This is a genomic window from Pseudomonas sp. P1_A1 (genome assembly GCF_056406935.1).
The window spans coordinates 55744-108430 of record NZ_JBFTZE010000018.1 but is presented as its reverse complement, the minus strand read 5'-3'; the positions used below and the strand labels follow the sequence as shown (position 1 = coordinate 108430).

Annotated in this window: 64 protein-coding genes, 1 tRNA gene and 2 pseudogenes (1 of these 67 cut by a window edge); 27 read left to right on the top strand and 40 right to left on the bottom strand. The window is 58.1% G+C overall.

Annotated features, from left to right (window positions below; all coding sequences use genetic code 11):
* Positions 1–76: 76 nt before the first annotated feature.
* On the bottom strand, positions 77–748 hold the full coding sequence (locus tag AC1D2Q_RS23380; RefSeq protein ID WP_477757512.1) for a Bax inhibitor-1/YccA family protein: 672 nt from the start codon (positions 746–748) through the stop codon (positions 77–79).
* A 123-nt stretch (positions 749–871) separates the two neighbouring features.
* Between AC1D2Q_RS23380 and AC1D2Q_RS23375 the strand changes: the two genes are divergently transcribed.
* The 3 genes from AC1D2Q_RS23375 to AC1D2Q_RS23365 all read left to right on the top strand — a co-directional run bounded on the left by AC1D2Q_RS23375 (position 872) and on the right by AC1D2Q_RS23365 (position 2300).
* Positions 872–959: transfer RNA gene (locus tag AC1D2Q_RS23375), tRNA-Ser, on the top strand.
* Between the two features lie 249 nt (positions 960–1208).
* On the top strand, positions 1209–1583 hold the full coding sequence (locus AC1D2Q_RS23370) for a hypothetical protein (protein ID WP_477814687.1): 375 nt from the start codon (positions 1209–1211) through the stop codon (positions 1581–1583).
* A gap of 24 nt (positions 1584–1607) precedes the next feature.
* On the top strand, positions 1608–2300 hold the full coding sequence (locus tag AC1D2Q_RS23365; protein ID WP_477814686.1) for an SOS response-associated peptidase family protein: 693 nt from the start codon (positions 1608–1610) through the stop codon (positions 2298–2300).
* On the opposite strand, the pseudogene AC1D2Q_RS23360 reads toward AC1D2Q_RS23365, so the two are convergent.
* Positions 2281–2394: pseudogene (locus tag AC1D2Q_RS23360) on the bottom strand (lysis protein); the annotation flags it as partial. The gene AC1D2Q_RS23365 and the pseudogene AC1D2Q_RS23360 sit on opposite strands and share 20 nt — an antisense overlap.
* A gap of 202 nt (positions 2395–2596) precedes the next feature.
* Between AC1D2Q_RS23360 and AC1D2Q_RS23355 the strand changes: the two are divergent.
* Complete coding sequence (locus AC1D2Q_RS23355; protein ID WP_105341270.1) at positions 2597–2857, top strand: hypothetical protein; 261 nt, start codon at positions 2597–2599, stop codon at positions 2855–2857.
* 79 nt (positions 2858–2936) lie between these two features.
* Here AC1D2Q_RS23355 and AC1D2Q_RS23350 read toward each other — a convergent pair whose 3' ends face one another.
* The 3 genes and pseudogenes from AC1D2Q_RS23350 to AC1D2Q_RS23340 form a co-directional block, all read right to left on the bottom strand.
* On the bottom strand, positions 2937–3443 hold the full coding sequence (locus AC1D2Q_RS23350; protein ID WP_477814685.1) for a lysis system spanin subunit: 507 nt from the start codon (positions 3441–3443) through the stop codon (positions 2937–2939).
* Positions 3440–3865: a cell wall hydrolase gene (locus AC1D2Q_RS23345; protein ID WP_477814684.1), complete on the bottom strand. Its 426-nt coding sequence runs from the start codon at positions 3863–3865 to the stop codon at positions 3440–3442. Before AC1D2Q_RS23345 ends, AC1D2Q_RS23350 begins: the two co-directional genes overlap by 4 nt.
* A 60-nt stretch (positions 3866–3925) precedes the next feature.
* Positions 3926–4057 (bottom strand): annotated as a pseudogene (locus AC1D2Q_RS23340) (phage tail protein); the annotation flags it as partial.
* Between the two features lie 1067 nt (positions 4058–5124).
* Here AC1D2Q_RS23340 and AC1D2Q_RS23335 point away from each other — a divergent pair.
* Positions 5125–5286, top strand: coding sequence for a hypothetical protein (locus AC1D2Q_RS23335; RefSeq protein WP_477814683.1), 162 nt, complete (start codon positions 5125–5127; stop codon positions 5284–5286).
* A gap of 562 nt (positions 5287–5848) precedes the next feature.
* Complete coding sequence (locus tag AC1D2Q_RS23330) at positions 5849–6976, top strand: ATP-binding protein (protein ID WP_477814682.1); 1128 nt, start codon at positions 5849–5851, stop codon at positions 6974–6976.
* A 355-nt stretch (positions 6977–7331) separates the two neighbouring features.
* Here AC1D2Q_RS23330 and AC1D2Q_RS23325 read toward each other — a convergent pair whose 3' ends face one another.
* Together AC1D2Q_RS23325 and AC1D2Q_RS23320 are read right to left on the bottom strand one after the other, a co-directional pair.
* The gene (locus tag AC1D2Q_RS23325; RefSeq protein ID WP_477814681.1) at positions 7332–7775 is read right to left on the bottom strand and encodes a PRC-barrel domain-containing protein; all 444 of its coding nucleotides are present in this window, start codon (positions 7773–7775) and stop codon (positions 7332–7334) included.
* A gap of 586 nt (positions 7776–8361) precedes the next feature.
* Positions 8362–8739 carry a c-type cytochrome gene (locus AC1D2Q_RS23320; protein ID WP_477814680.1) on the bottom strand — a complete coding sequence of 126 codons (378 nt, stop codon included), beginning with the start codon at positions 8737–8739 and terminating at the stop codon, positions 8362–8364.
* 347 nt (positions 8740–9086) lie between these two features.
* Here AC1D2Q_RS23320 and AC1D2Q_RS23315 point away from each other — a divergent pair, with 347 nt between their 5' ends.
* From AC1D2Q_RS23315 to AC1D2Q_RS23300, 4 genes are all read left to right on the top strand, one after another.
* On the top strand, positions 9087–9620 hold the full coding sequence (locus AC1D2Q_RS23315) for an HD domain-containing protein (RefSeq protein ID WP_477814679.1): 534 nt from the start codon (positions 9087–9089) through the stop codon (positions 9618–9620).
* Positions 9621–9806: 186 nt separating this feature from the next.
* Positions 9807–10535, top strand: coding sequence for an XRE family transcriptional regulator (locus AC1D2Q_RS23310; RefSeq protein WP_477814678.1), 729 nt, complete (start codon positions 9807–9809; stop codon positions 10533–10535).
* 16 nt (positions 10536–10551) lie between these two features.
* Positions 10552–10890: a hypothetical protein gene (locus tag AC1D2Q_RS23305; RefSeq protein WP_477814677.1), complete on the top strand. Its 339-nt coding sequence runs from the start codon at positions 10552–10554 to the stop codon at positions 10888–10890.
* A gap of 295 nt (positions 10891–11185) precedes the next feature.
* The gene (locus AC1D2Q_RS23300) at positions 11186–11860 is read left to right on the top strand and encodes a polysaccharide lyase family 7 protein (protein WP_026286569.1); all 675 of its coding nucleotides are present in this window, start codon (positions 11186–11188) and stop codon (positions 11858–11860) included.
* Between the two features lie 302 nt (positions 11861–12162).
* Here the strand turns inward: AC1D2Q_RS23300 and AC1D2Q_RS23295 are convergent, their stop codons facing one another.
* Positions 12163–13179: an AraC family transcriptional regulator gene (locus AC1D2Q_RS23295; protein WP_477814676.1), complete on the bottom strand. Its 1017-nt coding sequence runs from the start codon at positions 13177–13179 to the stop codon at positions 12163–12165.
* Between the two features lie 132 nt (positions 13180–13311).
* Here AC1D2Q_RS23295 and AC1D2Q_RS23290 point away from each other — a divergent pair, with 132 nt between their 5' ends.
* From AC1D2Q_RS23290 to AC1D2Q_RS23280, 3 genes are read left to right on the top strand one after another with little or no spacing between them, the layout of a single operon-like run.
* Positions 13312–14496, top strand: coding sequence for an acetyl-CoA C-acyltransferase family protein (locus tag AC1D2Q_RS23290; protein ID WP_477814675.1), 1185 nt, complete (start codon positions 13312–13314; stop codon positions 14494–14496).
* A gap of 16 nt (positions 14497–14512) precedes the next feature.
* Complete coding sequence (locus AC1D2Q_RS23285; protein ID WP_477814674.1) at positions 14513–15364, top strand: 3-hydroxybutyryl-CoA dehydrogenase; 852 nt, start codon at positions 14513–14515, stop codon at positions 15362–15364.
* Complete coding sequence (locus tag AC1D2Q_RS23280; protein WP_477814673.1) at positions 15351–15995, top strand: TetR/AcrR family transcriptional regulator; 645 nt, start codon at positions 15351–15353, stop codon at positions 15993–15995. Before AC1D2Q_RS23285 ends, AC1D2Q_RS23280 begins: the two co-directional genes overlap by 14 nt.
* Before the next feature lie 163 nt (positions 15996–16158).
* Here the strand turns inward: AC1D2Q_RS23280 and AC1D2Q_RS23275 are convergent, their stop codons facing one another.
* The gene (locus tag AC1D2Q_RS23275; protein WP_007941931.1) at positions 16159–16467 is read right to left on the bottom strand and encodes a cupredoxin domain-containing protein; all 309 of its coding nucleotides are present in this window, start codon (positions 16465–16467) and stop codon (positions 16159–16161) included.
* A 14-nt stretch (positions 16468–16481) separates the two neighbouring features.
* On the bottom strand, positions 16482–17450 hold the full coding sequence (locus AC1D2Q_RS23270) for a metallophosphoesterase family protein (protein ID WP_477814672.1): 969 nt from the start codon (positions 17448–17450) through the stop codon (positions 16482–16484).
* A gap of 153 nt (positions 17451–17603) precedes the next feature.
* Here AC1D2Q_RS23270 and AC1D2Q_RS23265 point away from each other — a divergent pair, with 153 nt between their 5' ends.
* Positions 17604–18116 carry a sigma-70 family RNA polymerase sigma factor gene (locus AC1D2Q_RS23265; RefSeq protein WP_007941935.1) on the top strand — a complete coding sequence of 171 codons (513 nt, stop codon included), beginning with the start codon at positions 17604–17606 and terminating at the stop codon, positions 18114–18116.
* Entirely contained in the window at positions 18109–18852 is a 744-nt protein-coding gene (locus AC1D2Q_RS23260; RefSeq protein ID WP_477814671.1) for an anti-sigma factor family protein, read from the top strand. Before AC1D2Q_RS23265 ends, AC1D2Q_RS23260 begins: the two co-directional genes overlap by 8 nt.
* Positions 18853–19078: 226 nt before the next feature.
* On the opposite strand, the gene AC1D2Q_RS23255 is transcribed toward AC1D2Q_RS23260, so the two are convergent.
* Positions 19079–19654 carry a hypothetical protein gene (locus AC1D2Q_RS23255; RefSeq protein WP_477814670.1) on the bottom strand — a complete coding sequence of 192 codons (576 nt, stop codon included), beginning with the start codon at positions 19652–19654 and terminating at the stop codon, positions 19079–19081.
* A 327-nt stretch (positions 19655–19981) separates the two neighbouring features.
* On the opposite strand from AC1D2Q_RS23255, the gene AC1D2Q_RS23250 reads away from it, so the two are divergent.
* Positions 19982–20395 carry a CBS domain-containing protein gene (locus tag AC1D2Q_RS23250; RefSeq protein WP_018927979.1) on the top strand — a complete coding sequence of 138 codons (414 nt, stop codon included), beginning with the start codon at positions 19982–19984 and terminating at the stop codon, positions 20393–20395.
* A gap of 187 nt (positions 20396–20582) precedes the next feature.
* On the opposite strand, the gene AC1D2Q_RS23245 is transcribed toward AC1D2Q_RS23250, so the two are convergent.
* From AC1D2Q_RS23245 to AC1D2Q_RS23235, 3 genes are all read right to left on the bottom strand, one after another.
* Positions 20583–20837 carry a hypothetical protein gene (locus AC1D2Q_RS23245; RefSeq protein WP_018927980.1) on the bottom strand — a complete coding sequence of 85 codons (255 nt, stop codon included), beginning with the start codon at positions 20835–20837 and terminating at the stop codon, positions 20583–20585.
* A gap of 277 nt (positions 20838–21114) precedes the next feature.
* On the bottom strand, positions 21115–21246 hold the full coding sequence (locus AC1D2Q_RS23240) for a hypothetical protein (protein WP_477814669.1): 132 nt from the start codon (positions 21244–21246) through the stop codon (positions 21115–21117).
* A 341-nt stretch (positions 21247–21587) separates the two neighbouring features.
* Entirely contained in the window at positions 21588–21782 is a 195-nt protein-coding gene (locus AC1D2Q_RS23235) for a hypothetical protein (protein WP_477814668.1), read from the bottom strand.
* A 178-nt stretch (positions 21783–21960) separates the two neighbouring features.
* On the opposite strand from AC1D2Q_RS23235, the gene AC1D2Q_RS23230 reads away from it, so the two are divergent.
* The gene (locus AC1D2Q_RS23230; protein WP_081625797.1) at positions 21961–22155 is read left to right on the top strand and encodes a hypothetical protein; all 195 of its coding nucleotides are present in this window, start codon (positions 21961–21963) and stop codon (positions 22153–22155) included.
* Positions 22156–22435: 280 nt separating this feature from the next.
* Here the strand turns inward: AC1D2Q_RS23230 and AC1D2Q_RS23225 are convergent, their stop codons facing one another.
* From AC1D2Q_RS23225 to AC1D2Q_RS23215, 3 genes are all read right to left on the bottom strand, one after another.
* The gene (locus AC1D2Q_RS23225) at positions 22436–22771 is read right to left on the bottom strand and encodes a hypothetical protein (RefSeq protein ID WP_018927983.1); all 336 of its coding nucleotides are present in this window, start codon (positions 22769–22771) and stop codon (positions 22436–22438) included.
* A 107-nt stretch (positions 22772–22878) separates the two neighbouring features.
* Positions 22879–23115 carry a hypothetical protein gene (locus AC1D2Q_RS23220; RefSeq protein WP_477814667.1) on the bottom strand — a complete coding sequence of 79 codons (237 nt, stop codon included), beginning with the start codon at positions 23113–23115 and terminating at the stop codon, positions 22879–22881.
* Between the two features lie 99 nt (positions 23116–23214).
* Positions 23215–24441, bottom strand: a complete 1227-nt coding sequence (locus AC1D2Q_RS23215) for an RtcB family protein (RefSeq protein ID WP_477814666.1) — start codon at positions 24439–24441, stop codon at positions 23215–23217.
* A gap of 91 nt (positions 24442–24532) precedes the next feature.
* On the opposite strand from AC1D2Q_RS23215, the gene AC1D2Q_RS23210 reads away from it, so the two are divergent.
* On the top strand, positions 24533–24772 hold the full coding sequence (locus tag AC1D2Q_RS23210; protein ID WP_477814665.1) for a hypothetical protein: 240 nt from the start codon (positions 24533–24535) through the stop codon (positions 24770–24772).
* 11 nt (positions 24773–24783) lie between these two features.
* Positions 24784–25143, top strand: a complete 360-nt coding sequence (gene osmE / locus AC1D2Q_RS23205; RefSeq protein ID WP_477814664.1) for an osmotically-inducible lipoprotein OsmE — start codon at positions 24784–24786, stop codon at positions 25141–25143.
* Positions 25144–25194: 51 nt separating this feature from the next.
* Here the strand turns inward: osmE and AC1D2Q_RS23200 are convergent, their stop codons facing one another.
* Positions 25195–25398, bottom strand: coding sequence for a hypothetical protein (locus tag AC1D2Q_RS23200; RefSeq protein ID WP_007941550.1), 204 nt, complete (start codon positions 25396–25398; stop codon positions 25195–25197).
* Between the two features lie 222 nt (positions 25399–25620).
* On the opposite strand from AC1D2Q_RS23200, the gene AC1D2Q_RS23195 reads away from it, so the two are divergent.
* Entirely contained in the window at positions 25621–25983 is a 363-nt protein-coding gene (locus AC1D2Q_RS23195; protein WP_477814663.1) for an NUDIX hydrolase, read from the top strand.
* Positions 25984–26012: 29 nt separating this feature from the next.
* On the opposite strand, the gene AC1D2Q_RS23190 is transcribed toward AC1D2Q_RS23195, so the two are convergent.
* The 8 genes from AC1D2Q_RS23190 to AC1D2Q_RS23155 form a co-directional block, all read right to left on the bottom strand.
* The gene (locus tag AC1D2Q_RS23190; RefSeq protein WP_477814662.1) at positions 26013–26786 is read right to left on the bottom strand and encodes a 1,6-dihydroxycyclohexa-2,4-diene-1-carboxylate dehydrogenase; all 774 of its coding nucleotides are present in this window, start codon (positions 26784–26786) and stop codon (positions 26013–26015) included.
* 24 nt (positions 26787–26810) lie between these two features.
* Positions 26811–27824 carry a benzoate 1,2-dioxygenase electron transfer component BenC gene (gene benC, locus AC1D2Q_RS23185; RefSeq protein WP_477814661.1) on the bottom strand — a complete coding sequence of 338 codons (1014 nt, stop codon included), beginning with the start codon at positions 27822–27824 and terminating at the stop codon, positions 26811–26813.
* Positions 27825–27834: 10 nt separating this feature from the next.
* Positions 27835–28323: a benzoate 1,2-dioxygenase small subunit gene (gene benB, locus AC1D2Q_RS23180; protein ID WP_018927991.1), complete on the bottom strand. Its 489-nt coding sequence runs from the start codon at positions 28321–28323 to the stop codon at positions 27835–27837.
* Complete coding sequence (benA, locus tag AC1D2Q_RS23175) at positions 28320–29684, bottom strand: benzoate 1,2-dioxygenase large subunit (RefSeq protein ID WP_477814660.1); 1365 nt, start codon at positions 29682–29684, stop codon at positions 28320–28322. The genes benB and benA overlap by 4 nt, the downstream gene beginning before the upstream one ends.
* A 221-nt stretch (positions 29685–29905) precedes the next feature.
* Positions 29906–30865 (bottom strand): AraC family transcriptional regulator, encoded by a 960-nt coding sequence (locus AC1D2Q_RS23170; RefSeq protein WP_477814659.1) that lies wholly within the window; start codon positions 30863–30865, stop codon positions 29906–29908.
* Between the two features lie 119 nt (positions 30866–30984).
* Positions 30985–31914, bottom strand: coding sequence for a catechol 1,2-dioxygenase (gene catA, locus AC1D2Q_RS23165; RefSeq protein WP_477814658.1), 930 nt, complete (start codon positions 31912–31914; stop codon positions 30985–30987).
* 51 nt (positions 31915–31965) lie between these two features.
* Positions 31966–32256: a muconolactone Delta-isomerase gene (gene catC, locus AC1D2Q_RS23160; protein ID WP_007936026.1), complete on the bottom strand. Its 291-nt coding sequence runs from the start codon at positions 32254–32256 to the stop codon at positions 31966–31968.
* Positions 32257–32266: 10 nt separating this feature from the next.
* Positions 32267–33415 carry a muconate cycloisomerase family protein gene (locus AC1D2Q_RS23155; RefSeq protein ID WP_477814702.1) on the bottom strand — a complete coding sequence of 383 codons (1149 nt, stop codon included), beginning with the start codon at positions 33413–33415 and terminating at the stop codon, positions 32267–32269.
* Between the two features lie 127 nt (positions 33416–33542).
* On the opposite strand from AC1D2Q_RS23155, the gene AC1D2Q_RS23150 reads away from it, so the two are divergent.
* Positions 33543–34439 carry a LysR family transcriptional regulator gene (locus tag AC1D2Q_RS23150; protein WP_477814657.1) on the top strand — a complete coding sequence of 299 codons (897 nt, stop codon included), beginning with the start codon at positions 33543–33545 and terminating at the stop codon, positions 34437–34439.
* Here the strand turns inward: AC1D2Q_RS23150 and AC1D2Q_RS23145 are convergent.
* The 3 genes from AC1D2Q_RS23145 to AC1D2Q_RS23135 all read right to left on the bottom strand — a co-directional run bounded on the left by AC1D2Q_RS23145 (position 34436) and on the right by AC1D2Q_RS23135 (position 36755).
* Positions 34436–34687: a DUF1652 domain-containing protein gene (locus tag AC1D2Q_RS23145; RefSeq protein WP_305412084.1), complete on the bottom strand. Its 252-nt coding sequence runs from the start codon at positions 34685–34687 to the stop codon at positions 34436–34438. The genes AC1D2Q_RS23150 and AC1D2Q_RS23145 overlap by 4 nt on opposite strands.
* Before the next feature lie 77 nt (positions 34688–34764).
* Positions 34765–35664: a polysaccharide deacetylase family protein gene (locus tag AC1D2Q_RS23140; RefSeq protein ID WP_477814656.1), complete on the bottom strand. Its 900-nt coding sequence runs from the start codon at positions 35662–35664 to the stop codon at positions 34765–34767.
* Positions 35665–35807: 143 nt separating this feature from the next.
* Positions 35808–36755: an ABC transporter substrate-binding protein gene (locus AC1D2Q_RS23135; protein ID WP_477814655.1), complete on the bottom strand. Its 948-nt coding sequence runs from the start codon at positions 36753–36755 to the stop codon at positions 35808–35810.
* 295 nt (positions 36756–37050) lie between these two features.
* Here AC1D2Q_RS23135 and AC1D2Q_RS23130 point away from each other — a divergent pair, with 295 nt between their 5' ends.
* The 3 genes from AC1D2Q_RS23130 to AC1D2Q_RS23120 all read left to right on the top strand — a co-directional run bounded on the left by AC1D2Q_RS23130 (position 37051) and on the right by AC1D2Q_RS23120 (position 39735).
* Positions 37051–38037: an aliphatic sulfonate ABC transporter substrate-binding protein gene (locus tag AC1D2Q_RS23130; RefSeq protein ID WP_477814654.1), complete on the top strand. Its 987-nt coding sequence runs from the start codon at positions 37051–37053 to the stop codon at positions 38035–38037.
* Positions 38038–38181: 144 nt separating this feature from the next.
* A complete protein-coding gene (locus AC1D2Q_RS23125; RefSeq protein WP_477814653.1) occupies positions 38182–39018 on the top strand; it encodes an ABC transporter permease in 837 nt (278 codons plus the stop codon).
* Positions 39019–39021: 3 nt separating this feature from the next.
* Positions 39022–39735: an ABC transporter ATP-binding protein gene (locus tag AC1D2Q_RS23120; protein ID WP_477814652.1), complete on the top strand. Its 714-nt coding sequence runs from the start codon at positions 39022–39024 to the stop codon at positions 39733–39735.
* Positions 39736–39814: 79 nt separating this feature from the next.
* Here the strand turns inward: AC1D2Q_RS23120 and AC1D2Q_RS23115 are convergent, their stop codons facing one another.
* The 3 genes from AC1D2Q_RS23115 to AC1D2Q_RS23105 form a co-directional block, all read right to left on the bottom strand.
* Positions 39815–39973, bottom strand: a complete 159-nt coding sequence (locus AC1D2Q_RS23115) for a hypothetical protein (protein ID WP_477814651.1) — start codon at positions 39971–39973, stop codon at positions 39815–39817.
* 61 nt (positions 39974–40034) lie between these two features.
* Entirely contained in the window at positions 40035–40346 is a 312-nt protein-coding gene (locus tag AC1D2Q_RS23110) for an AzlD domain-containing protein (RefSeq protein WP_162830927.1), read from the bottom strand.
* Positions 40346–41044, bottom strand: a complete 699-nt coding sequence (locus tag AC1D2Q_RS23105) for an AzlC family ABC transporter permease (RefSeq protein WP_477814650.1) — start codon at positions 41042–41044, stop codon at positions 40346–40348. The genes AC1D2Q_RS23110 and AC1D2Q_RS23105 overlap by 1 nt, the downstream gene beginning before the upstream one ends.
* Before the next feature lie 379 nt (positions 41045–41423).
* Here AC1D2Q_RS23105 and dapA point away from each other — a divergent pair, with 379 nt between their 5' ends.
* Positions 41424–42299 carry a 4-hydroxy-tetrahydrodipicolinate synthase gene (dapA, locus tag AC1D2Q_RS23100; RefSeq protein ID WP_477814649.1) on the top strand — a complete coding sequence of 292 codons (876 nt, stop codon included), beginning with the start codon at positions 41424–41426 and terminating at the stop codon, positions 42297–42299.
* 60 nt (positions 42300–42359) lie between these two features.
* Positions 42360–42755: a DUF2784 domain-containing protein gene (locus tag AC1D2Q_RS23095; RefSeq protein WP_086945506.1), complete on the top strand. Its 396-nt coding sequence runs from the start codon at positions 42360–42362 to the stop codon at positions 42753–42755.
* A gap of 2 nt (positions 42756–42757) precedes the next feature.
* Here AC1D2Q_RS23095 and AC1D2Q_RS23090 read toward each other — a convergent pair whose 3' ends face one another.
* On the bottom strand, positions 42758–44335 hold the full coding sequence (locus tag AC1D2Q_RS23090; protein WP_477814648.1) for a sensor domain-containing diguanylate cyclase: 1578 nt from the start codon (positions 44333–44335) through the stop codon (positions 42758–42760).
* Positions 44336–44485: 150 nt separating this feature from the next.
* Positions 44486–45013: a DUF3087 domain-containing protein gene (locus tag AC1D2Q_RS23085; protein ID WP_477814701.1), complete on the bottom strand. Its 528-nt coding sequence runs from the start codon at positions 45011–45013 to the stop codon at positions 44486–44488.
* A 228-nt stretch (positions 45014–45241) separates the two neighbouring features.
* Here AC1D2Q_RS23085 and ppnN point away from each other — a divergent pair, with 228 nt between their 5' ends.
* Complete coding sequence (gene ppnN, locus AC1D2Q_RS23080) at positions 45242–46615, top strand: nucleotide 5'-monophosphate nucleosidase PpnN (RefSeq protein ID WP_096480647.1); 1374 nt, start codon at positions 45242–45244, stop codon at positions 46613–46615.
* Positions 46616–46874: 259 nt separating this feature from the next.
* Here the strand turns inward: ppnN and AC1D2Q_RS23075 are convergent, their stop codons facing one another.
* From AC1D2Q_RS23075 to AC1D2Q_RS23050, 6 genes are all read right to left on the bottom strand, one after another.
* The gene (locus AC1D2Q_RS23075) at positions 46875–47234 is read right to left on the bottom strand and encodes a DUF6124 family protein (RefSeq protein ID WP_477814647.1); all 360 of its coding nucleotides are present in this window, start codon (positions 47232–47234) and stop codon (positions 46875–46877) included.
* 442 nt (positions 47235–47676) lie between these two features.
* Positions 47677–49119 (bottom strand): FAD/NAD(P)-binding protein, encoded by a 1443-nt coding sequence (locus AC1D2Q_RS23070; protein ID WP_477814646.1) that lies wholly within the window; start codon positions 49117–49119, stop codon positions 47677–47679.
* 14 nt (positions 49120–49133) lie between these two features.
* Positions 49134–49901, bottom strand: coding sequence for an ABC transporter ATP-binding protein (locus tag AC1D2Q_RS23065; RefSeq protein ID WP_477814645.1), 768 nt, complete (start codon positions 49899–49901; stop codon positions 49134–49136).
* Between the two features lie 3 nt (positions 49902–49904).
* Positions 49905–51245 carry an ABC transporter substrate-binding protein gene (locus AC1D2Q_RS23060; RefSeq protein WP_477814644.1) on the bottom strand — a complete coding sequence of 447 codons (1341 nt, stop codon included), beginning with the start codon at positions 51243–51245 and terminating at the stop codon, positions 49905–49907.
* Positions 51246–51269: 24 nt separating this feature from the next.
* The gene (locus AC1D2Q_RS23055) at positions 51270–52319 is read right to left on the bottom strand and encodes a branched-chain amino acid ABC transporter permease (RefSeq protein WP_477814643.1); all 1050 of its coding nucleotides are present in this window, start codon (positions 52317–52319) and stop codon (positions 51270–51272) included.
* Between the two features lie 4 nt (positions 52320–52323).
* Positions 52324–52687 carry the final stretch of a branched-chain amino acid ABC transporter permease gene (locus AC1D2Q_RS23050; protein WP_477814642.1) on the bottom strand. 518 nt of this gene lie beyond the right edge of the window, so 364 of the gene's 882 nt are visible here — the last part of the coding sequence; its start codon lies off the right edge, out of view; it ends in the stop codon at positions 52324–52326.

Below are 52687 nucleotides of genomic sequence, written 5' to 3'. Positions count from 1 at the left end.
TCGCAAAGACGTGGATACCCCGATTCCCAGACGATAAAAAACCCGCCGAAGCGGGTTTTTTACTCAAGGCTGCCGATCAATCATCGCGGCCCATGATGCCGAACAGTTGCAGCAAGCTGATGAACAGGTTGTAGATCGATACATACAGGCTGATGGTCGCCATGATGTAGTTGCGCTCGCCGCCGTGAATGATGGCGCTGGTCTGGAACAAGATGCAGACCGAGGAGAACAGCACGAAACCTGCGCTGATCGCCAGTTGCAGACCGCTGATCTGGAAGAAGAAGCTCGCCAGCGTCGCACCCAGCAGCACGAAGAAACCGGCCGTGATGAAACCACCCAGGAAGCTCATGTCCTTACGGGTGATCAGCACATAAGCCGACAGGCCGCCGAACACCAGCGCGGTCATCGCGAAGGCCGAGCTGACCACTTCCGCGCCGCCCTGCATGCCCAGGTAACGGTTGAGGATCGGGCCGAGCAGGAAACCCATGAAACCGGTCAGCGCGAACGCAGAAACCAGGCCCCACGCCGAGTCACGGAGTTTGTTGGTGAGGAAGAACAGGCCGTAGAAGCCGATCAGCACCACGAAGACGTTCGGGTAACCGACACGCATCTGCTGTGCGACAAACGCCATCACGCCGCTGAATGCGAGGGTGAGGGCGAGTAGGCCGTAAGTGTTGCGCAGGACGCGGCTAACCTCTAGCTGCTCAGCCTGCACGCTGTTATTAACTGCGTAATCCTGTTCGCGCATGGCGACACTCCTGTTGGTTTGAAACGTTCAGTCGCAAAGATCATAACAGACGCTCTGTAACAAGCCATGCAGAGAGTTTGACAGTGTGTTTCATTCAGGTATTATGGCGCCCGCAACGCAAACGGAGGTGTGGCCGAGTGGTTTAAGGCAACGGTCTTGAAAACCGTCGACTGTAACAGGTCCATGAGTTCGAATCCCATCGCCTCCGCCATCTTATGTACGACAAAGCCCTGATTATTCAGGGCTTTGTCGTTTCTGGGGTTTGGTGAAAACCTCATCGCTTTGGATGTGTTCCATAACTATTATGGGCGCGTTCCATAACTCAGCCTGTTTCGTCCCTACCTGCGGCGTCCTGCCGACCGTACATCCCCCAAAACCCTACAGCTCGTCGCTCTACCCTCGCCCGACCTTCACGCCTCATTTACTGTATATCCAGACAGTACACAAAAGGCACCCGCCCGTGGATCCTCTAGACATCGAAGACACCAGCGACTGGCTTGGATGCCCGACCGAACTTGAAACCATCAAACACTATTCACGCATGCTGGAAAACGAAGTCCAGGAATTGAACCTGCAGCTACGCGTAGCCAGGGAAAATATCTTCGGCCTGGTGCAAATGTATGCAGACACGTCCGGGGAATGCAGTCGACTTCGCGCCGAGCTCAAGCAGGTGGGAGCAGAACTTGCCGAAACAAGCCGGAAACACTCCGACCTACTCAATTCTTCAAACAGCATCCTGATGATGAAGGACCGGGAGTTGGCCGGTTACCAGCAAAAACTTAAGGAACTGACGGGGTACACCTACCCACAGTCGACGCCTCACCGACTAAGCTGAAATCAGCAATCCGAGGGCGTAGCCATGTGTGGACGTCTTTCCCAATACAGTGGCATTCACGACTTTGTCGCGGCGCTGAGCATGCCCAACTCCCTGATCAACTATGCAGGCAACCAGCCATTCGAGCTCTACAACGCCCCACCATCCACTCAGCTCGCCCTCTTTCACCAGGAAGGCCAGTTTCTGCGAGCCGACATGGTTCGCTGGGGATGGCGGCCGCACTGGGCCAAGGGCCGCCCCGCGCCGATCAATGCCAGGGTAGAGAAAGTCGCCCACGGTCCGTTCTTCAAATCGATCTGGCCACACCGGGCAATCATCGCGATCAACAACTGGTTCGAATGGGTCGATGAAGGTGGACCGAAGAAGCAGCCTTATCTGATCCGCCGAAAAGACCGGGCGCCAATCCTGTGCGCCGCGATCGGTCAGTATCCAAGCGCCGAATTTGGTCCGAGTGAATATGACGGCTTCGTGATCATTACTGCCGACAGTAAGGGTGGCATGGTGAATATTCACGATCGCCAGCCGGTGACACTCAACCCTGAGCTAGCCCGGGAATGGCTGGATCCGTCCACACCGCAAGAGCGCGCTGAGCAGATGGTACTGTTGCAAGGGGAGCCTGCGGAAGCTTTCGAGTGGTTCAAGGTCGACCGCGCTGTGGGCAATGTCCGCAATCAGCAAAGCGGCTTGATCAACCCAATCAGCGATTCACTTCTCTGACGCAGACCTGACACGCAGGCAATGCTCTCAGTCCTTGGTCGCCGGCATCGGTCATGGCGACAACTCGTTGAGCATGCGCCGGGTCAAGTCGGGCAGGCACTCTTCACTGGTACCCGGCTTTGGGCGCGACTGGGTCGAAAAATCCGACCGATCGTCTGAAATGTATCTGCACCACATTTCAGTAATTAAGAAGTGACTAGACTCGAACGCGCAAACCTTCTCTGATCGCCCCCCTGCTGCATTGAAGCAGTAGGTTTCCGGTTCAGATAATTCTCAGTCTAAAAAGGAATATAGATATGGGCATTAATGTTACAAATAACTCATCCCACACCATTGAAGTTGCAATCAATCATTGGGGTAAAGATGGGGATACGAGTTTCTTTTCAATAGCTAGCGGCAACCAGGAAAGCTGGGATCGGTCTGACAGTCGCGGCTTTGTTCTCTCTTTACAAAAAAATGGAGCCCAAAACCCATATTACGTTCAGGCCAGTAGCAATATTAAAGTCGACAATAACGGAGTCACGGATCAGGGCGAGACTATTTATCCTCTTTCGTAAATAGCAGCCAAGGTGCCTACCGGCACCTTGGTTGTAAAACATAGGCATAGAACAAATAGCAACTAACTTAGTTGCCCTTTCAGCGAGAGTTTTCACGCACATACGCCCGACAAGCCGCCAGTGCGATCAATCCTTGGTCGCCTTCATCGGTGATGGCGATAATTCGTTGAGCATGCGCTGGGTCAAGTTGGGCGCGTGCTCCTCCATGAACCATGCCGCCGGTTTCGGTACCGGCTGACACTGAACAGCCACTGGCTGGATCCTCGGTGAGGAGGACTGACAGCCGCAAATCAGAAGTGGCAAGGCGATCGCGCAGGCGAGCCTGGTCTTTTTGTGCATCGCTCAATTTCCTGTAGTGAGTTTCTTCGCTGGCCGACAGGCGCTGCTCGAGCGCCAGGCGCTTGTCCTGATCGGCACGAACTTGGGCGGCGGCCGCGTTGCTAATGGCGTTCAGGTCGTCCTGATGCAGGCCGGCCTGCTCGGCGAGCTGCTTGCCATAGCGCCAATCCTGTACCTGCCAGACACCGCCGGCCGTTACCAGCAGCAGCGCCAGCACTCCGGCCAACTTCCACGCCGCGGGACTCATGGCACATCCTTGAAGAAGATGTGGTGCCCGAGCTTCAGCGTCTGCTTCGCTCCCACTGTCCAGGCCGGAGCCTTCGGCATGGTGGTGGCGTAGTAATGGGTGGCGCCGCCGGTAGGATCTGGCTCGGTACCAGACATAACCAAGTCAGCAGCTTTCTGCGCTTGGGCGAGCTGTCCGGCCGGGATCGGCTTCGCGCCGCTGAGGAAGGCGAAGTTCGGATCGTTCGAGTTCCAGCAGCTGAACTGGTAAGGCTTCAGGCACACGCCGGCATAACCCTCCCCCCACCACGACCTCGCCTTGCCGTCGTTTACACGGTTGCGAATGGACCAGGCCACGGCGATCTGGCCGGCCAGGCTTTCACCTCGCGCCTCACCCCAGAGGGTTCGGGCGAGGATGTCGCGGTCTTTCTCGATTGCAGTCATCACTTTTCTCCAGGCAAAAAAATACCCGCTCAATGGCGGGTGCTTGGGCCCTGCGTCGCGTTATATGAGTTCGCCGGATCGGGCTTCAGGATCGGCCATGATCACGGGTGCTACCGGCTCTGGTGGCCAAACCGGCGCGGCATACCAGGTTGGCTGAACCGTTACCTTTCCCAAGGCGAACTTGTAGGCCTGCTGATCGCAAAAATGGATGAGCGCAATGCTCAGCACATTTGCAGCTATCTGATCGTGAGCGCGCGCGGCAAGCGCATGACCGCGAAGATGCTCCGCGACCGGTGGGACAAAGCCAGGGAAAAGGCCAAGAAAGAGGCTGATGAGAAAGGCGACGTTCAACTGGCCGAAAAAATCGGCAGCTTCCAGTTCCGTGACATCAGGCCAAAAGCTGCGTACGACAAAGCCCTGATTATTCAGGGCTTTGTCGTTTTTGGCTTTTGGAAAAACCTGCCCAGCCCACACTTCAGCCCACACCCGGGATAAAGTATTGCTTTTCGACCAGCGGCTCTGCCTTGGAGTTCGGTCTTTTTTGCTCTTGAAACGCCCCAGTAACAAGTCCAGAATCTTCGGCAAGAAAATAAACCCTTGGATTTCAATGGGGCGGACGCCAGATGCGAGTCTCGTTTCCCTCTCCCAAAACGCAAAAACGCCGCTCAGTGAGCGGCGTTTTTGTTTGCGCGTAGTTTGTTGGGCTGCATCGAAGAGAGATCACAACCTCTGTTTTCATTCTGGCGCATCCTGCGGAAGCTGCCTCTAAACCCGTCCTTCAGGCCTGTAGGTGTAGGCAAGAGACCATTCGAAAATTATTCGGTTCTGCGCATAGCCAGCTGAAAACTATTATCAACCTGAAGGCATCAGTAGCGCAGGCTCAGCTCGAAAAGCGCCAGCTCCGTCGCCCGCTCCTCACCACCTCGTAGGATAGTTCACAACTGATTGTTGGCACCCCAAGCTGCCAACGGTGCCGGGTAGCTTCTTTTCAGTCACTTGATTGACCGCTTGGATTTTGAATTCTACCGGATAACGCGGGTTGCTCATGGCTCCTCCTAATTGGCCTCAATTTAAGGCAAATAGGTGTCTACGAAACCCGGGGCGATTCAGATCTCGGCCTCGCCACAGCCATAATCAGTTTGGCGACTCTCTCCGTAGCACGATTGACGCACCCGAGGATGAATATACGTTCATCGAAAACATTGCTCTATGCGTCTAGCCTGTGGGTTCCGACATAGTGAATACAGGAGTAGCCCACCATGTTCTCGCACGAAAGCATCCCGCTGATCATCATTTTCATCATCCTGCTGCTTGGCGTGCTTAGCGCCGTCCTCCATCCGGTACATGCGTTCTATAGCTGGCTTCAGAGGCGCAGGGAAAAATCATCCGCCGAGATCGCGAAAGAGGTGGATTCGCGCTGATTTTTTTTAACGAGCCCGGCTAAGCCCGGGCTTTTTTGAAGCTTTCGGGCCAGAAGCAGCCACTCAACGCGACTCGATAATTCCCACCCGACCGTGCATCTTCATGCTCGCCACGATACCGTCGTGGCATGGAATCCATCAGTGCAGAACCTGATACCGCGAATCAGGTAATTAACCTGCCCCCGACAAATGAGCCGGTTGAAATGGGCGGAACTTCGGGAGACGCTCAAGCCACCAGGTTGAACCTTCCAGATTTCGCAGCCCCGCCTGAGAGGCCGCTTCTGGCCGATTTCTGCACTTCACGACCGGCAGAAATCGGCCAGAAGCGGTCAATCGCTTTCCCTCTCAACCACCAACAATACTCTGCATCACAAGCCTCTATAGCGTTGCACTAACCATTGGCGACATCATCAATATCCGCTTCCCTGCCAGGGTGGTGCGGATGATCACCGTTTGGAACTGACCAACGGCATTGCACGCAGAAACGCCGGTTTCTGTCATTCCGCTAGGCTAATTGCAGATAGCAAAATTCACCTGATTAATGTCCTCCATTAGGATCCCCATGAGACTTTCAGATTTCATCCTCAAAAACCTTGAGTCTATTCTGCAAGCGTGGGAAGAATTTGCCAGGTCTGTTGATACCTCGGTACCCGCTATGGATTCCCAAGGCCTGAGAAACCATGCCGAGTTTATTCTGAGGGCTGTTGCGCTCGACATGCGTACCTCTCAAACCCAGAAGCAACAGATCGACAAGTCCCATGGGCTGGCACCTGTAACAGAAGAGGAGTCGGCGGCTCAAAGCCATGCAGTGACGCGCCTAATGGCTGGTTTCACTCTAGACCAGATGGTCTCCGAATATCGCGCCCTCAGATCAAGCGTCCTCAGGCTTTGGCTGGCCCAGGAAGGCGCAGGGGACGACCATGAAGTTGTAGACATAATCCGATTCAACGAGGCGATAGATCAAGCGCTTGTCGAGTCAATTGCGACGTATGGGCGAGCGGTGGAGACAACCCGAAAAACGGTCTTGGGGGTATTGGGCCACGACCTTCGCACTCCGTTGGGCGCGGTAATGCTGGGCGCCGATCTGTTGAGGCAGACTGAGGAACTGGGCAGCCGTGGAAAAAAAATAATTGCGCAGATTTCTACAAGCGTTCAAAGCGCCAACCAGATGGTGCAAGATCTGCTCGACCTGGCGCGCTGTAACCTTGGCACGGGCATTCCGGTACAACCAGAAAATACTAACCTAACTTCTGTTTGCAAATCAGTCGTGGATGAAGTCACCGCTGCCCATCCTAAAGCAAAAATCATTTTCACCGACACGGGACCGGTTCCAGGCCTGTACGATCCATCACGCATGGCACAAGTGTTTTCGAATCTTATTGGCAACGCCGCGCGACACGGCCACTTACAGCGTCCGATTAATGTCACATTGACCGGGGATGGCACCACTGCCTACTTTTGCGTGCAAAATCATGGAGAGCCCATTCCTCCCAGCGCATTGCCCACTCTCTTCGATCCGGAAGGACGTTATTCCAGATATACCGACAGTGAACCAGGAACCTCCTCTGGTCTGGGGCTTGGATTATTCATCGCCGCTCAGATTGTAGAGGGCCATGGTGGAAAGATAGAGGTCGAGTCGACGCTAGAGGACGGCACGATTTTCCGTGTAACTTTACCTGTTTGCCAATAATCGAGTTTCGACTGTAAGTACCACAGAGCCTGTAACCCCTCCGGCAGAATGTCTGCTTCGGGTTGATTGCTGCCCTCCGCCGCGACAGGGAGCGCGATTTTCGTTCCAGTCCTGATTGTCAAACCTGCTCTAAAACGTTTTCACACAGTTTGGGGCAAAGCGGAAGATCACGTTTCGAGTAATATGCAATGGAGCACTGGATAGTTGTAGAAAATATCCTCCCTTGCTGCTTCGACAAACTTTTTTTTACCGCAATGCGCGCCTTAGGGTTTGCCCCCCCCAACGAAACATATCGTTGTTTGCTCGGCGCGCATCACTCTTCATTTCGGACATGGACATTAGCCTTGTCGATACTTTATCTCCGAACAGTATCGTAATCGAAGGGTTTAGTTCCATAGAAAGAATGGATTTCTGTGGCCCAAGACTCGTCAGCCATATTAGGCCAGCTGTCCTTGTCAAAACCTGGTGCATTTTCCAAGCGCTCTTTCTCTACATTGAGCACGAAGCGCTTGTTTACTGTATCCAGTGTCAATGCATTCCAGGGTACTGCAAACAGTTTTTCTCCCATACCAAGAAAGCCACCAAAAGATAGAACAGCATAACTCACTCTTCCGCTGCGAACATCTAGCATGATTTCCTTAATATCCCCCAAGTCTTCGTCATTATGGTTATAAACATCATTTCCAATGAGTGTGTCTGCCCCCATCAGGTCGGGGCCAGGCCCCTGTTCCTCGGAGCTGGTATCTCGCAGGAGGTTGGTTTTGTATATGCCATAGGTATCGCGATCTACGTAGTTCATTACTATCTCCTATCAGCAATCGTCAATCAATCAGAAAAATACACCCACCGCCGTGATGGTTGTATTAGTGGGAGTCACCCGCTTTCGAAAAAGTTTAATTTTTTTTCTGCATGACGACGAATGGTAAATTGGAGTAAAAAGTCAATCAACTTTTAATTAGTGCACATCCATGTGTAATACTTGTTTTTATTTTAGGCATTAACCAGATTGATGTCATAGAGGCGTGGATGWAGCGTTTTCTCATTATGGCAACTGACTTGCATATGACTTCATAACATGACGATTAAGTTTGGATCGCTACTGCGACCAAGCTTATTTGAATGATAGTTAATACAGGGGAAAGTCCGGCACAATCTGGAGCAGGACATAAAATTGGCAGGTGAATATCTGCTTTTGGCCGTTACTTGCCTGTCACGACCGCAGTCGATTGTTGCTTGATGCGAAGAGCCACCCGAGCTTGTATTAATTGGGGATTGTCCATTAGCGATGTGCTCGCACGAGGTCGACTGACTCACCAGCATTGCCCCACACGCCCTCAAACCTGAAATGGCTTTTAAATTTCTGTACCTGCCTCTCATCTCAAAAATCATCGACTTTTTGAAATCACACCATCCATGTATTGATTTAAATCGCGCAGATCTTTAATCCTCCAAGCGTACGGCGATAGCGTTACACCATTCTCTCGCAACGTTTTTGGAATCAAGTCTCCATTTGGACGAAGTATTATCGATGATACAATTACGCCCGGATAATTATTTAATCGCTTTTTGAAAGCGGATGTTGTTAGATCAGGTGTAGGAGGATTGCTTTTATTAGCCAACGGTCCTGTTGCTTTGAGATCTACTCCGTGGCACATGCTGCATCGCTGTAAATAGAGATTTTTTCCATTAACATTATCCGCGAAGGATAGTGATATTTGAATTAGCGATACAATTCCTAGCGAAGCGATGAATAATATTTTCATTTTTTATCTTCCTTGATGGGATCAGCGTCGACTGGACGCGATTTGGTGCGCAGGAAAGATATCAGCCATCGTGTCCGCACACACAGTCATTTCTGATGCCCATTGAATCAACTCGTTTTTCCAGGCGCATCCCGCTGACCGCTTCTAACCGCTCTCTGCCGAACCTGGTTGCAAAGCGTGTGGCTCAAATCCGATGCAATCGGTGGTCAGAACGAATGCAAATGACTGGTCAGGTCGATGCAAACGGGTGTTCAAGTGGAGTGCAATTTCGCATTCTCCACTGGGCGCCTTTATACAAGGCATCCAAGCCTATAAAGTAGCCCCCTCCAAACAAGGAGGATGGAACAGTGCTCACCAAAATTGAGCTGCTGGACGAACTGCTTCAGCGCTATGCCGGAAACCTCGGCAATGACTTCACCGGATACCGAAATCATGTGGACCGAGTCATCAACTTTTGTTGCTCACTCAGCACGCTGGACACTGTAAATCTAGAAAAGATAGTTTTGGCCGGGGTATTTCATGATCTTGGTATATGGACGGCCAAGACGTTTGATTACTTGCCCCCGTCAGAGCAATTGGCAGAAGACTTCCTTCAGGAAATCGACAAGCTGGATTGGGCGGAAGAAATTATCTTGATCATTCGCAACCACCATAAAATAACTCGGTCCCATAGCGATCCACAGAACCTTGCAGAGGTATTTCGGAAAGCCGATTGGATCGACGTCTCCCGCGGTGCGGTTACTTTTGGACTCTCACGACAGAAGCGACGTGAGATATTCTCGGCCTTTCCTGATGCAGGATTTCACATTCGCTTAGTTCAGCTTTCGCTCAAACGACTGCTAACGAACCCACTGAGCCCACTGCCAATGATGCGGCTCTGAATTTAGTGAGCCCGCCCTGACTGTGGCGATCACAATGCTACCGGACTTGTGGTCGTTGCACGGCGCGCATTGCTTCCAGACATTGAGCGCTTTTTTTGGGGGGCCGCCCATACGGGAACGCCCATACCACGTGATTATAGGAATACCGATTTGCAAGAGTATGGGAGCGCCCGTAATACTTCGCGAATGGAATTTAAAGAAAGACTCAAAATCGCCCGTCGCCATGCCGGTCTGAACCAGACCGAGCTTGCTGAGCGCGCCGGCCTCACGCAGACATCAATTTCCGACCTTGAGCGCGGCAAATCGAAGGCGACGGCCTTTGCTGCTCAGATTGCTTCGGTCTGTGGTGTCTCCCCTATGTGGCTCGCTGAAGGCAGTGGCGACATGCTTAAAGGTGTTGCAGAAGCCGCTGAACGCACTCAACCAAACGTGGCAATGTCAGACATTGAGACATGGGATGACGAAACCCCGCTCGATGACGACGAGGTTTACGTGCCATTTCTCCAGGAAGTGGAGTTAGCAGCGGGCTCCGGCCGATTCGCGATTGCCGAAAGCACCAGCGCCAGGCTGCGCTTCTTTAAGAAAGACCTTCGCCACAACAACGTTCAGTTCAGCAACGCGAAGTGCGTCGCGGTGAGTGGCAATAGCATGCTGCCGGTGCTGCGCGACGGCGCCACGGTTGGCGTCAACGTCGGCAAGAACACGTTGAGCGATATCGTCGACGGCGAGATGTACGCGATCAACCACCACGGCCAACTGAGGGTCAAGCAGGTGTACCGCACGCCCACCGGAATTCGCCTGCGAAGCTTTAACCGAGACGAGCATCCGGACGAGGACTACACGTTCCAGCAAATCCAGGAGCAGCAGATTTCGATTCTGGGACATGTGTTCTGGTGGGCGATGTATTCGCGTTGAAGGAATGACATTTCAAATGGAAGTGAAGATGCGCACGTCACAGATTGCCGGCCTCTTGCTGGCGATACTCCTTTCTGGCTGCAGCAGCGCACCGAAGGAAAAAACGGAATTCGAGAAGCAAATTGACTCGGCGCCGATGCCCATCACTGAGGCTGATCGGCTGGAGCAATGCGAATATCTCAGCGACCTGCTTTATTTTGRAATGCAGGATATTGCCGGCTTGAACGGGTTTTCTGCTGCTTTCAAACCTTTTGACCCTTCGAAATCCCAAGCACTTATCCGGCGCATGGATTCGATACGCTGCACCAAAGCAGAAAGTCGGAATTGGCTCCAACGTGCAGTCTTAGCAAAATAGATCAAATACACGCGCTGCTGGACGCCGTTCCTCGATGCCTGGACGAGCTTGAGGCGTTCGCCGTACTGCGCGTGGCCGCACTCCCAAGAAGAATTTCAGCGCATCCAATCTCACCAAATGCAGACTCCCTCTCACCATAAGAATGTGGGAGTGGCTTAATTATGGGAATGCCCATTGACACGCATTACGGGAATACCTATATTTCAGTCCAAGCCAACGCATCACAGGCCCAGCAGCACCAAACGTAAGGCTCAACTGAGCAAAGGGTGACATCAAATGAAATAGGGAAATGACCATGACCGTAGACATCAGCAACTACACAATCGCTACACCGCTCCCAATCTCCGACACCAACCCGATCGCGCTTGAATTGATCGGCTGGCGGGCACTGCTCGAATGCCCGGAAGTTGTTTCGATGCTTCCAGATGGCTCGCTGCAAATGACGGCGCCGACGCTCGGCGCTTCGAGCAAGAGCACCCTGCGGACGCGCTGCGAGTGGAAAGAGCCAGGTTATTGGTTGTTCGCCAGCGCTGCTGACCACTGGAACCGACAAGAAATGCGAGTCACGAAGGTCAACTCGCTGCAGAAGGTTGTGATCAGCCAGATTCATGTTCAGGGTTCGGAAAGGCCACCTGTAAAAGTGTTTTGGAACAAAGGCCGAATCACGATGGGATTTCGGTCGAGCTATCTCCAGGAAGACCCGGTGAACACGACGATTCTGGAAGACGTGCCACTCGGTGCACTTTTCAAAATCAACATTCACGCCAATTCGAGCGGCGCTGTATCCGTCTCGGCGAGCTGTAATGGCGTCAAATCTACCTCTGCAATCATGCGCCTCGACAACACCTGGGACACGAAAACTCTCGCCTTCCACGGCGGTGTGTACAACCAGATCGATTACTCCGACACCACTGACCCGCAAGACGGTTCGGTCTGCATCATCAGCGACCTTTCCATCACCCACCTCTGAAATCGCGCATTTCGTGCGAGCATGACAACCAGCGTCACGTCAGCCTGACGATAACTGCCCGCCCCTCTCAATGAGAGCGCATCGGAGTGTGATCTGTAGCAAAGCAGGCACCTGACCGGTAATCAGGCCAGCCACTGAGTACGCCGGGCAGAGACCGGCGCAGGCAGAGCCAGAGGTGACGACCTCGCGCAGATCACCCCCGATGCGCACGGCACGGATGAGCGCAGCTGAGTGGTTCTGGATCAGTTCACGACCTGAATGCACGACTGGAAAAGCCTGGTTGGCTACGCCGGCCGGATGGGTCAATCATCACGACCTTGAAACCGCAAACGGTATTGCCCCGGGCTCTCCCCCGTCCATTTTTTGAAGGCACGGTGAAACGCACTCGGCTCCTGAAACCCCAACTGTTCGGCAATATCGCTGATGTTCGCCTTGCTCTGGCGCAACCGTTCAAACGCCACCCCGCGCCGCACTTCATCCTTGATTTCCTGATACGAACAGCCTTCACGTCCCAGTTTCCGGCGAAAGGTACTGGGGCTCAGATGCTGTTCCAGGGCGAAGTCCTGCAAGGTCGGCCATTCGCTGTAATGGCTATGGCGCAGGCGCTGATGAACCTGCGATGCCAGCCCATGCTGGTTGCGGAAGCGGATCACCAGCCATTGCGGTGCGGTGCGCAAAAACACTTTCAGCGAGGCTAGGTCCTGAACCACCGGCAGCCGCAAGTAGTGACTGGCGAACTCGATTTCGGTGTGTTCGGTGCCAAAGGTCAGGTTGGGCCCCCAGAGCAAGGCGTCATCACGCAGCGACAAACGCTGATGACGGAAGTCCGCACGATCGATGGGAATTCGCCGCCCGCCCAGCCAACACAGCAGACTGATCATCAACACCAGAAACGTTTCTTCGCCCAGCCGGCTCACCTCGCTGTTCTGCGAGCGGGTCTGCAAGCTGATGACCGCACGCTTGCCACGCACACTCAACGTGCCGCGAAAATCACGCAGAAACAAGGCGAAATTGGCCAGGCACTGACGCATGGCTTTTTCCAGCGTCGGCTCCTGAATCAATGCCCGACAAATCAAGGCAAAACCGCCCGGCGGCATACCATGGGAGTCCAACTGGAAAAACTCATCGTTCAACTCACGAATCTGCGCCAGCCACAACGCGGCGAAAGCCGTGGCCGGCACCCGTGCTGTCGGCTGATCCATCAGTGCCGGATCAATTCCCACCTGTTCAAGGAGTGACCGCAGACGCTGCGGCTTCTCACGCAGCGCATGGATCATGGGATACATGAAGTAAACCGCCACCGAATCCGTTTCCCGCATTTGAATGCCTCTCTCGTCACATCTGAACATGGCAAAAAACGCCATCACCCTTGAACAGTTTTGGCATAGGCCAGTGGCGCTGCTGATTCTAGACTCGTGCTCAACAAAAAAGACCTGTTCAAGAGAGCCAACATGAACCATTCCGATATTTTTGTAGTGAGCGCCGTCCGTTCTGCCATCGGCAGCTTTGGCGGTTCACTCAAGGATGTACCGCCTATTCAGTTGGCAACCGATGTTTGCCGCGCCGCTATCGAACGATCAGGCCTGGCGCCCGAGCACATCGGTCATGCGGTGATGGGACATGTGATCCCGACCGAGGCACGCGATGCCTACATCTCCCGGGTCGTAGCGATGAATGCCGGCCTGACGAAAGAGACTCCCGCCTTCAACGTCAATCGCCTTTGCGGTTCGGGTTTGCAAGCGATTGTCAGTGCCGCGCAAAGTTTGATGCTGGGGGATGCGGGCGCTGCGCTGGCCGGCGGCGTCGAGTCCATGAGCCGAGGCGCGTACCTGTTGCCGCAGGCGCGTTGGGGTGCACGAATGGGCGACATGCAGGCCATCGATTACATGCTTGGGGCACTGCAAGACCCGTTTGCCGGTTTCCACATGGGGATCACCGCTGAAAATATCGCCGAGCACTATGGCATCACACGTCAGCTCCAGGATGAGTTGGCGCTTCTCAGCCAGCAGCGTGCTGCCCGGGCGATTGCCGAGGGGCGTTTTTCCGGGCAGATCGTGCCGATCGAAGTCGCGACCCGCAAAGGGACGGTTTCGTTTGCGACGGATGAGCATGTACGGGCTGAGGTCAACGTCGAGCAATTGAGCCGCATGAAACCGGCGTTCAAAAAGGACGGTACCGTCACCGCCGGCAACGCGTCTGGTCTCAATGATGGTGCCAGCGCACTGATCATGGCCACCGGCCAAACTGTTCAGGAACAAGGCCTCAAGCCCATGGCTCGACTGGTGGGTTATGCCCACGCAGGCGTTGAACCTTCAATGATGGGGCTGGGACCGATTCCCGCCACCCGCCTGGTGCTCAAGCGCGCCGGTTTGACCGTCGCCGACCTTGATGTGATCGAGTCCAACGAAGCTTTCGCTGCCCAGGCTTGTGCCGTAGCGCAAGAGCTGGGTTTCGATCCGCAGAAGGTCAACCCCAACGGTTCGGGCATCTCGCTGGGCCATCCGGTGGGCGCCACTGGCGCGATCATCGCCACCAAAGCCATTCATGAACTGCATCGCTGTCAGGGCCGTTATGCCCTGGCGACCATGTGCATCGGTGGCGGCCAAGGCATCGCCGTGTTGTTCGAACGGGTTTGATCACAAGGACATACGCATGAACCTACAGAACATTGGCGTCATCGGCGCCGGCACCATGGGCAATGGCATCGCGCAAGTCTGCGCCCTGGCCGGCTTCAACGTAACCTTGATCGACATTTCCGAGAGTGCTCTGCAAAGGGCAATCGCGACCGTCGATAAAAATCTCGATCGCCAGGTCGCCAAAGACACGCTCACGCATGAGCAAAAGCTCGCCGCCCTCGACAAGATTCGCACCAGTACCGATTACAACAGCCTGCAAAACGTACAACTGGTGATCGAGGCCGCCACCGAAAACCTCGATTTGAAACTGCGCGTGCTTCAACAAATCGCCGCGCAGGTCAGCGCCGAGTGCGTGATCGCTTCCAACACGTCGTCGCTGTCCATCACCCAACTCGCCGCCAGCGTGAGCCGGCCTGAGCGTTTCATCGGCCTGCACTTTTTCAACCCGGTGCCGGTGATGGGCCTGATCGAAGTGATTCGTGGCCTGCAAACCAGCGATGCCACCCACGCCCTGGCGCTGGACATGGCAAAAGCCCTTGGCAAGATCGCGATCACCGCGGGCAACCGTCCGGGATTCGTGGTCAACCGGATTCTGGTGCCGATGATCAATGAAGCGATCCTGGTGTTTCAGGAAGGCCTGGCCAGCGCCGAAGACATCGACGCCGGCATGCGCCTGGGTTGCAACCAGCCGATCGGGCCGCTGGCTCTGGCGGATCTGATCGGTCTGGACACGGTGCTGGCCATTCTTGAAGCGTTTTACAACGGCTTCAATGACAGCAAATATCGCCCTGCACCGCTGCTCAAGGAAATGGTCGCCGCTGGTTACCTGGGGCGCAAAACGGGGCGTGGCTTCCATGCCTATGCCTGAGCGTTGCTCACGGTTTGCCGAGTACCGGGGCAAGGTGCTGGAGCTGTTTGCCAGCAAGGGTTTCGGTCAGGTCGGCATGCGTGAGCTGGCGACGAGCCTGGGGCTCACTCCAGGTTCGTTGTATCACCATTACCCCAGCAAACAGCACTTGCTGCTCGACTTGATCGAGGAGTTCTACGAGGAGCTGCTGGCAACCTTGGGGCGCCTTGAGCAACAGGCGCCGGCAAAACGCGACAGGCTCAACAGCCTGATCCGCGCCCACCAGAGTCTGCACCAGGAAATGCCCTGGCATTTTCGACTGGCGGAGCGCGACAGTGGCTGCCTCAACGAGGAGCAGCAGGAACAGGTTCGCCACTTGCGCGAGCAATACGAACGCAAATTGCTGCTGATGCTCGGAGCCAAACCCCGCGTGAGCGAACCGGCGCAACGGGCCGCGGGTCGAGCCATTGCAGCCTTGCTCAACAGCGCGCCCAGTTGGCTGATGCACTATTCGCTGGATGAACAAGAGCGCGATAATTTGATGGAAAACATGGTGAGTGGCGCCATCGAGCGATTATTGGCGCCAAAGACGCGTAATTGGGTGACGACTGCCAACGCGGGCGACAATACGAAGCAGCCAACTACGAAATAACAAGCCTATGCGGCTCTTCCTCGAACTGCGTCGCCAGCAGATTCCGTACGACAAAGCCCCGAATATTCGGGGCTTTGTCGTTTCTGGGGATACCTGCTGAGTGAGCCGGCAGACGTCAGAACAGTCGAAGGCGGCGGTCTTTTAACCTTCCAGCGCCCTGTGTTTACTGGGTGACTACAATCTTCCCGATCATCTGCGGGTGCAGCGCACAAAAATACTCGAACTCTCCCGGCGTATTGAACACCCAGGAAAAACTGTCATTCGTATCCAGCGCCCCCGAGCGAAACACCTTGTGGGTTTCTGCCACCGTGTGCGGAATCTGGTCGTCATTCACCCACGTCACTTTGGTGCCCACGGCCACGGTCAAATCCTTGGGTGCAAACATGAACTCCTTGATATCGATCTTCACCTCCTGAGCCCACGCAGGCATCGACAGCATCAGGCACACCACCGCCAACAGTCGCGTTTTCATCTGACCGCCCTCCCCTAGACCAGTGTCGAATCAATCAGCGCCAGCGGATGATCGCCCTGTGTCGCTCGCACATCGGTGATCCCCAGGTAATTGCGCAATTGATCGGCGGCCACCGTCATCGGCCCCGGTGCCGGCGCCGCACCCGGTGCAGGTTGTGGGTAAGCCGTGCCACGGGCGGTGTGGAAGGTGATGTTGCCTTCGACTTTCTGGATAACCTGATGGATGTGCCCGTTCAATACCGTCACTGAACCGTACTTGCGCAGCATCGCAATCGCCTGATCACCATCCTCGGTGCCCCAGCCCCACGGCTGATAAATCGTCCACAGCGGAACATGAGTAAACACGACGATGGGTGTACTGGTCGTCACTGCCCGCAAATCATCGGCCAGCCAGGCCAGTTGATCGGCGCCAAGGTTAGCTTCGTGACCGGCCTGGAAGTTGAAGACGTTTACCAGTGCGATGAAATGCACGCCGTGGTCATCGAAGCTGTACCAGCCATTGCCTTTGGTGCCCTTGCCGTAACGCTCCAGGTAAAGCTTGCCGCCGCCCTCATCGAGGGTGTCGTGCTCACCCGGCACGTAATGCACGGTGGACGGCAGCCCCTTGAGCAACTGTGCCGCCATGTCGAACTCCTCAGGCTTGGACAGGTGCGTGATGTCGCCGGTATGCAGAATCAGCGACGGCGGTTTTGGCAGCTTGATGACCTTGTCGATCGCCACCTGCAATGTCTTTACCGGCTCCGGGTTGGCTTCCTTGTTGAAGCCGATGTGCGAGTCGCTGATCTGCACGAAGTGAAACGTGCTGGCCAGTGCCTTGGGGTCGGCGACGTTGCCTGCCTCATCCAGCGCAAAGGCCCGGGGAATCCCGCCGCTCAGGGCCCAGATGACCCCTGCCCCGGCCCACGCCGAGCACTTGAGCAGCGTTCGGCGGTCAGGGTTCAGCAAGTCGTCGGTGCGCACTGGGGGGGGTGATTGAATGTCCATCGGTATGTCCTCGCAAGCGGACTACAGTGATGTAGCTGACACGAGGTAAACCTTGCGGGACGAGTGTTTATTCCGCGTTGGAAAACAAATTCTTTTCAGGGAATAAAAGACCACGCATCGCGGTTATAGGGGTGTGACAGTGCGGAAGCCACTATGAAGCGATTTGAGGACCTGATTGCGCCCCATCTGGACGCCGCTTACAACCTCGCGCGCTGGCTCACTGGCAACGACGCCGCCGCCCGCGATGTCGTGCAGGAAAGCGCCCTGCGCGCCTTCAGGTTTTTGCAGCGTTTCGCCGATGGCAACGCCAAGGCCTGGTTTCTGACCATCGTGCGCAATGAAAGCTACACCTGGCTCAAAGCCTCGGCCGGGCGCCATTGGGTTGCTTTCGATGACGACATTGGCGATGACGAGGGGGCACTGAGCCACAGCCAGACCCCGGAATTGCTGGCTATTCACACGGAAAACGCGGCGCTGATCCAGCAAGCGCTGTGCGCCCTGCCGCCGGTGTTTCGTGAGGTGATTGTGCTGAAAGAACTCGAAGACATGCCTTACAAGGACATCGCTTTGGTGGTCGATATCCCCATCGGCACCGTCATGTCGAGATTGGCCCGGGGGCGCGCGATGCTCAAGCTCGAATTACTGAAGTTGCACGATCATGAATGAACTCGACTGCACGGTTTGCCAGACACGGCTGCATGGTTATCTGGATCATGAACTCGATCCTGCGACGGCTGCGGATGTGGCTGCGCATCTGGCCGCATGCGCCGAGTGCGCGCGGCTGCATGATGAAGTGAAACTGCTGAAGGTCAGTGTGAAGCGCCAGGCGCCGTATTACCCGGCGCCGGCATCGTTAGCGGCCAGCGTGTTTGCCGCAGGTGCTCCCGCGACTCGCGCCGTCGAGCGTTGGCAGAAATGGTTCGCACCGACGTTTTCCGCGGCGGCGCTGGCCTTGGCGGCAGTGCTTTATGTGATGACACCGGGCAGCGAGCAACCTCTGATGGACGAGGCTGTCTCCAGCCATGTCCGCTCGTTGATGGGCGAGCATCTGAACGATGTGGTGTCCTCCGACCGTCACACCGTGAAGCCCTGGTTCACCGGCAAACTCGACTTCTCGCCGCCGGTATTCGATTACTCGGCGCAGGGATTTCCATTACTGGGCGGGCGGCTGGATTATCTGCAACACCAGACCACGGCAGCCCTGAGTTACGGGAGGGCCAAACACATCATCAATGTGTTTATCCTGCCGGTGCCGGAGGCAGACAAGCCGCGGCAGACCCAGACGATTCGTGGCTTTAACGTGGTGTCCTGGCAAACCAATCACATGCGCTTCGTGCTGGTTTCCGATGTGGAAAAAAGTGAACTGGAGGCGTTCAGCCAGTTGCTCAGGGACGGTGCCTGAAAGGAGCACGGTTTCGCGTGCGCCGTCATTCTCTCTGTCGAGAACAATCAAAAATGGGTGCTCGCCCAACCAAGGCCTAGCACTCCGTGCCTGGTAAAGAGCCGAAGCTGGGTGAGCGGTGAGAACTCTATCCAGAGTTGCGCCCAGTGTCCCGAACACAATTCTGAATAAACCTGAACAGCCTGCCGGCAAAGGCTCGTCGTTCAGCGTCCGGCATAATCAGGTTTTACTCGCTGCCAGTGCGCGACCACTCATCACCCATAGCGCCTGCTGTGCTGGCGACTATCCACGCCACTGCACAAGCCACTAACGAGAACACGGCAAAAGCACCCATCACATGCATGTAAGGCAGCACGTGATTCCACGCTCGAGCCACCCCCAGGAATGCGGCAAATAACCAGCCACTCATAGAGAGAGCGCCCAACAGTGCAAGGCGAGTCCGGGCGCCGCTGTGTAACAAGACAAAGGGAGCCTTCTGCAGCAGTGGAAAACCGATCCGATGCAACAAAGCGCCGTTGAGACTAAGCAGTGCGACAACACTCACCTTGGCCCAGAGCTTTTGATTGAGCAGATACGTGGTCCCCTCATAGAGGTAACCCTGGAGCACCAGCAGCAAGCCACTTCCCCAAAGAGCCAATAGCGCGAGCGTGACGATTTTTTGAGTCTCGTCGAGATACTCACGTTGCACTTGGCTCAACACATCCTTGCGCCAGCTCCATAGCTTTTGATCCGCCTGCAGCACCCTCCCCAGAGCAATACAGGTGGCAATCAGATGACCGTACACGAGTAGCATTTTGAGCATTACCTGGACCTTATTTTTATGTGGGCAATGCACTCCCTCGCACCCTAGACTTGAAACTAAATGATACAGATTCATATTTGTACCAACAAGTTACCCGCTCACCCATCCATCCGAAGCCGCCTGCTCTCTCGCAGGCTTTTCCGTGTTGCGCTGTTCCTTGAGCAACGCCCGCATACGAAAACGCCGCTCAATGAGCGGCGCTGGAGAATCCCGGTTCACCACGATGACGAGCGGAGACAAAACATTCTGAACCCTGTACGTCCCCTCCAAGTCGAAAAATAGACAGTCAGCAATCACTGAAACATCCCTTTAAAAGGAGTCTTTTTCATGAAGATTTCGGAAGTTATGACGAAAGATGTTTTAACAGCCAAACCTAGCCAGACGATCCAGGAGGCTGCAAGCATGATGGCCAGGATCGATAGCGGCGCCATTATGGTTGAAGAGCAAGAGCGCCTGATTGGCATGATCACGGACCGGGACATCGCCATCAGAGCCGTCGCCGAAGGACTCACCGGAACAACCCCTATCAGTAAAATAATGAGTGGCGGCATCCGCTATTGCTATGAGGATGAAGACATCGAGCATGTCGCTAGAAACATGGCGGACGTCCACCTCCGTCGCCTGCCCGTGCTTAACCGAGACAAGCGTCTGGTTGGCGTCGTATCGCTGGGAAACATTGCCAGCACACGATCTCAGTCCGCCGCCGCGACTGTTTTGTGCGGCGTGGCACAGGCTCATTAACCGATTGGATAATGAGCCGTTCAAGTGTTCATCAGGATTAAAGCCCCATGGATCCGACACGCTCGCCTGACCTGGAATCCGTTGGAAATTCGGCTTCAAGGCCAGGCGAGTCCTTCTGTAAATAGTCGCTGCCCCTTCCCCCAGGCAACGCACCCTTCGCTGAACTGCATTCGCTTTGCGCGACACATTAGCCCGGCTCGATGAGTAGGTCTTTGTCTTCCGGGCCTAGCGCCGGCTCTTGATCCTCCAATTTGCCGGTTTCACGCTTCTTCTTCAGACGGGTTCGAGCGCGCTCGGTGTCATAAGACTTTCCTTCAGCCAAGGCATGCAGGGTCGATGAAATTCGATAGAAACCACCACACGGCTCGCAGTGAATGCGCAATCCGCCCCCAAACGAAAGATCTTCCAGCGCATTGGTATTGCCACACAGCGGACAGTTCATAGCCACCTCCTGAACATTCAGCTATAGCCGCTTTCAGCCCGCCATAAAAGCTAACAACCTGGACAGGAGTGATGACGAATCGCGCGGATATGTTGATATCGACACGGGCGATCCAAGGAGGTTGCTTGTTTTTACATGACGGTCGAACGTTAGGCGTCGATCGGCAGCTGGCAGCTGGCAGCTGCTGCATATCTTGATCGTTCAGGAGCCGCTGAAGATCAAAAGATCGCAGCCTTGGGCAGCGCCTGCCGAGGGTGGTGTTACAACCGGGCGGAATCTAATCCGACGTCAGCGGCTGCCTGGAGCGACTCGGCGCCATGGCCGACTTCTCCCCGGTGTCGCGATGCAACAAGGCAACGTTGTAGTCATAGCGGGATATCAACGGTATCGGCTCATCATTGCGGGACATCTCGAGCCATTGCCTTGTGCGCTCGATGTCAAAGGACTCGTTCCTGCCCTTCATCATTTTAATAAGGTTCGCCGAGACCCTGAAGCGTCCACATCCGGCCGAACATGCAACCTCTGACCAGTCTTCAGCCACATGAACAGTGTTAGAGACAGCGTGACAAATTAAGCACTTCATGTTCGATCTCCGTATCCATGAATTACTAACTGTAGACGATCCACGAACAAAGAACTCAGCATAAAAAAAACCGGATCAGTCCATCGCGCCGCCAAGTGACAGCCTGGCGAGGTGACCTGTCAAAGGGGCGATAAATGAAGAGCCCGGCGCAATGGCCGGGCTCAGTTTTATCTTCTGTTTTCAAGCATCTTGTCGGCGAGCGCTTTGGCTCTTTGGATCAGCAGGTTTTGCCTGTCTTCGTGGGTGGCTTCTCCTACCACCGGTGCCGTCAGATGGCTTTCGGCAATCAGCGCAGCACAGAAATATTGGTCCCAAACAGTGCTTTGCTCCGACGCCTGTCTAATCGTTTGGTCGGCGATCATATGCGGCTCCTTTTGATGAGGTAGCCTTTTCAGTTTACGCCCGAATCACCAACTACCTTCATTGCGCAGGACAATCGGCACTGCCAATCGCTGGCGACAAATCGTTTCCTCGACTAGGATTTTTATCTCACAGGACTTCGCCCACTGTGTTGTCGGGCGACTCACAAGGGAGAGATAGATGACGCCTACTCGTATTACCGAGCAAACCTATCGTGGCTGGTCCAGCCCCATCTTGCTAGAACTCAAGGAGAGAGAACATCAACTGGATCCTTCGGCACGCCAGGCCCTGCGAAATGTCCTGGTCGAGAGAAGGCTTATAAACACTGGCAATCCTTCTGGCAGTGATCGGCGCAAGGCTGATCCGGCCGGGTAACAACAAGCAGCAATAGCGCTTACCCACCTCATCACCGACGCTGCTGGCGCTCTGCCGGCAGCGTGCTTGTAAGCCATCCCTAAATGCCAGGCAAAAAAAAAGCCCAGGCAGCTGATGGACGCCTGGGCTTTAAAAATGCATAAACCGTGGTGGTGAACGCGGGGCAATATTACCCAATCAATTGATCTGTAACAAGATATTTTGATTCACCATTCAGTTACTAAATCTCGTAACCCATTAAATATCCACACTATTTTTGAGTCATCTACTGAAGAAACCGTTACAAACAATCCCGGACAGCCTGGCGCAGCGCTCCTGACTTGGCCCATGGCGGCCCTTGGTAAAGCGATACCCGACTGCCATCCTTCGACTTCACGATATCCAGAATTTCGTCAGCCGTGATGACGCTCGGTGCAGTAATCCGGTAGCCGTTGGAAATCGCGGTTTGCGTCGTTCCCGCAATCTCCTGACGCCACAACGGCAATACACACCCGGCATATTCCTTGGGCGCCTTATCGCTGTATTTGCTGACATTGGGCTCACCGGGCACCAGGGATGCGGGCAATGAACAGCCCGCCAACGCAGCCACCGCTACTCCCGCTATCAACATCCGCATGATGCTTCTCTATCCTGAAAAACGGGAAATGTAGCCTGTACTTGCGCAGACATCCAGCAAACGCTGGGGCTACGCCACTATTAAAGGAGCTTTTTATACAGAGGCTTCTATACAGAGGCCTCGCCCTGCCCCGGATCGACCCCCGAGCCGGAATCGGTATACGAACTCGCATTCAGATACTTCATCCACCGCTCGTACGCTTCATGCTGCCATTTCGTGACCCGCTCCCATTCCGGCCCACTGAGCTGATGGGCTGAAATCAGCTTCATCATTTCCGTGGTGGCCGCATCCAGGTCCACGATCAGTTCATGCGCATGGTGTCTGAAATCATCAGTCGCCGTCATTTGAGATACCTCGCCCCAGCGAATAGATCACTACCTCCATACGACAGCAGAGCTGTCCACTCCCGTTGATTTTCCCGACCAGCGGAATACCTCCCATCCCTACCCCTTCACGCACACCACCTGTCGCAACGTGTGCAGCACTTCCACCAGATCACGCTGGGCGTGCATGACTTTGTCGATGTCCTTGTAGGCCATCGGGATCTCATCGATGACCGCCGCATCCTTGCGGCATTCCACATGGGCGGTCGCGCGGATCTGGTCGGCGATGGTGAAGGTGTTCTTGGCTTTGGTGCGGCTCATGGTGCGACCGGCGCCGTGGCTGCAGGAACAGAACGATTGCTCGTTGCCGAGGCCGCGAACGATGAAGCTTTTGGCCCCCATGGAACCGGGAATGATCCCCAACTCGCCCTTCTTCGCCGACACCGCGCCTTTGCGGGTGACCAGGATGTCCTCGCCGAAATGCCGCTCTTTCTGCACGTAATTGTGGTGGCAGTTCACAGCCTCCAGAGCAACCTCGAAAGGTTTGCGGATCACCTGCCGCGCCGCGTGAATCACCGCTTGCATCATCAAGGCACGGTTCTGCCGGGCGAAGTCCTGAGCCCAGCCCACCGCTTCGACGTAGTCATCGAAGTGCCGGCTGCCCTCCTTGAAGTAGGCCAGGTCACGGTCCGGCAGGTTGGCGATGTGCTGGCGCATGTCCGCCTGGGCCAATTGAATGAACAGCGTACCGATGGCATTGCCCACGCCGCGAGAACCGCTGTGCAGCATGAACCAGACGCGATTGGCCTCGTCCAGGCAGACCTCGATGAAGTGGTTACCGGTGCCGAGGGTACCCAGGTGCTGGCGGTTGTTGGTGCTGGCGAGTTTCGGGTATTTGTCGGTGATCGCCTTGAACCGAGGGTTCAGCGCAGCCCAGGCCTGATCGGCCTGCTGCGGAACGCGCTCCCAGGCGCCTTCGTCGCGCCGGCCATGGCTCAACGTACGGCCATGGGGCACGGCCTTTTCAATGGCAGTGCGCAGACCGTGCAGGTTGTCCGGCAAGTCGGCAGCGGTCAGCGAGGTGCGCGCGGCAATCATGCCGCAGCCGATGTCCACGCCCACGGCCGCCGGAATGATCGCGCCCACGGTGGGGATCACGCTGCCGATGGTGGAGCCTTTGCCCAGATGCACGTCCGGCATCACCGCCAGGTGTTTGAAGATAAACGGCATCTTCGCGGTATTGATCAGTTGCTGCCGGGCTTCGCTTTCAACCGGCACGCCTTCGGTCCAGAGTTTGATCGGCTTGCCGTTGGCGACTTCCAGCAGTTGGTAGGCAGGTTGTTGCATGATTTCGACTCTCTTTGGATCAGACGAACATAACGCTCCATCGAGGTAAATGGGATTACTATTTCGTAGCGGGGAATTGCAGGAGGTCATCATGTGGCTTAACGAAGATGAACAGCAACTACGGCGCGACCTGCAAGGCGTGGCGTCGGACCTGAGGTGGTCGGCGGTAGAGCTTCTGCGCATCGCAGAGCAGTTGCGCCTGGCCGGCAATGATGTGGACGCAGAGGCGACACTCAGGCTGTGTTCCTTGTTCCAGGGCGATGAAGAGCGGCTGGCGGGCTATGCTGAAGAGGTGAAAGCAAAAACCATCACTCGAACTAAAGCTCACTAGAGAGCGCTGCCATGAACAAGCCTCTATGCGCGCTGATCGCCGTGCTGGCGGCGACAAGTGGTTGCAACACCGAATCACATATCTACCGGGACCAACCGCTGGTCGCCAAGGTCGAAGCCGGCATGACCAAGGATCAGGTCGAGCAGATTGGCGGCAAGCCGCTATCGATCACCGATCGCACGGTGGAGCCAGGCACTTGCTTTGATTACAAGTTGACCCAGGCCGGCAATCAGCAGCCGTACGGCGTCAGTTTTGATGGCAGGGGCCAGGTCGACCATAAAGCCTTCATGACCTGCGCCGAGTGGAGTCGCGTCCAACAAAAAGCCAGAGCGTATTCCCCGTCCACGGGCGGGATGGGTGGTGGTTACTGAGCCCACGACTTTAATAACGAGAAGCCCCGGCGTACCGGGGCTTCAGCTGCACTATTTGTCTGATTTGTGGCTACGCGATGATCTGCCCGACCGGGCTCTGTAGGCGGGAAGCGCAGCCGCATAGGCCAGTGCTTCTTCTCGGCTGCCAAAGGATCCAAGCCGGTCACCTTTGGTGCACACCCGCCAGGGGCCACTGTTCACGCTGAGTACGTCATAGCCGTTCATGTGCATTTTGGTCAGCATCGGAACGCTCATTAGTCACCTCCATTTCGGCAGTGATAGTCCAGGGTCCACTCAGCTACCTTACACCCGACTTTCACAGAAGTGCCGACCAGACGTCGCGTCAGGATTCCGGCATTCCATTGCACTTTCAACCGCCCTGTCGACTCCAACCCTTGAAGCAGACACGTCTGCGGATTGCGGTCTGAATATTGCATTTTTATGACTGTTTTATGACAACCGGCAATCAGGTAATCCATGAAAGTACGCGCAACCGTCATTTGCGAGCAGGACCGGCATATTCTCCTGGTGCGCAAACCCAGGGGGCGCTGGACCCTGCCGGGCGGAAAAATCGAGCCTGGCGAAACCATCGCGGGAGCAGCCACAAGAGAGCTCTATGAAGAAACCGGGCTTGGGGTCGACGGCCTGATGTACCTGATGGAGCTGGAAACGATCAGCACCCGGCATCATGTCTACGAAGCGTCGGTCGTAAACGTGGCCGAGGCTCGGCCACAGAATGAAATCATCGAGTGCATCTGGCATCCGCTGGACGCCGTCCAGAACCTGAACACAAGCGACGCCACACTCAGAATCATCAGAGCATTTCAGCGTCGCTTGTAGCTCATCGCAGCCGACGCCCCCCTGAAAGGTCAGCCCAAATCGCCACCACCGACCGGCATGACCATGCCGGTGACGTAGGAGGCTTCGTCGCTGGCCAGAAACAGGATAGCGCTGGCCTGTTCATCCAGTGTGCCGTAGCGCTTCATCAAACTGCTGTCGAGGGTCTGGTCGACGATCTGCTGATACCACAGCTTTTCCTGAGCGCTTTGTTCCGCGGTGTTGCGCGGAATCAGCCGCGGCGGCGCTTCGGTGCCACCGGGAGCGGTCGCGTTGACCCGCACCCCACGGCCGGCGGTTTCGAACGCCAGGCACGCGGTCAACGCATTGACCCCGCCCTTCGCCGCACCGTAAGGCACGCGATTGACGCTACGGGTGGCGATCGATGAAACGTTGACGATGGCGCCGCTGCCTTGTTCAAGCATGAACGGCAGCGCGGCATGGCAGCACCACAGCGTCGGGAACAACGAACGGCGGACTTCGGCCTCGATCTGCTGTTCTTCATAGTGCTCGAAAGGCTTGGCCCAGATCGTGCCGCCGACATTGTTGACCAACACATCGAGGCGCCCGAAGCGCTCGACGGCGGTGCTCATCACCCGGCTGCATTCGCTGTATTGCTCAAGGTCGGCGGTCAAGGCGAGCACCTGGCTGTCCCGCCCCAGTTCCTTCTGCAACTCGAACACCAGATCGGAGCGGTCGACCAGAATCAACCGCGCACCTTCGGCGGCCATGCGTTCCGCCACACGCCGGCCGATGCCTTGGGCGGCACCGGTAATCAGCGCGATTTTTTCGTGGAATCTGTTCATGTATCTCTCCCACAACAGCGCGGCTCAGGCCGCGCTGGCGGCAAATTTCTCGTAGTAGAAGTTCGCAGGCGCGATGCCTTGCTCACGAATGAACTGGCTGACCGCCTCGACCATCGGCGGCGGGCCGCACAGGTAGACATCGACGTCGCCATCGTTCAAATGCCGTGGCTCGATGTGCTGGGTCACGTAGCCCTTGAGCGGGTGCCGGCTGTCGGGGTTGGCCACGCAGGCGCTGAAGCTGAAGTTCGGGATTCGTGCAGCGAGGGCTTCCAGTCGATCGATTTCCACCAGGTCGAAATCGTTGGTCACGCCGTAGATCAAATGCAGCGGATGCTCGCTGCCCTGCTCGGCGATTTTTTCCAGCATCGAGGTAAACGGCGCCAGACCGGTGCCACCGGCCAGCAGCAACAACGGCCGGCGGATATCGCGCAGATAGAAACTACCCAACGGTCCGGCCAGGCTCATGCTGTCGCCGGCCTTGGCCATGCCGGTCAGGAAACTGCTCATCAAGCCGCCGGGCACGTTGCGAATCAGGAAACTGACTTCGCCGTCACGCTGCAACGAACTGAACGAATACGCGCGGGTCTGCTCGCTGCCCGGAACCCCGAGGTTCACATACTGCCCCGGCAAAAACGCCAGTTTGCTCAGGGCTTCGCCCTTGATCGACAGTGCGATGGTGCTGTCGGACAGCTGACGCACGGCGCTGATGGTCGCGTCGTAACTGGTCTGACGAGTACGGCAGACATCCGATGAAACCGGTACCCGCACCACGCAATCGCTCCGCGCACGCATCTGGCAGGTCAGGACAAAACCCTGCTGCGCTTCTTCGGCGCTGAGGGCGTCTTCAATGTAGTCCTCGCCCAAGTCATAACGCCCGGTTTCAGCGAAACACTTGCAGGTGCCGCAAGCGCCGTCGCGGCAATCCAGCGGAATATTGATGCCCTGGCGGTACGCGGCATCGGCCACGGTTTCGCCAACGTTGGCGTCGATGAACCGGGTGACGCCGTCTTCGAAATTGAACGCAATGGAATGAGTCATGACGGCTGCCTCAAAGGTGGTAAACATCGATGACCTGGCGAACGTAGTCGTTCTTCAGGATCACTTTCTTGGCCAAGATCAGCGGGTTCTCGCCGCGCACATCCAGGGTGTAGAAACTGCTGCCGAAATAGCTGTCGACGGTCTTGTAGCGAAAGCTCAGGGTGTGCCAGTTGAAGCGCACCTTGCACAGGCCGTCGGCCTGTTCGATCAGCTCGATGTTGCTGAGATTGTGCGAGGTGCGGGTGTCCGGCACGCTGGCGCTGGAACGCTCGGTCTTGATGCGGAAGATGCGGTCTTCCAGGCCCGTGCGGTTGCCGTACCAGATCAGCGAGATTTCCCGCTGCGGATCGATGGTCAGCTCGTCGTTGTCATCCCAGGACGGCATCCAGAAAGTTGCGTCCGGCGCGTACAACTCCAGCCAGTCGTCCCATTGTTTGTCGTCGAGGTAGCGCGCTTCGCGGTAGAGAAAATCGCGCACCGCGTCATAGGTCATGGTCATTGCACGGCCTCCACTGCAATCAGGTCGGACTGTTCGGCGGCCAGGGCCTTGAGCATGGTCTGCTGCCAATATTTGTGTTGCAGCACGAACAGGCCTTCGTCTTCGGTACGCACCCCGCTGAGCAACGGGTGCAGGTCGATTTCCCTGGCCGCGTCATCGGCGCCTTCAATCCAGTGTTCGGCACCACGGGACATGTCGTTCCAGGTGGTAACGCTGCCCTGGTAGCCGGTCTGGCAGGAGCGAAACTCTTCCAGATCGTCTGGAGTGGCCATGCCGCTGACGTTGAAAAAGTCCTCGTACTGCCGAATGCGGCTCGAACGGGCGTGGTCGCTTTCACCTTTGGGGGCGATGCAGTAAATGGTGATTTCGGTACGGTTGACCGAGATCGGCCGGGCGATGCGAATCTGCGAGCTGAACTGGTCCATCAGGTACACGTTCGGGTACAGGCACAGGTTGCGCGAGTTCTCGATCATCCAGTCGGCGCGGGCCTGGCCGAAGTCCCGGGCCAACTCGTCGCGACGCTCGTACAGTGGACGGTCCTCGGGGTTGGACCAACGGGTCCAGAGCAGCATGTGGCCCTTGTCGAAGGAATAGAAACCACCGCCCTGCCTGGCCCAGGTGCCGGCGCTCATGGTGCGGATGTCTTCGCCGGCTTCGCGCTGTTTGCGTTGGTTCTGGGTGGCGGCGTAGTTCCAGTGCACGGAGCTGACGTGATAGCCGTCGGCACCGTTTTCGGCGGTGAGTTTCCAGTTGCCTTCGTAGATGTAACTGGAAGAACCGCGCAGCACTTCCAGGCCATCGGCGGACTGGTCGACGATCATGTCGATGATCTTCGCCGACTCGCCCAGGTGCTCCACCAACGGCACCACGTCAGCCTTGAGGCTGCCGAACAGGAAGCCGCGATAGGACTCGAAACGCGCGACGCGGGTCAGGTCGTGGGAGCCTTCGCAATTGAAGCTCGCCGGGTAACCGGCCGCCGCCGGGTCCTTGACCTTGAGCAGCTTGCCGGAGTTGTTGAACGTCCAGCCGTGGAACGGGCAGGTGTAGGAACTCTTGTTGCCGGTCTTGTGCCGGCAGAGCATCGCCCCGCGGTGGCTGCATGCGTTGATAAAGGCGTTCAACTCACCGTCCTTGTTGCGCGCGATAAAGATCGACTGGCGCCCCATGGTAGTGGTGTAGAAGTCGTTGTTATTGGGGAGCTGGCTTTCGTGCGCCAGGTACAGCCAGTTGCCTTCGAAGATGTGTTCCATCTCGAGGTCGAACAGCCGCGGGTCAGTGAACATCTCGCGCTTGCAGCGATAGATACCCTGTTCAGGGTTTTCTTCAAGCAGGGAGTGAAGGTATTCGGGTCGCAGGGACATGGCCGCCGCCTCCATTGTTTTTATTCAGGCAGGGCCATGCTAGGACGTGGGGATGGGGCGGACTATCCGCCGGGTGCAGACCTTTATCCGTTTTGTGCAGCAGGTGATGATCGTTCCCACGCTCTGCGTGGGAATGCAGCCCGGGATGCTCTGCGTCCGTTGAGGCATTCCCACGCGGGAGCGTGGGAACGATCAAATAGCGGTGGGTGGTGTTTGTGAGATCAATGGCGGCGCTTGAGGGTGTCGGAGGGCAATTCGCCGAACTGTTTGCGGTAGCTGTCGGAGAACCGACCCAGGTGCAGGAAGCCGTAATCCATGGCCACTTCCGTGACGTTGCGCACGTTGCAGGTCGGGTCGCTCAGGTTGGCGTGAATGCGTTCGAGCTTCTTCTGCCGGATGTAGTTTTTCGGCGTGTCCCCCGCATTGCGTTCGAACAACCCATACAGCGAACGCAGGCTCATCCGCGCCTGGCGCGCCAGTTCTTCGCTGTCGATGTCCTGCTTGAGGTTGCGGGCGATGTAATCGACCAGCGCCTCGAACGTGGCCGAGGCTGAGCCGGGGTCGGTGCGCATGACGTTGGTTTTCATCAGGCCCAGCATCTTGCTGACCACGATTTGCGCATAGTGCTCCTGCACGCGAGGAATCGGCTCGGAAGCCTCGGCTTCCTGGCAAATCATCGCCAGCAGGCTGACGAAACCTTCCAGTTGATTGAGCTGATAACGGTTTTCCAGAAACCGCACGCCCTGCCCCGGATACCGCCAGCGCTGCTCCTCGCACACCGACTCCAACAGCCGGGTGGGGACTTTCAGGATGAATTTTTCGCAATCACTGGAATAGGTCAGATCCACCGGATCGTCCGGGTTGATCAGCAGCAACTCCCCGGGCGCGAAGTAATGTTCCTGACCATGGCCACGCCACAGGCAGTTGCCGCGCAGCAACACCTGCAAGTGATAGATGCTGTCCAGCGCGCCAGCGGTAACCCGCACGCTGGCGCCATAACTGATGCGGCATAGATCAAGGCTGGCGAACTTGCGATGATCGAGGCTGGCCAGCGGCCGGCCGGCCCTGGGCATCTGCAGGCAATGGTTGCCAACGTGCTGATTGACGTAGCCAGATACCGCGTACGGGTCGGCATGGTCGAAGACTCTGCTGCGATGACTCAACAATTGCGCTTGCATCATCGGTTCACTCTCATTGTTGTTATCAGTGGCGTCGCCATTCTAGAGCCCCGGCCGAAACACAAAAGACCACGAGATAAACGGTCGGTTATCTCGTGGCCCGGTTCGGCTGGTCGAAGGTATCAGTCCTCGAGTGCGCGGACCCGTTCGTGGCGTTGCTGCTCCTCAGGCTGGGCGGACGACTGCAGGGTGAAGTCGAAATCGATTTCGGCAAAACGACCGCTCACGCCATGGGCCGCCGCACGCTGCGGATCGTCGCTGAAGGTGATCTTGGCGATCAGTTCGTCACGGGTGGCGTAGGCGAAATCGTCATGCAGGTACTGATCGCCATCGAGGTTGATCTGGGTGGTCAGGTGACGATGATCCGGTGCCGAAATGAAGAAGTGAATGTGCGCCGGCCGCTGGCCATGACGGCCCAGTTGATTGAGCAGTTGCTGGGTCGGACCATCCGGCGGGCAGCCGTAGCCCGACGGCACGATGCTACGGAAGCGATAACGGCCCTCGGCATCGGTGACGATCCGGCGACGCAGGTTGAACTCGGACTGGGTGGTGTCGAAGTACGAATAGGTGCCGCCGGTGTTGGCGTGCCAGACATCCACCACCGCCCCGGCCAGCGGTTCGCCGGCGGTGTTGAACACCCGGCCCTGCATGAACAGAGTCACACCCGGATCGACGCCGTCATCGAGACGCGCTTCGCCTTGCGACAGCGGCGCACCCGCCACATACAGCGGCCCCTCGATGGTCCGCGGGGTGCCGCCGGATTTGCCGGCCTGCTCGTCTTCGGCATCCATCAACAGGTCGAGGTAATGCTCAAGACCGAGCCCGGCAACCAACAGACCGGCCTCCTGCCGCGCGCCCAGCACGTTGAGGTAATTGACGGCTTTCCAGAATTCTTCCGGGGTCACGGCCAGGTCCTCGATGATGTTCACCGAATCACGCAGGATGCGGTAAACCAGCGCTTTGACCCGTGGATCACCGGCGTCGTTAAGCTGGCCGCTGGCCTCTTCGAGAAACTTCTGGACACTGGCGGTGTGGGAAATCTTGACGTTCATGGTGGATCCTCATCTTGTAATTATTAGCGTAGCGAACTGAACAGGCTGGGTTCAGCGGTCATCCTCGCGAATGGAAGAAGGATGCCGGCACAGCGCGTTGACCTCGATGGCCATGTACGGGTACAGCGGCAATTGCATCAGTAGGTCGTGCAGTTCCTGAACGCTGTCGACATCGAACACGCTGTAATTGGCATAGAGCCCGGCGATGCGCCACAGATGACGCCACTTGCCTTGCTCTTGCAGGCGCTGGGCCAGGGCTTTCTCGTCGGCCTTGAGCTGAGCGGCGCGCTCCGGGTTCATGTCGACCGGTAAATTCACGGTCATTTTTACGTGAAACAGCATGATGCCCTCCTCAGGCTTGATGAACGACAGTGGAACTTTTGTCCCGACGGAAAAACGCCAGGCGTTCTTCATCCAGAACCAGGCCCAGCCCCGGTGTTGACGGGACGTGCAGTTGGAAATCGCGGTAGACCAAGGGCTCGCTGAGGATGTCTTCGGTCAGCAGCAGCGGGCCGAACAATTCGGTATCCCAGCTCAATGTATTCAGTGTGACAAAGGCATGGGCCGAGGCCAGCGTGCCGATTCCGCCTTCCAGCATGGTGCCGCCGTACAGGCCGATACCGGCCGCCTCGGCAATCGCGGCGGTTCGCAGCACGGCGCGAGGGCCGCCATTCTTGGCGATTTTCAGGGCGAATACCGAAGCCGCGCCCTCCCGTGCCAGGTTGAAAGCATCCTCTACGCATTCGATGGATTCATCGGCCATGATCGGCGCCGGGCTCATGGCATTCAGGCGCACCATGYCGGCGCGGTTATTACGCGAGATCGGTTGTTCGATCAGGTCGATGCCGTTGGTGCCGAGGATCCGGCAGGCCCGCAGAGCGACTGCTTCGTCCCAGGCCTGATTGACATCGACCCGCACGCTGGCGCGATCACCCAGGGCCTTTTTGATCGCAATCACGTGGGCCAGGTCGCGGTTGACCTCGCCGGCGCCGATTTTCAGTTTGAAGATCCGGTGGCGGCGCAGGTCGAGCATTTTTTCCGCTTCGGCAATGTCCTTGGCGGTGTCGCCGCTGGCCAGGGTCCAGGCCACCGGCAAGGCGTCGCGAACCCGTCCGCCCAACAGTTCGCTGACCGGCAGGCCAAGGCGCTTGCCCTGGGCGTCGAGCAAGGCGCTTTCGATACCCGATTTGGCGAAGGTGTTGCCACGAATGCTGCGCTCCAGGCGCAACATCGCGGCATTCACATTGCCGCTGTCCTGGCCGATCAGCAGTGGCGCGAAGTGTTTGTCGATGTTGGTCTTGATGCTGTCCGGGCTTTCGTTGCCGTAGGCCAGGCCACCGATGGTGGTCGATTCGCCGATACCCTCAATGCCATCGGCGCAGCGCACCCGAATGATTACCAGGGTCTGGTTCTGCATGGTGTGCATCGCCAGCTTGTGCGGGCGAATGGTCGGCAGATCGACGATGATCGTCTCGATCGATTCAATGGCAGTTGCACGCATGTCGATACCCGTCAGGTTCTTGAAGTTCTGAAACGGATTCTCGTACGGCTTTTTCCGGGCGGCCAATATAGAATTGGTCTGGCTCGATACCTCAAAGGTATTTAACAGATCGACGTGCGGAGGCCCCATGGAACTGCGTCACCTGCGGTATTTTCAGGTGTTGGCTCAAACCCTCAACTTCACCCGCGCCGCCGAACTGCTGCACATCGCCCAACCACCGCTGAGCCGGCAGATCCAGCAACTGGAAGACGAACTCGGGGTACTGCTGCTGGAGCGCGGCCGACCATTGAAGTTGACCGACGCCGGGCGGTTTTTCCATGAACACTCCACCGCCCTGCTCGAACAACTGGGCAAGGTTTGCGACAACACACGACGAATTGGCCTGGGCGAAAAGACCTGGCTGGGCATCGGCTTTGCGCCCTCGACACTCTATGGCGTGTTGCCGGAACTGATTCGCCGGTTGCGCAGCGGCGAGCCTCTGGCGCTGGAGTTGGGGCTCTCGGAAATGACCACGTTGCAACAGGTGCAGGCGCTCAAGGCCGGGCGCATCGATGTCGGTTTCGGGCGCATCCGCATCGACGACCCGGCCATCCTGCAGACCGTGCTCACCGAAGATCGACTGGTCGCCGCCCTGCCCGCCGGCCACCCGCTCCTCGCCAGGCCCATCAGTCTTCGTGAACTGGCGAAAGAACCTTTTGTGCTTTACCCCGGCAACCCGCGCCCGAGTTATGCCGACCACGTGATCGCGTTGTTCGAAGCCAGTGGCGTGCACATCAAGGTGGCGCAATGGACCAACGAGCTGCAAACGGCGATCGGTCTGGTGGGGGCGGGAATCGGGGTGACGCTGGTACCGGCCTCGGTGCAGTTGCTGCACCGCGACGACATTGGCTTCACTCCGGTGCTGGAAGACAACGCGACCTCGCCGATTATTCTCAGCAGGCGCGTGGGCGATGTGTCGCCGGGGTTGAATCATTGCTTGCAGATGATCGATGAACTGCTGCCGCGCGACAGACCTGCAGACTAGGCCACGACACCGGCGAACGCTCGGCGACCGGCACGCATTTCTGTGCGAAGTTCGCCGATCAGCTTGGAAATATCGCGAACACTGATCAGTTTGTCGGGGGATACGCCGGTGATCAACAACTCAATCCGCCCGGTGCTCTGATCGAAAACCTTGATCCGCAAGGTTTCATCATGGTTCACGGTGCATTCGCAGGAGAGCGGCTTGAAACCGGACTCGACAATCTGGCAAAGCTGCTCAATTGAAACCATGACAGACGCCCCTCCATGGACGGTTTTCCGATTGGATCCACTGAGATTAGTTCAGCTTGCGCAATGCGCCAGTGAGCTCAGTGAGCATCCCCATCCCATATCCAATTCCAGATCCCCGGCAAACGAACAGGCTCGGAACTCTGCTTGACGGTGCGCGCCATGGCCGCCCGCTGTAGCGCTGCAGTGTCGTCGTAAAACGGTTTCTGCGCCGTGGCCAGACCGGTGGCGTTGGCACTGTCGAGGAGGATTTGCAGGTATTCACGAGCATGCCGGGCGGTGTAGCGGTTGAGGTCGTGAAAGGTCACCACCACCGGAATCACCCCGTCCACCGTCGGCAACTGGCCAAGGGCGATGCGCTCGCGCACTTCGGACAGCTGCCGCAGCATATTGGCCCGCCGCCGAGGGCTGGCATTGAAGCCCCAGATCTTGCCGTCATTGGCGCTCAGGTCGGTCAGCAGTACATGCATGCCGTGCTGCTGATAGGCCGCGAAAGTGCGCTTGTCATAATTCCAGAACGGCGGACGCACCAGGATCGGCGAGGCGCCAGTGATCGCGGCAATGTCTGCGCTGCCGTTGGTCAGCGACTGTTCCAGTTGTTCCGGCTCCAGGGAGCGATGGTTGGTGTGGTGGGGCGTGGCCGTGTGGAAGCCCAGCAGGTGACCTTCGGCCTGTTCGCGTCGCATGATCTGGCGGCCCACGTCACTGCCGCCGGCGCCTGTGGCACGGGTCTGCACGAAGAACACGGCTTTGATGTCCGGTTGCAGCGGATTGCGCGCCAGGCTGTCGAGCACGGTGACGGTGGGGTTGTAAAAACCGGAGGCGCTGGGCCCGTCGTCGAAGGTCAACAGGAAACGGATCGGCGCTTGCGCGCGCAGGCGCTGTTGCGTCTGCGGCGTCATTTCGATGGGCGCGGCGATGCAGCCAAACAGGCCGACGGCGATGGCGAATACGGATAGAACCTTGATCAACTGCTTCATGTTTTGCCTTGGGCCAGACCTTGCGACCGTCACGTTTAATGGCAAAAACCCCTCGCCCATTCATCCCTTCGATCGACCCGCCAATCGCTGCGAGCCGAGGTTGGATAAGGGTACACAGTGTTTGGTTCCAGTGCCTGCTTCGGTTATTGGGCCAGTGCCTGCTGGAACGAGCTGTCGATTATCGGCGCCGTGGCCAGGGCGGCCGGCAGTGCCTTGACCTTGAACAGGAAGTCCGCGGTGCTTTGCAGATCCGCTGCGGCCTGCTGATCCACCGGGCCGACAGTCATGTGCGCCTGGCGCAGCCAATGGCGTGACACGTTCTGGTCAAGATTGGCCTTTTTCGCCCACAGGTCGGCGTACTCGTCGGTGTGGTTGTCGACCCAGGCACGGGCCTTTTTCAGACGCACCAGGAAGTCGGCAATGGCTTCGCGTTTGCTGTCGATCGAAGGTGTTGACGCGGCGATGGCGCTAAGGCCGGGCATCAGGTTTTTGGCCGTGAGAATCGGCCGGGCACCGGAAAACAGAATCTGTTGGGAAATGTACGGTTCCCAGACCGGGAACGCGTCGATGCTGCCCTGGGGCAACGCGGCAGCTGCGTCGATCGGCATCAGTTTGATGAAGTCGACGTAGTTGTCCGGCAAATCGGCTTGCTCCAGGGCCCGCAGGGTCAGCTGCTGGCTCCAGGCGCCGGGCCAGTACGCGACTTTCTTGCCCTTGAGATCGGCGATGGATTTGACCGGAGAATCCTTGGGCACCAGCAAGGCGATGGTGTCCGGGTTCTGCCGCGACACACCGATCAGTTTCACCGGTGCCTGCTTGGCGGTCAGAAACAGAAAACCCGAATCGCCAAGAAAGCCCAGGTCCAACGCGCCGGTGTTCAGCGCTTCGGCCAGCGGCGCGGCGGCCTGGAAGTGCTTCCAGTCGACGGTATAGGGCGCCCCTTGCAACACACCCGAGGCCTCCACCGACGCACGAATGTTGTAGTAATTCTGATCGCCGACGTGCAACACCACGGAGTCGGCGCCGTAGCTCAATGGCGCGGCAAACAAGGCGCTGGTCAACAGACCGCGCAGGAATCGGGACAGGTTCATCGGGGGCTCCTGGAACGTTGTTTTTATAGACCATAACGCTCTTAAAGCTGCCGCATTAAATTCTATTTGTGCATAAGTTCATGACCGGGAACAGTCGGTGTCTGTCCAGCAACAGTGACTCAACAGACTGTTTTCCCCGGTGCATTCCGATCCCCTTTCATTCGCCCCAACCCCTGATAAACCGGAAACTCCGGGATATGGCACAGAGCCTGCAATATTCCCATTACGCAGGACGCACTCAAGAAAAATGTTTTTTCGGAAATAAGAATCTCGCCGCCTTGCCTGGAGCTGTCCCATGAAACCGATCTTCCGTTTTGCCAACGTCAGGTATCTGCTCAGCGCCTGCGCTCTGGCCCTGAGCCTGCCGACCTTAGCCCAGGCGGCTGAAACACCGCCCGCCGAAGTACATCTGGACTACGCGTATTACTCGCCGGTCAGCCTGGTGCTCAAGCACTTCGGCTTTCTGGAGAAGGCCCTGCCACAGACCAAAGTCAGCTGGGTGCTGAGCCAGGGCAGCAACCGTTCGCTGGAATACCTCAACAGCGGCGGCGTTGATTTCGCCTCGTCCGCCAGCCTCGCCGCAGTGCTCAGCCGGGCCAATGGCAGCCCGATCAAATCGGTTTATGTGTACAGCCGCGCCGAATGGACGGCGTTGGTGGTGCGCAAGGACTCGCCCTACAAAACCGTGGCCGACCTCAAAGGCAAAAAAATCGCCGCGACCAAAGGCACCGACCCGTACCTGTTCACCCTGCGCAGCCTGCAACAGGCCGGCCTGACCAAGGACGATGTGGAGCTGGTGCACTTGCAGCACCCGGACGGTCGCACTGCGCTGGAGAAAGGTGAGGTCGACGCCTGGGCCGGACTGGATCCGCACATGGCCGCGAGTGAAGTTCAGGCCGGTTCGCGCCTGTTGTACCGCAACCCCCACTTCAACAGTTACGGCGTGGTCAGCGTCACCGAGACCTACGCCAAAGCACATCCGAAAACCATCGAAACAGTGCTGAGCGCCTACGAAAAGGCGCGCGACTGGGCGGTGAAAAACCCTGACGAACTGGCGAAGTTGCTCGCCACCGAGTCCGGTCTGCCGCTGGAAGTGGCCAGGCTGCAACTGTCGCGCACCGACCTGAGCAGCCCGCAATTGACCGCCCGGGATGTGATCGCCTCCAAGGCTGCCGCGCCGATTCTGGTCTCCGAAGAACTGGTGCGCCGAGGGGTGAATGTTGATCAAGTGATCGATCAGTTGATCGATACCGGCTTCAAGGAAACCGTGGCCCGTCAATAAAGATCAAAAGATCGCAGCCTGCGGCAGCTCCTACATTGATCGGGTACAACCATGAATCCACGGTGAACGCCTCTCCCTGTAGGAGCTGCCGCAGGCTGCGATCTTTTGATTTTGCTTCAAATCAGCCGTCACTGGAGAACACCCATGACCAGCAACAGCAAAGACCTGCCCGCCAGCCTGACGCTGCCCGCGCCGCGTCGCCTGAGCAACGCCTGGCAATTGCGCCTCAAGGGCCTGGCCCTGCCAGTACTGATCGTCCTCGTACTGGAATTCGTCGTGCGCATCGGCTGGCTGCCGTCCTACCAAATGCCGGCCCCCAGCGACATCGCGTTGACGTTGAGAGACCTCGCCGAAGGCGCGCTCTGGAAGCACATCAGCGCCAGCCTGTTGCGGGTGCTGCTGGGCTTCGTCATTGGCGCCAGCCTGGCACTGGTGTTCGCCGCGTGGGTCGGTTTGAGCCGCGAAGCCGAAGCGTATCTGGAACCGACCTTCGCCGGCCTGCGCTCGATTCCGAGCCTGGCCTGGGTGCCGCTGTTGTTGCTGTGGCTGGGCATCGACGAGACCTCGAAAATCGTCCTGATCACCATCGGCGCGTTCTTTCCGGTGTACCTCAACGGCGTCGCGGCAATTCGCGACATTGATCGCAAACTGGTGGAAGTCGGGCAGATGTACGGTTTCAGCCGGCGTCGACTGGTGCGGCGGATTCTGCTGCCCGCCGCCCTGCCCGGCCTGTTCACCGGGTTGCGCAGCGGCATGAGCCTGGCCTGGATGTTTCTGGTGGCCGCCGAGCTGATCGCCGCGACCAAAGGCCTGGGTTATTTACTCAGCGACGGGCGCGAAACGTCACGCCCGGACATCGTGCTCGCTGCGATCATCGTCCTGGCGCTGCTGGGCAAACTCAGCGACGGCATTCTCGCAGGCCTGGAGAAACGCTTCCTGGCCTGGCGCGACACCTTCAACGGCCAAAGCGCGGAGGATTGAGCCATGACCGAACACCTGCTGGACATCCGCGTCGAGCGCAAAACCTTCGCCGCCACCACCGTCCTGAAAAACATCCATCTGCAATTGCAGCCCCGGGAAACTGTCAGCCTGCTCGGCCCCAGCGGCTGCGGCAAAAGCACCTTGCTGCGGATCGTCGCCGGCCTGGAAAAAGACTTCCTGGGGGAGCTGCGCAACAACGCCGGTGAAGTCGCCTTCGTGTTTCAGGAACCGCGGCTGATGCCCTGGCTGACGGTCGAGCAAAACATCGGCTTCAGCGCCGACAGCGATTACGACAAGGCCTGGGTCGCGCAACTGATCGAAGAAGTCGGCCTCGGCGGTTTCGCCCAGGCCCTGCCCAAAGCGCTCTCCGGCGGCATGGCGCAACGGGTCGCCATCGCCCGCGGCCTCTACTCGCGGCCGCAGGTTTTACTGCTGGACGAACCCTTCAGCGCGGTGGACGCCTTTACCCGGATGAAACTCCAGGACCTGTTGCTGCAACTTGCCGAGCGCCACGCCATCGCCCTGTTGCTGGTGACTCACGACGTCGATGAGGCGCTGTACCTCAGCGACCGCGTGCTGGTGATGGACAACCGCCCCAGCAGCATTCGTCAGGAACTGGCGGTGGAACTGGCGCATCCCCGTGACCGGCGCGATCCCTTGCTCGCGCGGCTGAAGGCATTGTCGTTGACCGAGTTGCAGCGGGCGCATGTCATTTGATGACGACCCCGTTAATTTCAGGCATCGGAAATTAAAAAGCCCCGCTATCAATAGCGGGGCTTTGGCACGAGCAGATATGTCAGGGCTTCAACGGACGCTCCTGATCGCGGTCCGACAGTTCTTTACCGTCGTCGGGGTGCTTCCAGTCCGGCGTCGAACGCTTCTGCCGCTCGAGTTCTTCCTCCGTCGGTTCATCGGTCTCATCATCCAGGTCCGGACGCTTTGGTTCAGTGGCCATGTCCACCTCCCTTCCTCAAGGGATCATCCGTTAAGCGTAGAACAGTTTCGCCTCGGACGACTCAGAGCCACCACCGCAACAAAAAGAAAAACCCCATGCTCAACAACATGCTGAGCAAGGTGTTGCGGGTGTAAAGCACCAGGCCCACGGCCACCAGCGAACTGATCAGGTAGGGGTTGTCCCACTGCAGGTTCAACTGTTTGTCGGGCATGAACACAATCGGCCCGCAGATCGCGGTGAGCATGCCCGGCACCGCGAAACCGAGAAACTGCCGGGCATTGCTGCTCAAGCGCACCGGCAGCCGAGGTTCGAGAAATACGTAGCGGTTCAGGAACACCAGCAGGCCCATCCCGATAATCACAGCCCAGACCATCATATGCGCCCCACGTAGAGTTTGTTGCAGATAAAGCCCGCCGTCATGCCCGCCAACCCCGACAGCACCAGCGCCGAGCCCCATTGCCAATAGCTGAACAGCACTGAACAGAACAACGAGACCGCCACGCAGACCACCGTCGGCACGTTGCGCACCACCGGCGTGATCAAGGCGATAAAGGTCGCCGCGATGGAGAAATCCAGCCCCAGGTGTTCAAGGCCTGGAATGCTGCTACCCAGCACAATGCCCGCCAGGGTGAAGAGGTTCCATGCGATGTAAAACGTCAGGCCCACGCCGAGGGCGTACCAGCGGTTGAACTGCTGTTTGTCATGCTGGCTGGTCAGGGCGAACAACTCGTCGGTGAGCAAAAAGCCCAGCCCGATACGCCAGCGGCCCGGCAATGGGGAAATCACCGAACGCATGCTCATTCCATACAGCAAATGCTGGGAGGTCAGCAGCAACGTGGTCAACAGAATCGAAAAGACCCCGGCACCGCCCTTGAGCATGCCGATGGCGACCAATTGCGCCGCGCCGGCAAACACGATGCTCGACAGCCCCTGGCCTTGCAGGGGCGTGAGGTTGGCCTCGATGGCCATGGAGCCGGCCAGCAATCCCCAAGGCGCGGTCGCCAGGGACAACGGCATGATGGCCGCGGCGCCACGAAGGAATGCAGTGCGCGGCACGAGTGAGTTGGACATAACGCTCTACAACCAGGAAAAGACGTCAGACTGTGCCAGCAGTCGTGGCCGATGGCTTGAACAATCTTGCGCACTTGCGACGATTTCACGATTGACAAATACCCCGTCGGCTTTTAAAACTGGGCGCCTCATTCAGGGTGTAAGCAACCATGTCCGCAACCTTCAACCTCAACACTGTCGTCATTGGCTTGATTGCCAAGGCGCAAGGTTGCGTTGCGCACACCCCTAAATCGAAGAAACAGTCGCTCATGTGACCGGGGCGCGCTGTCCCGTCAGATGAGCTGACAGGACATTGAGCGCGACGGACACCCCTCCTCTTGCTGACTTCCTTCTACGCTTCTGACGGTGACGAAATCGGTCAACCTTCAGGAGAAAGTGCATGTCATCGTTTCAAGGTATCTGGGTTCCCATCGTTACGCCGTTTCACAATGGTGCGATCGACTTCGCCGGATTGCGGAGGCTGGTCAGTCATCTGCTGGAAAAAGGCGTCGATGGCATAGTGGTCTGCGGCACCACCGGGGAAGCCGCGGCGCTGGGCAAACACGAGCAACTGGCGGTGCTCGATGCGGTGCTGGAACAGGTGCCGCCAGAACGCGTGGTGATGGGCCTGGCCGGTAACAACCTCACCGAGTTGCTGCAATTTCAAAGCGAAATCCTGAAGCGTCCCCTGGCGGGCTTGCTGGTGCCGCCGCCCTACTACATCCGCCCTTCCCAGGCCGGCCTCGAAGCCTTTTTCAAGACCGTCGCCGATGCGTCCAGCGCTCCGATTATTCTCTACGACATCCCCTATCGCACCGGCATAGCCTTCGAGCAGGCGACCCTGCTCCGGATCGTCGCCCATGAGCGGATCGTCGCGATCAAGGACTGCGGCGGCAACCCAGCCAACACCTTCGCACTGCTCTCCAGCGGTAACGTCGACGTGCTGTGCGGCGAAGATAATCAGATCTTCGGCGCGCTATGCCTGGGTGCCAAAGGCGCGATTGCCGCCTCGGCCCATGTTCATCCCGAACTGTTCGTGACGCTGTATCAACAGATTCGCGACAACCGCTTAGCGGCCGGCCGAACGACCTTTTTCCAGTTGCTGCCGCTGATCCACAGCCTGTTCATCGAGCCCAATCCCGCCCCGGTGAAAACTGCCCTGGCCCTTGAAGGATTGATCCGCGACGAGCTGCGAGCACCGATGCAACGTAGCAGTGAAAGCACGACAGTGCGTTTGAAAGAAGTACTGGCAGCGCTTGAAGGCGGCAATCGATAGAGCACAAGCGTCCAGCCCGAGTACCATGGAGCGATTCACCTAACGCGTCAGGGAATCGACATGCTTTACCGAATCGCCGCCGACGGGCTGGTGCTGTCTCACTTGCTGTTCATTCTGTTCGTGCTGTTCGGCGGGCTGCTGGTGCTCAAATGGCGCCACCTGATCTGGTGGCACCTGCCCGCCGCCGCATGGGGCGTGATCGTGGAAGTCTTCCACCTGGCGTGCCCGCTCACCGAATGGGAAAACCGCATGCGCCACGCGGCCGGGCAAACCGGTTACGGCGGCGGTTTTATCGAACATTACGTGTGGCCGATCATTTATCCGGCCGGGCTGACGCCCACGATTCAACTGGCACTGGGCAGCGTGGTGTTGGCGCTCAACGTGCTGATCTATGCGCGGCTGTTCCGGCAATGGAAGCATCCGACCCGTTCAGGCAGTAACCACCGCTCCGGTTGAGCTCAGTTGGCAATGACGCTCATGTTCCGGCCACTGGCCTTGGCCACATACAGCGCCTTGTCCGCGGCGCCGACGATGTCGTCGGGCTGGGCTTGCGAGGCCGGGTCGTAGGCGCAGACACCCACGCTGACTGTGACCACGCCGTCCACGCCTCCAACGTGCTCGATGCCGGCCTGCTGAACCGCACGGCGGATGTTTTCCGCTACCAGAAACGCCCCCACGTAGTCGGTACCGGGCAGCACCACCGTAAACTCCTCACCACCGAAGCGAGCCGCGAGATCGCCAGGGCGCTTGATGTTTTCGGTGATAATCGTGCTGATTTTGCGCAAACACTCATCGCCTGCCAAATGACCATAGTGGTCATTGAAGCTCTTGAAGTGGTCGACATCGATCATCAGCAGCGCAAGATGGGTCTGGCTACGCCTGGCGCGGCCCATTTCCGCGAGAATGAACAGGTCGAATTGACGCCGGTTGGAAAGCCCGGTCAGTGCATCCTCCAGTGCCAGCAACTCCAGGCTGCGGTTGACCTCAATGAGTTTGTCCTGAGTCTCCAACAGATTGCTCTGAATATGATTCTGCTGCTTCATGAGGCGGATCAGGCGATAACCGAGAGCCCCCAGAAACCCCAACAGCAACAGGACGATGCCCGCACTGAATATTGATTCCTGCCGCCAACTGGCCAGGACTTCCTCCTTGTCGAGACCGACAAAGATGACAAGCGGATACCCCTCGACCCGTCGAAACCCCACGACCCGCATCACCCCGTCGACAAAGGACCTGACCGTTGCCGTACCGGAATCGCCCTTGGGCAACAGCTGGGTAAACAGCGGCCCTTTGGCGACACTGGTGCCGATATCGGCTTCGTTGAACGGGCGCCGAACGACGATGGTGGCGTCATCGGAGATCAGGTTGATCACGCCGTTATTGCCCATGTCGATGCTGTTGTACAAATCCAGGAAATGCTTGAGGTAGATCGAAGCCACCACCACGCCGGCAAACCGGCCATCAGCGTGATTGAGCCGGCGTGACACGGTCATGATCCACTCACCGGTCGAGCGACTTTTTATCGACGGACCGATATGAGGGCCGCGGTCGGGATGATCACGGTGGTAGATAAAATATTCACGGTCGGAATTATTGGCATTGGGCGGTATGACGTTAATGGCATTGGCGAGCCAGCGTCCTTCTTCGTCGAACACGAACAGCCCATGGATCTGTACCAACTCACTGCGCTGAGCCTGGAGCAAACGTTGCAGTCGGGGAAGTTTTTCCGGTTGCATGCCATCGATTTCGAGGCGGTCCACCAGGGAAAACAGCAGCGTGTCGGCCTGTTTGATCGATGCCTGCGCCTGCGAGGCCAGGGTTTGCGCCAGGTTGGACATCGCCACTTCGCTCTCACGCAGATGGTACTGACGCGAGTTCCAGCTTTCACCGATCACAATGGCCATCAAGGACAGGCACACCGCAATCAGCAGAGAAACCACGTATCGAACCTTGAGCGTTGACTCAACCGGCTCGGGCACCCAAGGCGTGGCGAACCGGGTGTGTTCAATACGATCTTTGAAGGACGGATGCCCCATGACGCTCCCTGAATCCCTTATGACATGGCGAATTTTCCCGTTCGCCCTTTTAGCGCCAGCCAGCCGTGACCGGCGCTCAAACCATTACAACCCGACACCGATACGATAGGTGATTTGCACAAAAACGCTCATTGCCAGCGATCGTAATCGCTACATCGGCGTCTGTTTGATCGCCTCAAACCAGGCCGGATTCAATTGCGTCTGCTCAGTATCGATGCCCAGTGCTTGCATCCGCGCCGCGTGTTGATCCATCTCGCGGGCCAGCTGACTATGGTCGCTGGAATTGCCGTCCAACTGGTGCATCTGGCTCAGCCCCAAGTGATAAAAGCGCAGCAGTTTCATGGCGGCAGGGTCGCCCTGCTCCACCGCCGCCGTCACCTGATGCATGACGTTGGTGACGCTCATCAGGCTGCGCTTGAGCTGCCAACCATAGACCGCTGGCGCCATCCACTCCTGGCTCCAGAACTTGCCGCGCATCAGCGCCACTGTCAGCAACAACGCGGCAAACACACCGCCCACGTTGAACCGCAGATTATCGCCGCCGGGTTCACCGAACAACGTCACCGCCGCCGTCGACAGCACCATCGCCAGCGCCAGGAACATCAGGGCGATGATCACCGTGCTGCGCCGCGTCTGGCGTCGATAGGTTTCGGCATTCATTGGCTGGATTTCGAACATCGCGACGGGATTCCTTGCATCGATGGTAAAAGGCGCTGTGACAAAAAGACTGCGAGGCATTATCGCCTCCCCGAAGGATTTAGCTATGCTGGAGCTCCTTTTCATCTTTTCATCGTCAAGCGGGAGCATGGCGATACAGCGCAGTTCGTGCCATCTTCATCATGGATACACACTATTCGGATGCCATGCGCCGTTGCTGGCGGGTGACATCGTTTTAAGGATCATTGAATGACCCAACGACATGTAATCAACGCCTCGGTCAGCCCTAAAGGCAGCCTGGAAACGCTCTCCCAGCGTGAAGTACAGCAACTGAGCGAAGCCTCATCCGGCATCACCTACACCCTCTTCCGCCAATGCGCCCTGGCCATCCTCAATACCGGCGCCCACGTTGATAACGCCAAGACCATCCTGGAAGCCTACAAAGACTTCGAAATCCGCATTCACCAGCAAGACCGTGGCGTACGCCTGGAACTGCTGAACGCCCCCGCCGACGCTTTCGTCGATGGCGAAATGATCGCCAGCACCCGCGAAATGCTCTTCAGCGCCCTGCGCGACATCGTCTACACCGAAAACGAACTCGACGCCTTGAGCATCGACCTGAGCACCTCCCAGGGCATCAGCGACTACGTCTTCCACCTGCTGCGCAACGCCCGCACCCTGCGCCCCGGCGTCGAGCCGAAAATCGTGGTGTGCTGGGGCGGCCACTCGATCAACACCGAAGAATACAAATACACCAAGAAAGTCGGCCACGAACTCGGCCTGCGCAGCCTGGACATCTGCACTGGTTGCGGCCCTGGCGTGATGAAAGGCCCGATGAAAGGCGCGACCATCGCCCATGCCAAGCAACGCATCCACGGCGGCCGTTACCTCGGCTTGACCGAACCTGGGATCATCGCCGCCGAAGCGCCGAACCCGATCGTCAACGAACTGGTGATCCTGCCGGACATCGAGAAACGCCTGGAAGCGTTCGTGCGGGTCGGCCATGGCATCATCATTTTCCCCGGCGGCGCGGGCACGGCCGAAGAGTTCCTGTACCTGCTCGGCATCCTGATGCACCCGGACAACCAGGACCTGCCGTTCCCGGTGGTCCTTACCGGGCCGAAAAGCGCCGCGCCGTATCTGGAGCAACTGCACGCCTTCGTCGGCGCAACCCTCGGTGAAGAAGCGCAGCAGCACTACGAGATCATCATCGACGACCCGGCTGAAGTGGCGCGGCAGATGACTCAGGGCCTCAAAGCGGTCAAACAGTTCCGCCGCGAGCGCAACGACGCGTTCCATTTCAACTGGCTGCTGAAGATCGACGAAGGCTTCCAGCGCCCGTTCGACCCGACCCACGCCAACATGGCCAACCTGCAACTGAGCCGCAACCTGCCGTCCCACGAACTGGCCGCCAACCTGCGCCGCGCGTTCTCCGGCATCGTCGCCGGCAACGTCAAGGACAAGGGCATCCGCCTGATCGAAGAGCACGGGCCGTACCAGATCCGTGGCGATGCCGAAGTCTTGCAGCCGCTGGACCACTTGCTCAAAGCCTTCGTTGCCCAGCACCGGATGAAACTGCCGGGTGGCGCGGCGTATGTGCCGTGTTACCAAGTGGTGGCTTGATACGCGAAACCCTGTGGAAGCAGGCCCGCGATGGCCCGCTTTCCCGAACCACCGGAAACAAGAAACCCCGCGTGATGCGGGGTTTCTTGTTTTTGGGGACTGAGTCAGTGGAGCCCACTGTGGCGAGGGAGCTTGCTCCCGCTGGGTTGCGAAGCGGCCCCAAATCCAGCAACCGCATTTTTCTGGCACACCGCATATGCCGGTTTTGCGACTGCTGCGCAGCCGAGCGGGAGCAAGCTCCCTCGCCACAATGGGTCACTCAGTTCTGAGGATCGAGGTTATCCAGCACCCGGTTCACCGCCAACTCCCCAAGCATGACCACCGATTGAATCCCCAACATCACATTGCGATGTGGCATGTCCATCAACCCGGCGAACTCACTGAGCATCATGCTCGCTGACGCCAGGGATTCGCAGGCGTTGACCAGCAGGGTTTCGTTATCGACCTTCGGACCGACGTGGTAAATGGTGCTGGGTTTGCGCTTGGGGGCTTTGGGGATGGATGGTTTGAGGTAGTGGTCGAGGGCGCGGTCCGCGGCTTCGTGGAGTTTTTTGGAATCGAGGGATTCGTACGGGGAGGTTGGATCGGTTTCCGGTGGATTTGGTGTTGGTTTGAACATATGAAGCTCCTTGATGAGTGGAGCTACCGCCGTTCGCGGTCAAACGAACAAGGTGGCAGCTGTACGCGGGTTGACCGACCGGACATCAAGGAATCCGGCACACCGAAGTGTCCCACGCACAGCCACCGCGACACGATATTTCAGGCAATGCCTGAAAAGGTCTTGGACGCTGGCGCGCCTTGATTTGTTCGGACGGTCAAATCCGATCGCTGATTGGTCAGCGACCCGGAAACGATAGAGCCCGGCCTCAAGGCGCACAAGCCGGCGGATTCTGGCGTAGTCGTAGGCAGCGGCGCAAGGCTGCGTAGCCTGAGAGAGTGTCTGGAAGTGTCGCTTAAACAATGCTTGTTTAGCGGTCTGACACCGAGCCTTGTGGTGGCTGTACCGGCCTCAGCGCGGGCTGCCCGCGATGAGGCCCAAAAGAACATCCTCAAACCCAGGGTCAAACCACCGGACACATACCTGCCAACCGCACCGCCAACGCCTTGGCCTGGCTCGCCACATCAGTCACCGCCGTGCTCTCCCACCACATCCCGCGCAACGGCGGCCCCATGGCGAACAAACGGCTGGCGACCTGCCCATCGGCGCTTAATACTGCGCCGTCAACTGCGGCGGCAATGCCCAATCCCAACGGCCCCGGACGCACCAGGCCGCGAGCGAGCAACTGCTGCGGCAACGGCCGCGCCACCCGGCGCCAGTCGTATTCGATGCCGCTGGAGTTGATCAGCGCCGCGCCATGCACCACGCAGGTTTGCGCCTCGCCACGCCGACGAATGCGGATGCTGACCTCACCGTCCGACGCAGGCTCGAGCCCCTTGAACGATGCAGCCTGAATCCGCAACCGCCCTTCCCCATGCAGCCGCGCCACCAACTCGGCACTCAACGGCGGCGAGCGATGGTGATGGCTTTCCCACCATGGCCGCACATGCCGCACAAATTGCCGACGTTGCACATCGGTCGCCTGACTCCACAACCGCCCGATATGCGCCCGAACGGTATCCAACGGCGCTTGCCAGTCGATGCCCTGAGCGATGGCATCGCAGCAATGCCGGCGCAGTTCGCGCACCAGCTGACGTGGTGTGCGAATGCTGTGATCCTCGGCGAGAAAATCCACCCACGCCGGCGGTTGTCGGCGCACATGCGGCAGCAAACCATGACGGGAGAACACTTCGATCGGCCCACGATGCCCGGCCTGCTCCAGCGACACCACGGCATCGACCATGGTCAGGCCCGAGCCGATAATCAGCACCGCCGACTGCGGATCGAGCTGACGCATGGCAGTCACATCCCATGGATCGAGCGCCGCTGCGTTCAAGCCGCTGGACTCGGTCTGCGGCGTGCGTGCTGCCGGGAACATACCGGTAGCGAGCACCGCGAATGCGCCTTGCAGACGCTGGCCATCGTTCAAGGTCAGTTGCACAGAGTCGGCAGAGGTCTGCAAGTCCACCACTTCGGCCCGCACATGCTCGACACTCGAACCCTTCAATACGCCCACCGCCTGCGCTTCGGCCAGACGCTGTTGCACATAGACGCCGAACAGCCCGCGCGGCGGAAACAGTTCACTGACCGGCACATGCTGCTGATCCGACTCCGGCCAGCCACCCGCGGCGATGTGTTCGGTCAGCCATTGGGTCAGGTCATCGGCGTTGTCCGGGTCGACGCTCATCCGCGCCGCGTTGCCATTGAGCGTATGGCCCAGCTCCACCGCGCTATAGGCTTCGCCACGGCCCAGTTCTGCTCGCGGCTCGATCACCAGAATCCGGCGCTGACCGGGCAACCGCAACAACTGCGCCGCCAGCATCGCACCGCTGAGGCCGCCGCCGATGATCAGGATGTCCGCGTGGCGGATGGCGTCGCTCGCCTGTCCGCTTTGGGTGTCAGTCATGGCGTTCTCATTGATCAGTGTTTACCTAAATAGAAGTCGTGCAGATCGCCTCGTGCCAGTAACTCATCGGCAGTACCGGACAGCACCACGCGACCCGTGTCGAGGATGTAGGCCTTTGAGGCGTATTTGAGTGCCACGTTAATATTTTGCTCGGCAATCAGGAAGCTCACCTGCTCGTCTCGATTGAGTTGCGCCACGATTTCGAAAATCTCCTGGACGATAATAGGCGCCAAACCCATGGAAGGCTCATCGAGCAGTACCAAAGTAGGACGAGTCATCAACGCGCGGCCGATGGCGACCATTTGTTGTTCGCCACCGGAAGTCAGCCCGGCCTGAGTCTTGCGCTTGGTTTTCAGACGTGGAAACCAGGCGTAGATGCGCTCCAGATCCGCCGCCAGGTCCTTGCGGCTCAGACCGCGAACGAAGCCGCCGCTGCGCAGATTGTCCTCCACCGTCAGTTGCGCAAATACGTGCCGACCTTCCAGCACATGCACCATGCCCTGGCGCACGCGAACACTCGGATCGACCCCGGCAGTATCACGCCCGAGAAAGGCAATCGAGCCTCGGCTGACCTCCGCCCGTTCAGCCCGCACCAACCCGGAAATCGCCTTGAGCGTGGTGCTTTTTCCCGCACCGTTGGCCCCAAGCAAGGCGACGATGCCGCCTTTGGGCACCGTCAGCGATACCCCGGCCACGGCCAGGATCGCCCCGTCGTAGATCACTTCGATGTCATTCACTTGCAACAGGTCATTGGCGGCAATGTCGCTGGCGGCTTTGCTCATGGGTTACTCGTCTCCGGTGCAGGTGCGTGGCGTCAGGCCTTTTTCCTTGGCGAACGCGGCGGATTTTTCATCGATCAATGGCCGCAGCAACGCGCGGTCGGCGGGGATCCAGTCGCTGATCAGCGTCCAGTTGGCGCCGTCCCACTGCTGCACCCGTGCCGAACCGCCACCCTCATGATCCTTGCAAGACAGTTTGAGGTTCTGCATCAGGCCGAAGTAGCCCATGTCCTTGAGCCGTGCATCGCCGATATTCAGGTGCTCCAGCCCCCAGCGCCCTTCTTCGCCATTGAGCGGCCGCTTGCCGAATTTTCCCTGGGCGGTACGGATCGCTTCCACCATGACGGCGGCGTTCACCAGCCCGGAGTTGTAGTAGACGCTTCCGAAATTCTTCAGGTCCTTGAGGTCGCTTTTGCCCTTGTCGAGGATGGCTTGCTTGAGGCGTTTATGGATCTCGAATTCGCTGCCGGCCGGGTATGGCGTCAGCGCCAGATAACCTTTGGCGGCGGCGCCTGCGGGCAATACGTCTTCGCTGGAACTGGCCCAGATGTCGCCGACGATGTGGTCCACCGGAAAGCCGAAGCGCGCCGCCGTCTTGACCGCCACCGGCGTCGACACACCCCAGGTGCGCAGAAACACCCAGTCCGGGTTGGCTTGGCGCACTTGCCGCCATTGCGCCGATTGCTCGTTGCCTGGATCGGCCACCGGAATCTGGATGTTTTCGAAACCGTATTTCTCCGCCAGCAGCTTCAACGGGCCGAGGGTTTCCCGACCATAAGCCGAGTCGTGATAAACCGTGGCGATTTTCTTGCCCTTGAGTTTGTCGAACCCGCCCTCGCGCTGGGCGATGTAGTTGATCAGGCTCGAAGCCTCGCTGTAGAAGGTCAGCATCACCGGAAAGTTGTACGGGAACACCGTGCCGTCGGTGGCTTCGGTGCGACCGTAACCGAGGGTGATCAGCGGGATCTTGTCGACTTCCGCCCGCTCGCTCAACGCATACGCCGCCGGTGCGCCGTTGGGTGAATAGATCGCCACCGGCGCGCCATCCAGGCCTTTCTTGAAGCGCTCATAGCACTCGATGCCCTTCTCCGCCGTCCACTCGGTTTCGCATTCCTGCCAGACCAGTTTGACGCCGTTGATCCCGCCTTCCACATCGTTGATGTAGTTCAGGTAATCGAGCATGCCGGCCCACACCTGCACGCCGCTGGAGGCATAGGCGCCAACGCGATACGTGGCCAACGGGAAGAATTGCTGGTCCGCCGAGGCCTGAACCATCGGCATCGTACTGCCGTAAACCGCCAGCGTCAGAGCGACGCCGGCCAACGAACGTTTCAAGGATGCACGCATGTTGTCTCTCTAATAGTGGGGAGGTCAGAAGCGCAGCGGCCAGTGACGCAGCCGTTCACGGAGGTTGCTCAAGAGGCGAATCAGGCCTTCCGGTTCCTTGATCAGAAACAGGATGATCAGCACGCCGAAGATGATTTTTTGCAGGTTCTGCAACTGGCCGGCGTCCACTGAGCCGCCGAACAGCGCTTGGCCGGCGTGGCTGAGCAGGATCGGCAGCAGGCTGATGAACGCCGCGCCGACGAAGTTGCCGGCGATGCTGCCCATGCCACCGATAATGATGATGAACAGGATCTGGAACGACCGGTTGATATCGAAGCTGCTGGCGCTGGCCGTGCCCAGATAAGCAAAGGCCCACAGGGCCCCGGCGATGCCGAGGTAAAACGAGCTGACGGCGAATGCCAAATGCTTGTAGCGCACCACCGCAATGCCGATGACGGCGGCGGCGGTGTCCATGTCGCGGATCGCCATCCAGTTGCGGCCGATCTGGCTTTTCACCAGGTTCATCGCCACCCAGGTCAACAGCAGCACCGTGGTCAGGGTCAGCAGATAGCGGCCCAATGGCGTGTTGAGGTCATGGCCGAACAGGGCCAGTTTCGGCGCGGAAATGGTTCCGGACGAACCGTAGTTGTAGAACCAGGGGAATTTGACGAACAGCCACTCCAGGAAAAACTGCGCGGCGAGCGTGGTGACCATCAGGTAAAAGCCCTTGATGCGCGAACTCGGCAGGCCAAAGACAAACCCCACCACCGCGCTGATCAGCCCGCCGCCGAGCAGCGCCACCGGCAAGCCCAGCTCTGGCAAACGCAGCAGAAAACCGTAGGTGGCAAAGGCGCCGACCGCCATGAACCCGGCCGCGCCGACCGAGGTCTGGCCGGTGTAACCAGTGAGTAAGTTGAGGCCAAGCCCAGCCAGGGACAACACCAGGAACGGAATCAGAATCGCGTTCAGCCAATAGTCGTTGCCGGTCAGCGGCACGACGACGAAGGCAATCAACAACAGGCCAGGCAGGCCAAACGGCACACGACGCTGGATCAACACCGCTGGCGCGGTTTCGCGGGTTAGGGAAATCGACATGGGTTCAGACTCGCTCGATGGCGCGCTCGCCGAACAGGCCGGCGGGACGGATATACAGGAAGGCCAAGGCCAGGACATAGGCAAACCACGGGGTGATGCCGCCGCCAATCAGCGGGCCGATGTACACCTCGGCGAGGTTCTCCGCCGCACCGACGATCAACCCGCCGACAATCGCCCCGCCAATCGAAGTGAAGCCGCCGATGATCAACACCGGCAAGGCCTTGAGCACCACCAGCGACAGGGAAAACTGCACCCCCTGGCGCGCGCCCCACAGCAACCCGGCGACCAGTCCGACAATGCCCGCCACCGCCCAGACGATCAGCCAGATGCGGTTGAGGTTGATGCCGATCGACAGCGCGGCGGTGGTG

Excerpts from the sequence above, each read along its gene's own strand:
- AC1D2Q_RS23380 (WP_477757512.1), bottom strand. The coding sequence starts at position 748 with ATGCGCGAACAGGATTACGCAGTTAATAACAGCGTGCAGGCTGAGCAG.
- AC1D2Q_RS23365 (WP_477814686.1), top strand. The coding sequence starts at position 1,608 with ATGTGTGGACGTCTTTCCCAATACAGTGGCATTCACGACTTTGTCGCG.
- AC1D2Q_RS23355 (WP_105341270.1), top strand. The coding sequence starts at position 2,597 with ATGGGCATTAATGTTACAAATAACTCATCCCACACCATTGAAGTTGCA.
- AC1D2Q_RS23350 (WP_477814685.1), bottom strand. The coding sequence starts at position 3,443 with ATGAGTCCCGCGGCGTGGAAGTTGGCCGGAGTGCTGGCGCTGCTGCTG.
- AC1D2Q_RS23345 (WP_477814684.1), bottom strand. The coding sequence starts at position 3,865 with ATGACTGCAATCGAGAAAGACCGCGACATCCTCGCCCGAACCCTCTGG.
- AC1D2Q_RS23335 (WP_477814683.1), top strand. The coding sequence starts at position 5,125 with ATGTTCTCGCACGAAAGCATCCCGCTGATCATCATTTTCATCATCCTG.
- AC1D2Q_RS23330 (WP_477814682.1), top strand. The coding sequence starts at position 5,849 with ATGAGACTTTCAGATTTCATCCTCAAAAACCTTGAGTCTATTCTGCAA.
- AC1D2Q_RS23325 (WP_477814681.1), bottom strand. The coding sequence starts at position 7,775 with ATGAACTACGTAGATCGCGATACCTATGGCATATACAAAACCAACCTC.
- AC1D2Q_RS23320 (WP_477814680.1), bottom strand. The coding sequence starts at position 8,739 with ATGAAAATATTATTCATCGCTTCGCTAGGAATTGTATCGCTAATTCAA.
- AC1D2Q_RS23310 (WP_477814678.1), top strand. The coding sequence starts at position 9,807 with ATGGAATTTAAAGAAAGACTCAAAATCGCCCGTCGCCATGCCGGTCTG.
- AC1D2Q_RS23300 (WP_026286569.1), top strand. The coding sequence starts at position 11,186 with ATGACCGTAGACATCAGCAACTACACAATCGCTACACCGCTCCCAATC.
- AC1D2Q_RS23295 (WP_477814676.1), bottom strand. The coding sequence starts at position 13,179 with ATGCGGGAAACGGATTCGGTGGCGGTTTACTTCATGTATCCCATGATC.
- AC1D2Q_RS23290 (WP_477814675.1), top strand. The coding sequence starts at position 13,312 with ATGAACCATTCCGATATTTTTGTAGTGAGCGCCGTCCGTTCTGCCATC.
- AC1D2Q_RS23285 (WP_477814674.1), top strand. The coding sequence starts at position 14,513 with ATGAACCTACAGAACATTGGCGTCATCGGCGCCGGCACCATGGGCAAT.
- AC1D2Q_RS23280 (WP_477814673.1), top strand. The coding sequence starts at position 15,351 with ATGCCTATGCCTGAGCGTTGCTCACGGTTTGCCGAGTACCGGGGCAAG.
- AC1D2Q_RS23275 (WP_007941931.1), bottom strand. The coding sequence starts at position 16,467 with ATGAAAACGCGACTGTTGGCGGTGGTGTGCCTGATGCTGTCGATGCCT.
- AC1D2Q_RS23270 (WP_477814672.1), bottom strand. The coding sequence starts at position 17,450 with ATGGACATTCAATCACCCCCCCCAGTGCGCACCGACGACTTGCTGAAC.
- AC1D2Q_RS23265 (WP_007941935.1), top strand. The coding sequence starts at position 17,604 with ATGAAGCGATTTGAGGACCTGATTGCGCCCCATCTGGACGCCGCTTAC.
- AC1D2Q_RS23260 (WP_477814671.1), top strand. The coding sequence starts at position 18,109 with ATGAATGAACTCGACTGCACGGTTTGCCAGACACGGCTGCATGGTTAT.
- AC1D2Q_RS23255 (WP_477814670.1), bottom strand. The coding sequence starts at position 19,654 with ATGCTCAAAATGCTACTCGTGTACGGTCATCTGATTGCCACCTGTATT.
- AC1D2Q_RS23250 (WP_018927979.1), top strand. The coding sequence starts at position 19,982 with ATGAAGATTTCGGAAGTTATGACGAAAGATGTTTTAACAGCCAAACCT.
- AC1D2Q_RS23245 (WP_018927980.1), bottom strand. The coding sequence starts at position 20,837 with ATGAACTGTCCGCTGTGTGGCAATACCAATGCGCTGGAAGATCTTTCG.
- AC1D2Q_RS23240 (WP_477814669.1), bottom strand. The coding sequence starts at position 21,246 with ATGTCCCGCAATGATGAGCCGATACCGTTGATATCCCGCTATGACTAC.
- AC1D2Q_RS23235 (WP_477814668.1), bottom strand. The coding sequence starts at position 21,782 with ATGATCGCCGACCAAACGATTAGACAGGCGTCGGAGCAAAGCACTGTT.
- AC1D2Q_RS23230 (WP_081625797.1), top strand. The coding sequence starts at position 21,961 with ATGACGCCTACTCGTATTACCGAGCAAACCTATCGTGGCTGGTCCAGC.
- AC1D2Q_RS23225 (WP_018927983.1), bottom strand. The coding sequence starts at position 22,771 with ATGCGGATGTTGATAGCGGGAGTAGCGGTGGCTGCGTTGGCGGGCTGT.
- AC1D2Q_RS23220 (WP_477814667.1), bottom strand. The coding sequence starts at position 23,115 with ATGACGGCGACTGATGATTTCAGACACCATGCGCATGAACTGATCGTG.
- AC1D2Q_RS23215 (WP_477814666.1), bottom strand. The coding sequence starts at position 24,441 with ATGCAACAACCTGCCTACCAACTGCTGGAAGTCGCCAACGGCAAGCCG.
- AC1D2Q_RS23210 (WP_477814665.1), top strand. The coding sequence starts at position 24,533 with ATGTGGCTTAACGAAGATGAACAGCAACTACGGCGCGACCTGCAAGGC.
- osmE (WP_477814664.1), top strand. The coding sequence starts at position 24,784 with ATGAACAAGCCTCTATGCGCGCTGATCGCCGTGCTGGCGGCGACAAGT.
- AC1D2Q_RS23200 (WP_007941550.1), bottom strand. The coding sequence starts at position 25,398 with ATGAGCGTTCCGATGCTGACCAAAATGCACATGAACGGCTATGACGTA.
- AC1D2Q_RS23195 (WP_477814663.1), top strand. The coding sequence starts at position 25,621 with ATGAAAGTACGCGCAACCGTCATTTGCGAGCAGGACCGGCATATTCTC.
- AC1D2Q_RS23190 (WP_477814662.1), bottom strand. The coding sequence starts at position 26,786 with ATGAACAGATTCCACGAAAAAATCGCGCTGATTACCGGTGCCGCCCAA.
- benC (WP_477814661.1), bottom strand. The coding sequence starts at position 27,824 with ATGACTCATTCCATTGCGTTCAATTTCGAAGACGGCGTCACCCGGTTC.
- benB (WP_018927991.1), bottom strand. The coding sequence starts at position 28,323 with ATGACCATGACCTATGACGCGGTGCGCGATTTTCTCTACCGCGAAGCG.
- benA (WP_477814660.1), bottom strand. The coding sequence starts at position 29,684 with ATGTCCCTGCGACCCGAATACCTTCACTCCCTGCTTGAAGAAAACCCT.
- AC1D2Q_RS23170 (WP_477814659.1), bottom strand. The coding sequence starts at position 30,865 with ATGATGCAAGCGCAATTGTTGAGTCATCGCAGCAGAGTCTTCGACCAT.
- catA (WP_477814658.1), bottom strand. The coding sequence starts at position 31,914 with ATGAACGTCAAGATTTCCCACACCGCCAGTGTCCAGAAGTTTCTCGAA.
- catC (WP_007936026.1), bottom strand. The coding sequence starts at position 32,256 with ATGCTGTTTCACGTAAAAATGACCGTGAATTTACCGGTCGACATGAAC.
- AC1D2Q_RS23150 (WP_477814657.1), top strand. The coding sequence starts at position 33,543 with ATGGAACTGCGTCACCTGCGGTATTTTCAGGTGTTGGCTCAAACCCTC.
- AC1D2Q_RS23145 (WP_305412084.1), bottom strand. The coding sequence starts at position 34,687 with ATGGTTTCAATTGAGCAGCTTTGCCAGATTGTCGAGTCCGGTTTCAAG.
- AC1D2Q_RS23140 (WP_477814656.1), bottom strand. The coding sequence starts at position 35,664 with ATGAAGCAGTTGATCAAGGTTCTATCCGTATTCGCCATCGCCGTCGGC.
- AC1D2Q_RS23135 (WP_477814655.1), bottom strand. The coding sequence starts at position 36,755 with ATGAACCTGTCCCGATTCCTGCGCGGTCTGTTGACCAGCGCCTTGTTT.
- AC1D2Q_RS23130 (WP_477814654.1), top strand. The coding sequence starts at position 37,051 with ATGAAACCGATCTTCCGTTTTGCCAACGTCAGGTATCTGCTCAGCGCC.
- AC1D2Q_RS23125 (WP_477814653.1), top strand. The coding sequence starts at position 38,182 with ATGACCAGCAACAGCAAAGACCTGCCCGCCAGCCTGACGCTGCCCGCG.
- AC1D2Q_RS23120 (WP_477814652.1), top strand. The coding sequence starts at position 39,022 with ATGACCGAACACCTGCTGGACATCCGCGTCGAGCGCAAAACCTTCGCC.
- AC1D2Q_RS23115 (WP_477814651.1), bottom strand. The coding sequence starts at position 39,973 with ATGGCCACTGAACCAAAGCGTCCGGACCTGGATGATGAGACCGATGAA.
- AC1D2Q_RS23110 (WP_162830927.1), bottom strand. The coding sequence starts at position 40,346 with ATGGTCTGGGCTGTGATTATCGGGATGGGCCTGCTGGTGTTCCTGAAC.
- AC1D2Q_RS23105 (WP_477814650.1), bottom strand. The coding sequence starts at position 41,044 with ATGTCCAACTCACTCGTGCCGCGCACTGCATTCCTTCGTGGCGCCGCG.
- dapA (WP_477814649.1), top strand. The coding sequence starts at position 41,424 with ATGTCATCGTTTCAAGGTATCTGGGTTCCCATCGTTACGCCGTTTCAC.
- AC1D2Q_RS23095 (WP_086945506.1), top strand. The coding sequence starts at position 42,360 with ATGCTTTACCGAATCGCCGCCGACGGGCTGGTGCTGTCTCACTTGCTG.
- AC1D2Q_RS23090 (WP_477814648.1), bottom strand. The coding sequence starts at position 44,335 with ATGGGGCATCCGTCCTTCAAAGATCGTATTGAACACACCCGGTTCGCC.
- AC1D2Q_RS23085 (WP_477814701.1), bottom strand. The coding sequence starts at position 45,013 with ATGTTCGAAATCCAGCCAATGAATGCCGAAACCTATCGACGCCAGACG.
- ppnN (WP_096480647.1), top strand. The coding sequence starts at position 45,242 with ATGACCCAACGACATGTAATCAACGCCTCGGTCAGCCCTAAAGGCAGC.
- AC1D2Q_RS23075 (WP_477814647.1), bottom strand. The coding sequence starts at position 47,234 with ATGTTCAAACCAACACCAAATCCACCGGAAACCGATCCAACCTCCCCG.
- AC1D2Q_RS23070 (WP_477814646.1), bottom strand. The coding sequence starts at position 49,119 with ATGACTGACACCCAAAGCGGACAGGCGAGCGACGCCATCCGCCACGCG.
- AC1D2Q_RS23065 (WP_477814645.1), bottom strand. The coding sequence starts at position 49,901 with ATGAGCAAAGCCGCCAGCGACATTGCCGCCAATGACCTGTTGCAAGTG.
- AC1D2Q_RS23060 (WP_477814644.1), bottom strand. The coding sequence starts at position 51,245 with ATGCGTGCATCCTTGAAACGTTCGTTGGCCGGCGTCGCTCTGACGCTG.
- AC1D2Q_RS23055 (WP_477814643.1), bottom strand. The coding sequence starts at position 52,319 with ATGTCGATTTCCCTAACCCGCGAAACCGCGCCAGCGGTGTTGATCCAG.